The sequence below is a fragment of the Rahnella victoriana genome (assembly GCF_004330295.1).
GTDB lineage: Bacteria > Pseudomonadota > Gammaproteobacteria > Enterobacterales > Enterobacteriaceae > Rahnella > Rahnella victoriana.
In genome coordinates, this window is sequence record NZ_SJOJ01000028.1 from 1 (window position 1) to 57,671 (window position 57,671).

General features: G+C 53.9%; 56 protein-coding genes and 1 pseudogene (1 of these 57 running past the window's edge). 32 read left to right on the forward strand and 25 right to left on the reverse strand.

Annotation, left to right across the window (positions count from 1 at the left end; genetic code table 11):
- From EYY67_RS24535 to tssJ, 7 genes are all read left to right on the forward strand, one after another.
- Nucleotides 1-545, forward strand: a 545-nt coding sequence (locus EYY67_RS24535) for a putative type VI secretion system effector (protein ID WP_278248215.1), incomplete at its 5' end; no start/stop codon positions are given.
- Between the two features lie 410 nt (nt 546-955).
- Nucleotides 956-1,225 (forward strand): PAAR domain-containing protein, encoded by a 270-nt coding sequence (locus EYY67_RS19900; RefSeq protein ID WP_131694233.1) that lies wholly within the window; start codon nt 956-958, stop codon nt 1,223-1,225.
- Between the two features lie 5 nt (nt 1,226-1,230).
- Nucleotides 1,231-2,376, forward strand: a complete 1,146-nt coding sequence (locus EYY67_RS19905; RefSeq protein WP_131694234.1) for a hypothetical protein — start codon at nt 1,231-1,233, stop codon at nt 2,374-2,376.
- Nucleotides 2,373-5,735, forward strand: a complete 3,363-nt coding sequence (locus EYY67_RS19910) for an ImcF-related family protein (RefSeq protein ID WP_131694235.1) — start codon at nt 2,373-2,375, stop codon at nt 5,733-5,735. The genes EYY67_RS19905 and EYY67_RS19910 overlap by 4 nt, the downstream gene beginning before the upstream one ends.
- Before the next feature lie 8 nt (nt 5,736-5,743).
- A complete protein-coding gene (tssF, locus tag EYY67_RS19915) occupies nt 5,744-7,507 on the forward strand; it encodes a type VI secretion system baseplate subunit TssF (RefSeq protein ID WP_131694236.1) in 1,764 nt (587 codons plus the stop codon).
- Nucleotides 7,471-8,553, forward strand: a complete 1,083-nt coding sequence (tssG, locus tag EYY67_RS19920; RefSeq protein WP_131694237.1) for a type VI secretion system baseplate subunit TssG — start codon at nt 7,471-7,473, stop codon at nt 8,551-8,553. The genes tssF and tssG overlap by 37 nt, the downstream gene beginning before the upstream one ends.
- Nucleotides 8,540-9,076: a type VI secretion system lipoprotein TssJ gene (gene tssJ, locus EYY67_RS19925; protein ID WP_207391107.1), complete on the forward strand. Its 537-nt coding sequence runs from the start codon at nt 8,540-8,542 to the stop codon at nt 9,074-9,076. The genes tssG and tssJ overlap by 14 nt, the downstream gene beginning before the upstream one ends.
- A gap of 82 nt (nt 9,077-9,158) precedes the next feature.
- Here the strand turns inward: tssJ and rlmG are convergent, their stop codons facing one another.
- A complete protein-coding gene (rlmG, locus tag EYY67_RS19930) occupies nt 9,159-10,310 on the reverse strand; it encodes a 23S rRNA (guanine(1835)-N(2))-methyltransferase RlmG (RefSeq protein WP_131694239.1) in 1,152 nt (383 codons plus the stop codon).
- Nucleotides 10,311-10,480: 170 nt separating this feature from the next.
- Between rlmG and EYY67_RS19935 the strand changes: the two genes are divergently transcribed.
- The 5 genes from EYY67_RS19935 to sstT all read left to right on the forward strand — a co-directional run bounded on the left by EYY67_RS19935 (nt 10,481) and on the right by sstT (nt 15,386).
- Nucleotides 10,481-10,987, forward strand: coding sequence for a M48 metallopeptidase family protein (locus EYY67_RS19935; protein ID WP_013573860.1), 507 nt, complete (start codon nt 10,481-10,483; stop codon nt 10,985-10,987).
- 22 nt (nt 10,988-11,009) lie between these two features.
- Nucleotides 11,010-11,999 (forward strand): Gfo/Idh/MocA family protein, encoded by a 990-nt coding sequence (locus EYY67_RS19940; protein ID WP_119823354.1) that lies wholly within the window; start codon nt 11,010-11,012, stop codon nt 11,997-11,999.
- A gap of 23 nt (nt 12,000-12,022) precedes the next feature.
- Nucleotides 12,023-12,769 carry a glutamine amidotransferase gene (locus EYY67_RS19945; RefSeq protein WP_131694240.1) on the forward strand — a complete coding sequence of 249 codons (747 nt, stop codon included), beginning with the start codon at nt 12,023-12,025 and terminating at the stop codon, nt 12,767-12,769.
- Nucleotides 12,770-13,070: 301 nt separating this feature from the next.
- On the forward strand, nt 13,071-14,039 hold the full coding sequence (locus EYY67_RS19950) for a TerC family protein (protein WP_095925224.1): 969 nt from the start codon (nt 13,071-13,073) through the stop codon (nt 14,037-14,039).
- Between the two features lie 135 nt (nt 14,040-14,174).
- Entirely contained in the window at nt 14,175-15,386 is a 1,212-nt protein-coding gene (gene sstT / locus EYY67_RS19955) for a serine/threonine transporter SstT (protein WP_131694241.1), read from the forward strand.
- Between the two features lie 42 nt (nt 15,387-15,428).
- Here sstT and EYY67_RS24540 read toward each other — a convergent pair whose 3' ends face one another.
- The 4 genes and pseudogenes from EYY67_RS24540 to mgtA form a co-directional block, all read right to left on the reverse strand.
- Nucleotides 15,429-15,584, reverse strand: coding sequence for a hypothetical protein (locus tag EYY67_RS24540; protein WP_165497986.1), 156 nt, complete (start codon nt 15,582-15,584; stop codon nt 15,429-15,431).
- 269 nt (nt 15,585-15,853) lie between these two features.
- A pseudogene (locus tag EYY67_RS24770) lies at nt 15,854-15,931 on the reverse strand (type VI secretion system tube protein Hcp); the annotation flags it as partial.
- Nucleotides 15,932-16,282: 351 nt separating this feature from the next.
- Entirely contained in the window at nt 16,283-16,936 is a 654-nt protein-coding gene (locus EYY67_RS19970; RefSeq protein ID WP_131694244.1) for a hypothetical protein, read from the reverse strand.
- A 670-nt stretch (nt 16,937-17,606) separates the two neighbouring features.
- Nucleotides 17,607-20,309 (reverse strand): magnesium-translocating P-type ATPase, encoded by a 2,703-nt coding sequence (gene mgtA / locus EYY67_RS19975; protein WP_131694245.1) that lies wholly within the window; start codon nt 20,307-20,309, stop codon nt 17,607-17,609.
- Between the two features lie 343 nt (nt 20,310-20,652).
- On the opposite strand from mgtA, the gene treR reads away from it, so the two are divergent.
- The 5 genes from treR to nrdG all read left to right on the forward strand — a co-directional run bounded on the left by treR (nt 20,653) and on the right by nrdG (nt 27,795).
- Complete coding sequence (gene treR / locus EYY67_RS19980; RefSeq protein ID WP_131694246.1) at nt 20,653-21,609, forward strand: trehalose operon repressor TreR; 957 nt, start codon at nt 20,653-20,655, stop codon at nt 21,607-21,609.
- A 151-nt stretch (nt 21,610-21,760) separates the two neighbouring features.
- The gene (gene treB, locus EYY67_RS19985) at nt 21,761-23,179 is read left to right on the forward strand and encodes a PTS trehalose transporter subunit IIBC (RefSeq protein WP_119823366.1); all 1,419 of its coding nucleotides are present in this window, start codon (nt 21,761-21,763) and stop codon (nt 23,177-23,179) included.
- A 21-nt stretch (nt 23,180-23,200) separates the two neighbouring features.
- Complete coding sequence (gene treC, locus EYY67_RS19990) at nt 23,201-24,844, forward strand: alpha,alpha-phosphotrehalase (protein WP_131694247.1); 1,644 nt, start codon at nt 23,201-23,203, stop codon at nt 24,842-24,844.
- Between the two features lie 343 nt (nt 24,845-25,187).
- Complete coding sequence (gene nrdD, locus EYY67_RS19995) at nt 25,188-27,326, forward strand: anaerobic ribonucleoside-triphosphate reductase (RefSeq protein ID WP_131694265.1); 2,139 nt, start codon at nt 25,188-25,190, stop codon at nt 27,324-27,326.
- Between the two features lie 4 nt (nt 27,327-27,330).
- Nucleotides 27,331-27,795, forward strand: coding sequence for an anaerobic ribonucleoside-triphosphate reductase-activating protein (nrdG, locus tag EYY67_RS20000; protein WP_131694248.1), 465 nt, complete (start codon nt 27,331-27,333; stop codon nt 27,793-27,795).
- A gap of 46 nt (nt 27,796-27,841) precedes the next feature.
- On the opposite strand, the gene EYY67_RS20005 is transcribed toward nrdG, so the two are convergent.
- The 4 genes from EYY67_RS20005 to EYY67_RS20020 form a co-directional block, all read right to left on the reverse strand.
- Nucleotides 27,842-28,156 (reverse strand): CcdB family protein, encoded by a 315-nt coding sequence (locus tag EYY67_RS20005; RefSeq protein WP_131694249.1) that lies wholly within the window; start codon nt 28,154-28,156, stop codon nt 27,842-27,844.
- Nucleotides 28,157-28,318, reverse strand: coding sequence for a type II toxin-antitoxin system CcdA family antitoxin (locus EYY67_RS20010; RefSeq protein WP_131694250.1), 162 nt, complete (start codon nt 28,316-28,318; stop codon nt 28,157-28,159).
- Between the two features lie 119 nt (nt 28,319-28,437).
- On the reverse strand, nt 28,438-28,725 hold the full coding sequence (locus EYY67_RS20015) for a helix-turn-helix domain-containing protein (RefSeq protein WP_131694251.1): 288 nt from the start codon (nt 28,723-28,725) through the stop codon (nt 28,438-28,440).
- Nucleotides 28,709-29,053: a type II toxin-antitoxin system RelE/ParE family toxin gene (locus EYY67_RS20020; RefSeq protein ID WP_242675617.1), complete on the reverse strand. Its 345-nt coding sequence runs from the start codon at nt 29,051-29,053 to the stop codon at nt 28,709-28,711. The genes EYY67_RS20015 and EYY67_RS20020 overlap by 17 nt, the downstream gene beginning before the upstream one ends.
- 304 nt (nt 29,054-29,357) lie before the next feature.
- Here EYY67_RS20020 and phnF point away from each other — a divergent pair, with 304 nt between their 5' ends.
- Genes phnF through EYY67_RS20070 form a run of 10 tightly spaced genes read left to right on the forward strand, consistent with a single transcriptional unit; the run spans nt 29,358 to nt 36,982 of the window.
- A complete protein-coding gene (gene phnF, locus EYY67_RS20025; protein WP_131694253.1) occupies nt 29,358-30,083 on the forward strand; it encodes a phosphonate metabolism transcriptional regulator PhnF in 726 nt (241 codons plus the stop codon).
- Nucleotides 30,084-30,527 (forward strand): phosphonate C-P lyase system protein PhnG, encoded by a 444-nt coding sequence (phnG, locus tag EYY67_RS20030; protein WP_095923632.1) that lies wholly within the window; start codon nt 30,084-30,086, stop codon nt 30,525-30,527. It begins immediately after the preceding gene.
- A gap of 3 nt (nt 30,528-30,530) precedes the next feature.
- Nucleotides 30,531-31,112 (forward strand): phosphonate C-P lyase system protein PhnH, encoded by a 582-nt coding sequence (phnH, locus tag EYY67_RS20035; protein ID WP_095923633.1) that lies wholly within the window; start codon nt 30,531-30,533, stop codon nt 31,110-31,112.
- Nucleotides 31,112-32,194 (forward strand): carbon-phosphorus lyase complex subunit, encoded by a 1,083-nt coding sequence (locus EYY67_RS20040; RefSeq protein ID WP_131694254.1) that lies wholly within the window; start codon nt 31,112-31,114, stop codon nt 32,192-32,194. The genes phnH and EYY67_RS20040 overlap by 1 nt, the downstream gene beginning before the upstream one ends.
- The gene (locus tag EYY67_RS20045; RefSeq protein WP_095923635.1) at nt 32,184-33,059 is read left to right on the forward strand and encodes an alpha-D-ribose 1-methylphosphonate 5-phosphate C-P-lyase PhnJ; all 876 of its coding nucleotides are present in this window, start codon (nt 32,184-32,186) and stop codon (nt 33,057-33,059) included. The genes EYY67_RS20040 and EYY67_RS20045 overlap by 11 nt, the downstream gene beginning before the upstream one ends.
- Nucleotides 33,059-33,850, forward strand: a complete 792-nt coding sequence (phnK, locus tag EYY67_RS20050) for a phosphonate C-P lyase system protein PhnK (protein WP_131694255.1) — start codon at nt 33,059-33,061, stop codon at nt 33,848-33,850. Before EYY67_RS20045 ends, phnK begins: the two co-directional genes overlap by 1 nt.
- A 25-nt stretch (nt 33,851-33,875) precedes the next feature.
- Nucleotides 33,876-34,583, forward strand: a complete 708-nt coding sequence (phnL, locus tag EYY67_RS20055; RefSeq protein WP_131694256.1) for a phosphonate C-P lyase system protein PhnL — start codon at nt 33,876-33,878, stop codon at nt 34,581-34,583.
- On the forward strand, nt 34,580-35,716 hold the full coding sequence (gene phnM, locus EYY67_RS20060; RefSeq protein ID WP_131694257.1) for an alpha-D-ribose 1-methylphosphonate 5-triphosphate diphosphatase: 1,137 nt from the start codon (nt 34,580-34,582) through the stop codon (nt 35,714-35,716). The genes phnL and phnM overlap by 4 nt, the downstream gene beginning before the upstream one ends.
- Before the next feature lie 43 nt (nt 35,717-35,759).
- Entirely contained in the window at nt 35,760-36,335 is a 576-nt protein-coding gene (gene phnN / locus EYY67_RS20065; RefSeq protein WP_131694258.1) for a ribose 1,5-bisphosphokinase, read from the forward strand.
- Nucleotides 36,336-36,343: 8 nt separating this feature from the next.
- Nucleotides 36,344-36,982, forward strand: coding sequence for a DapH/DapD/GlmU-related protein (locus EYY67_RS20070; RefSeq protein ID WP_131694259.1), 639 nt, complete (start codon nt 36,344-36,346; stop codon nt 36,980-36,982).
- Nucleotides 36,983-37,057: 75 nt separating this feature from the next.
- Here EYY67_RS20070 and EYY67_RS20075 read toward each other — a convergent pair whose 3' ends face one another.
- Nucleotides 37,058-37,699, reverse strand: coding sequence for a Rossmann-fold NAD(P)-binding domain-containing protein (locus EYY67_RS20075; protein WP_095923641.1), 642 nt, complete (start codon nt 37,697-37,699; stop codon nt 37,058-37,060).
- Nucleotides 37,700-37,885: 186 nt separating this feature from the next.
- Here EYY67_RS20075 and EYY67_RS20080 point away from each other — a divergent pair, with 186 nt between their 5' ends.
- Nucleotides 37,886-38,404, forward strand: coding sequence for a type 1 glutamine amidotransferase domain-containing protein (locus EYY67_RS20080; protein ID WP_095923642.1), 519 nt, complete (start codon nt 37,886-37,888; stop codon nt 38,402-38,404).
- A 28-nt stretch (nt 38,405-38,432) separates the two neighbouring features.
- On the opposite strand, the gene EYY67_RS20085 is transcribed toward EYY67_RS20080, so the two are convergent.
- On the reverse strand, nt 38,433-38,873 hold the full coding sequence (locus EYY67_RS20085) for a YhbP family protein (protein ID WP_131694260.1): 441 nt from the start codon (nt 38,871-38,873) through the stop codon (nt 38,433-38,435).
- 115 nt (nt 38,874-38,988) lie between these two features.
- On the opposite strand from EYY67_RS20085, the gene EYY67_RS20090 reads away from it, so the two are divergent.
- Nucleotides 38,989-39,291 carry a GIY-YIG nuclease family protein gene (locus tag EYY67_RS20090; protein ID WP_095923644.1) on the forward strand — a complete coding sequence of 101 codons (303 nt, stop codon included), beginning with the start codon at nt 38,989-38,991 and terminating at the stop codon, nt 39,289-39,291.
- Between the two features lie 40 nt (nt 39,292-39,331).
- Here the strand turns inward: EYY67_RS20090 and EYY67_RS20095 are convergent, their stop codons facing one another.
- Nucleotides 39,332-39,835, reverse strand: a complete 504-nt coding sequence (locus tag EYY67_RS20095; protein ID WP_119823390.1) for a GNAT family N-acetyltransferase — start codon at nt 39,833-39,835, stop codon at nt 39,332-39,334.
- On the reverse strand, nt 39,829-40,350 hold the full coding sequence (gene ubiT / locus EYY67_RS20100; protein ID WP_095923646.1) for a ubiquinone anaerobic biosynthesis accessory factor UbiT: 522 nt from the start codon (nt 40,348-40,350) through the stop codon (nt 39,829-39,831). Before ubiT ends, EYY67_RS20095 begins: the two co-directional genes overlap by 7 nt.
- A gap of 315 nt (nt 40,351-40,665) precedes the next feature.
- On the opposite strand from ubiT, the gene ubiU reads away from it, so the two are divergent.
- Both ubiU and EYY67_RS20110 read left to right on the forward strand, forming a co-directional pair.
- Nucleotides 40,666-41,661, forward strand: coding sequence for a ubiquinone anaerobic biosynthesis protein UbiU (gene ubiU / locus EYY67_RS20105; RefSeq protein ID WP_119823392.1), 996 nt, complete (start codon nt 40,666-40,668; stop codon nt 41,659-41,661).
- 13 nt (nt 41,662-41,674) lie between these two features.
- The gene (locus tag EYY67_RS20110; RefSeq protein WP_131694261.1) at nt 41,675-42,553 is read left to right on the forward strand and encodes a U32 family peptidase; all 879 of its coding nucleotides are present in this window, start codon (nt 41,675-41,677) and stop codon (nt 42,551-42,553) included.
- A gap of 54 nt (nt 42,554-42,607) precedes the next feature.
- Here EYY67_RS20110 and EYY67_RS20115 read toward each other — a convergent pair whose 3' ends face one another.
- The 3 genes from EYY67_RS20115 to EYY67_RS20125 are packed head-to-tail and all read right to left on the reverse strand — an operon-like array spanning nt 42,608 to nt 45,911.
- Nucleotides 42,608-43,771, reverse strand: coding sequence for an ABC transporter permease (locus tag EYY67_RS20115; protein ID WP_095923649.1), 1,164 nt, complete (start codon nt 43,769-43,771; stop codon nt 42,608-42,610).
- Entirely contained in the window at nt 43,768-44,952 is a 1,185-nt protein-coding gene (locus EYY67_RS20120) for an ABC transporter permease (RefSeq protein ID WP_195818098.1), read from the reverse strand. The genes EYY67_RS20115 and EYY67_RS20120 overlap by 4 nt, the downstream gene beginning before the upstream one ends.
- Nucleotides 44,937-45,911 (reverse strand): HlyD family secretion protein, encoded by a 975-nt coding sequence (locus tag EYY67_RS20125; protein WP_095925225.1) that lies wholly within the window; start codon nt 45,909-45,911, stop codon nt 44,937-44,939. Before EYY67_RS20125 ends, EYY67_RS20120 begins: the two co-directional genes overlap by 16 nt.
- A 244-nt stretch (nt 45,912-46,155) precedes the next feature.
- On the opposite strand from EYY67_RS20125, the gene EYY67_RS20130 reads away from it, so the two are divergent.
- Nucleotides 46,156-47,181 (forward strand): luciferase-like monooxygenase, encoded by a 1,026-nt coding sequence (locus tag EYY67_RS20130; RefSeq protein WP_095923650.1) that lies wholly within the window; start codon nt 46,156-46,158, stop codon nt 47,179-47,181.
- Between the two features lie 85 nt (nt 47,182-47,266).
- Here EYY67_RS20130 and EYY67_RS20135 read toward each other — a convergent pair whose 3' ends face one another.
- The 9 genes from EYY67_RS20135 to nusA form a co-directional block, all read right to left on the reverse strand.
- Nucleotides 47,267-49,189 carry a DEAD/DEAH family ATP-dependent RNA helicase gene (locus tag EYY67_RS20135; protein ID WP_095923651.1) on the reverse strand — a complete coding sequence of 641 codons (1,923 nt, stop codon included), beginning with the start codon at nt 49,187-49,189 and terminating at the stop codon, nt 47,267-47,269.
- Nucleotides 49,179-49,259, reverse strand: coding sequence for a protein YrbN (gene yrbN, locus EYY67_RS24950; protein WP_096335046.1), 81 nt, complete (start codon nt 49,257-49,259; stop codon nt 49,179-49,181). Before yrbN ends, EYY67_RS20135 begins: the two co-directional genes overlap by 11 nt.
- A 115-nt stretch (nt 49,260-49,374) precedes the next feature.
- The gene (gene nlpI / locus EYY67_RS20145; RefSeq protein ID WP_014333708.1) at nt 49,375-50,259 is read right to left on the reverse strand and encodes a lipoprotein NlpI; all 885 of its coding nucleotides are present in this window, start codon (nt 50,257-50,259) and stop codon (nt 49,375-49,377) included.
- Nucleotides 50,260-50,388: 129 nt separating this feature from the next.
- On the reverse strand, nt 50,389-52,512 hold the full coding sequence (gene pnp / locus EYY67_RS20150; protein ID WP_095923652.1) for a polyribonucleotide nucleotidyltransferase: 2,124 nt from the start codon (nt 52,510-52,512) through the stop codon (nt 50,389-50,391).
- 273 nt (nt 52,513-52,785) lie between these two features.
- Nucleotides 52,786-53,055, reverse strand: a complete 270-nt coding sequence (gene rpsO / locus EYY67_RS20155; protein WP_014333706.1) for a 30S ribosomal protein S15 — start codon at nt 53,053-53,055, stop codon at nt 52,786-52,788.
- A 122-nt stretch (nt 53,056-53,177) separates the two neighbouring features.
- Nucleotides 53,178-54,122 (reverse strand): tRNA pseudouridine(55) synthase TruB, encoded by a 945-nt coding sequence (gene truB, locus EYY67_RS20160; protein WP_119823397.1) that lies wholly within the window; start codon nt 54,120-54,122, stop codon nt 53,178-53,180.
- Nucleotides 54,122-54,535, reverse strand: a complete 414-nt coding sequence (gene rbfA, locus EYY67_RS20165; RefSeq protein WP_095923654.1) for a 30S ribosome-binding factor RbfA — start codon at nt 54,533-54,535, stop codon at nt 54,122-54,124. Before rbfA ends, truB begins: the two co-directional genes overlap by 1 nt.
- A 79-nt stretch (nt 54,536-54,614) precedes the next feature.
- A complete protein-coding gene (infB, locus tag EYY67_RS20170; protein ID WP_095923655.1) occupies nt 54,615-57,308 on the reverse strand; it encodes a translation initiation factor IF-2 in 2,694 nt (897 codons plus the stop codon).
- A gap of 24 nt (nt 57,309-57,332) precedes the next feature.
- A protein-coding gene (gene nusA, locus EYY67_RS20175) for a transcription termination factor NusA (protein ID WP_119823399.1) crosses the window boundary here: on the reverse strand, nt 57,333-57,671 show its end. 1,170 nt of this gene lie beyond the right edge of the window; the window shows 339 of its 1,509 coding nt (coding positions 1,171-1,509); its start codon lies beyond the right edge, outside the window — the gene reads right to left on this strand; it ends in the stop codon at nt 57,333-57,335.

Genomic DNA, 57,671 nt, shown 5'->3' on the forward strand with positions numbered 1-57,671 from the left:
ATACCAGTTGCCTGAGAAGCGAATTTAAAGATCCAGACAGATTAGAAGGATGTTTCGCCAGTTTAAACATTTATATTGCCAGTCGAACTGAATCGATAAATGAATATGACGAGACATATCATTCATCAAATGCTACAGAATCCAGCGAAGAGAGGCAAAACAGGGAGTATATCGATACACTGCGTGAACGTGTTATCAGGGCAAAAGAATACCTCAGACAAGTCGAAGCGGAGACAATCAAACGGGATAACGAGGGTGCCTCACTTTTATTACTCTTACAGTTTTTTGCCGGGGATGCGCCTCACGCTCGGTTTAATGACGGGAAAAGAAAAGTGTCAAAATGCTCTTATATTAAAGGAAAAGTCAATGGGAAGATTTTTTCAGGCTGGGTACGTCAAACCAATGTCCAGGTCAGGGATTATGTAGAGATGGCAGCAATGTCTGAGGAGAATAATTATTATATATACGCTTTAGCCACACCCAACAAGGGAATTATTTCGACAATTCCAAACTGTTATGCAGGCCGCATGCTATCCAAACATTAAGCAATTAGCAACGATGTATGGCAAGTTTTACACAATAGTTTTTCTTATCATGTGCCTTTTTGAAACACCCACTATTGAGCAACTTCTCTATGCTATTTTGGTCGTTTCTTCTTTTACTGCGGCAACGACTTACTTCGTTTACAGAGGCATGATTAATGACAATCGTGCTCTAGGGGAGTTATTTGAGTAAATTTGTGATGTGTTGAATATCCCAAATGAAAAAAAGTTAAACCTGAGTGAATATACTGATATGAAAAATAAATGTGAAATATAGAACCTGGAGTCGGTGAAATTTCTGGACCGCAAAAAGCCAAACAAAGTGATTTTAATATTAATTACTACCCTACAAAAAATTAATTAACAAAACGTTACCCTTTCTGACTCCCAACATTTAAACAGAGAAAAATATCATGCCAAAAGGAATTATACGGCTGGGCGATAAACTGACCAGCGGTGGCGTAGTGATGTCTGCTTCATCCACCATGATCATTGAAGGCATTGTTGCCGCGTTAATTGGCGATGTCGTCATTTGTCCCATTTTAGGTCATGGGGTCAATCGTATTGTGAGTACCACACCCACATGGCTCTCAGACGGCAAACAAGTGGCTTTCGATCAGGCCATCTGTGCCTGTGGTTGCAAAGTACTGAGCAGCCTGCCCACCACTCATATTGAAGGATAAGGATAATGTCCTGGGATATTCCCCTGCCGTATGTCGTCAGTCATCCGGCCCCCCTTCAGTGGAACGGATGGTGGCGTGGCCTTTCACTTCTGGTGATGCTTTGCGTTGCTGGCGGATGCAGCCTGTGGTTCTGGCTTAAAGATCCGCTGATTTTACTGCTGACCTTTGGCGCGGTGATTACCATCACCATGCTGTTTCTGGGTATTGCCGGCTGGCGGTTGTTCAGTTACGGCGTCAATGCAGAACACGCTGAAAGTATGGAGCAGCAAAATGAATGGCATCAGGAAAAATGGCAGGAATGGGCACAATCGGGTCTTAATATCGTGGATTTCAGCTACATATTCCCTTCCGAAGTCCCGCACCCTTTTGAACACCGGACATTAGTTAACAATGAGGTGGGATTTTCACTTCCATCACGCCCTCCCCTTCTGTATCTGTTCGAAGAATTACTGGCTCCTTTAGCCGCTTCCCTCAGGATGCTTCAGAACCCGCTTGACGTTTATCTACCCTGCAATGATGACGATGCCGCCCGGCAGGCTTTTGCCCTGACATGGGAAAAACTGGGTTTATCACTTTCAGCAGTCTCCGATTTCTTCAGTGGTGCCGTGACAAAACCCTGGGCTGACCAGACGACACAGTGGCTAAATGACGGCAATAAAAACGCTAAATTATTGATATTTTTCCAGTGGCCAGAAAATGATGAACCCCGGATCCATACCGACGGTGCTATCGCATGGTTAATTGCTGCGAATGAGTCAGGTACGGTCAGGTCACGTTGTCGTCTGCTACGTCCTGTGACAGGCACAAACGATGCAGCGGCAGATAACGCCAGCGTGTTCCTGAAATATCAGACATCGGCGATAAGCGTTTCAGATCAGTGGTATAACCAAAATGCCATTGCTGCACAGAATGACCTGACTCTCGAACGCTGCAGGAAACTGCGTGTGCAAAATCCGGCATCCAATCCTCCTGTGCCGGAACAACAGTTCATCCCGTACTGGCTGGGAAAACCCGGCCGCGCCACTGACTATTTTACAATAACCCTCATGATGCTGATGGCCGAATACCGTCACGCACCGCAATCATTGGTTCTGTCGCAGGATGACGCTTTGGTATTTGCGACTGTCTCTCCCGGAGAAGACATTTCATGATTAATCCCTTTGCATCCCGCCCTTCCGGAGCCAGTTTGCTGGCGATGGTATTTGGTGCGATTCTCGCTGCGGTTTTGTATTTCTTTAGCGAACGCTGGGGGCTCAACCCGTTGTTGCGCAGTCTGATCTGGGCGTTGGGCATGGCACTGTTATTCGGGGCGATGGCTATTTATCGCAACTCACGACGGAACCCTCCCGCTAAGAACCCCGTATCGAAAAAAGAAACGCACTCTGCCGGTGACGTCGAAACACAATTATCTTTCGCACAAGAGATTAGCGTCTATCTGCGCCACCGATATGGACGTTTCTGGCGGTCAAAAGTCCGGTTAGTTGTCCTGGTCGGTCAATCCAGGCTGGTGGGGATGATTGCGCCGGAACTGATCTCACAGCAGTGGGTTGAGGCCGATGGCACCGTACTGTTATGGGGCGGTAACATCAACTCAGCATCAGACAGCAATCGTATTTCTGCGCTGCGCAAATTACGCCGCCGCCCGCCTCAGGCCATCGTCTGGGTATGTGATGCCCGTCATCAGCAGGTGTCGCTGACCGACACCGCCGCCCGTCAGTTATGTGAGCGCGCGAAATTACTCGGCTGGCAGGTCCCTCTTTATGTCTGGCAGATTGAAAATAGTGAATCTCCCCCGACGTCCCGTGAAACACAACCCATCGGATGCTTGTTACCCGCAAACAGTACGCCGCAAATGCTGGAAGAAGCGCTGCGGGAACTGACACCACAACTGACGGTGCAAGGTACTCAGCAGGTTCTTCAAAAGCCCGCCGACGATTTCATGTTACGTCTCTCACATCAGTTACTGAACGGGGGAATTGCACGCCTGCGCGAAACCCTTACGCCCTTATTATCAGGCCCCTATGCTGCCCCTTTACGCGGCATCATGTTTAGTCAGCCATTACGCACCGCCGGAGGCATTGATAAATTTCGCTGGTTGCCGGATGCCAGCTGGAAGGGGATCCTCAATGACTTGTCCTCCGTCCGGCCAAAACGTATAGGGCTCCCCTGGGCTAAAGGTCTGCGTTGTTCCCTTGCCGGATTATTAATTTTCTGGTGTTTCGCCGCCGTGTTGTCGTTTACCGCTAACCGCGCCTTACTCAGGGAAAGTGCCGACCTCACTGTCAGGGCATCTGCTCATAATATCCCGCTGGAAAAACGCCTGATTAACCTGCAGGAACTGCAACGAAAAATCAGCCAGTTACAGTACCGGGCCGTCTCCGGCGCACCCTGGTATTTACGCTTTGGTATGAACCAAAATGAAGCGCTCCTGACCGCACTCTGGCCTCGTTATGAGAAGATTCATTCCGCACTGATCCGCGACGCCTCCGTGGCCAGACTGACGCAACTGATGAACGTCTTACTCAGCCTGCCCCCTGATGATCCACAGCGTAACCCGATGGCCAGGCAAGCCTATGACCAGCTCAAGGCTTATCTCATGATGGCTCGACCGGATAAGATGGACGCGCAGTACTTCACCACGACAATGATGCAGCAGTGGCCCCGGCGCAACGGCGTGAGTGACGCGGTATGGCGTAATTACGCCCCTTCGCTGCTGAGCTTTTATGCCCAAAACTTATCTGGGCATCCTCAGTGGAAAATCATGCAAGATGAAACGCTGGTGGATCAGGTGCGCGCCTTACTGTTACGCCAGATTGGCATGCGAAATGCCGAAGCGTCGCTATATCAGAAGATGCTGCTACAGGTTGCCCGCAACTACGCCGACATGCATCTTGAAGATATGGTGGGTGAAACGCCTGTCCACCAGTTATTTAGCACCGATAATGTGGTTCCGGGGATGTTTACCCGCAAGGCCTGGGAAGAGGCGGTACAGCCCGCAATTGATAATGTGGTTAACACCCGCAGGGATGAAATTGACTGGGTGTTGAATGACAATAAGCATCCTGTCAGAGAAGATATCTCACCGCAGGCGCTGAAAGCACGGCTGACTGAGCGCTACTTTGCAGATTTCTCCGGCGCATGGCTCGGCTTTCTGAACAGCATTCACTGGCGGCGTGCAGACACGTTATCTGATGCTATTGATCAGCTGACGCTGATGGCTGACATCAGACAATCGCCGCTGGTCTCCCTGTTAAACACGCTGGATTATCAGGGGAAAACCGGCCAGCATAATGAGGCATTGACCGAATCACTGGTCAAATCGGCTCAGAACCTGATTCATTCCGATCAAAAACCCGCCATTGATCAGCGTGATAAAGGCGTTAAGGGGCCACTCGATGACACTTTCACACCCTTAATGACATTGATGAACGGCAATGCCGGCGGCGACGGGTATAACTCACTGAGTGTGCAAAGCTTCCTGACGCGGATCACACGCGTACGTCTCCGGTTACAACAAGTGACCAATACCGCTGATCCACAGGCCATGACCCAGGCACTGGCGCAAACTGTCTTTCAGGGAAAATCGGTGGATGTCACCGATACCCGTGATTACGGCAGTCTGGTAGCCGCCAGTCTTGGTCAGGAGTGGAGCGGATTTGGCCAGGCTATGTTTGTTCAACCGATGGAACAGGCCTGGCAACAGGTGCTCGCTCCCACCGCAGAGAGTATTAATACGCAGTGGCGAAACGCTATTGTTCAGGACTGGAGCGACGATTTTAATGGCCGCTACCCCTTTGCGCCCGTGCAAAGTGAAGCCTCTCTGGCCCTGATGTCACAGTATCTGCGTAACGACACCGGACGTATTACCCGCTTCATCACCACCAATCTCAATGGCGTGATTAAACGTCAGGGGCGTCACTGGGAACCGGATCTTATCAGCGCACAAGGGTTACGTTTTGATCCGGAATTCCTCCAGGCACTGAATCAGCTTTCCGAACTGGCAGATGTGGTGTTCACCCATGGTGATGCCAGCCTGCATTTTGAACTGATGGCGAAACCGGCCAAAGATGTTATGCAAACCGAGCTGACCCTCGATCAGCAAAACCTGAAATATTTTAATCAGATGGAAAGCTGGCAGCCCTTCAGCTGGCCAGACAGCCAATGGAAACCCCGGGTAACCTTAAGCTGGGTAAGTGTCAGGGCAGGCACCCGTCTGTACGCCGATTATCCAGGAAGCTGGGGATTTATCCGTCTGCTGGAAAAAGCAAAGGTGACGCAGATTGATTCCAGCACCTTCAGGCTCATGTGGAAAGCTCCTGATGGTTTACCTCTTAACTATCTGATGCGAACCGAGGCGGGAGAAGGTCCGCTGGCGCTACTGGCTCTTAAAGGATTCAAAATGCCGCAATCGATTTTCCTTTCTTCACCGGCCACTGCAAATGATGCCGGATTGCAAATGACAGGGTCTGCTACGGGTGACCGACAATTCACCTCCGACACCTCAGATTAAGGGTTTTCATGGAAGATTTAACTTCACGATATTTCGATGCTGAAATGCGCTATCTGCGGGAAGCCGCCAGAGAGTTTGCTGTTGCCCACCCTGAACGAGCAAATGAAATAGGACTGATGACGCCCGGGAGTGCTGATCCGTCCGTGGAACGCCTCTTTCAGGGCTTCTCTTTCTCTATGGGACGACTGCGGGAAAAGATTGACGATGACTTGCCGGAACTCACCGAAGGTCTCATTAGTATGCTCTGGCCACACTATCTGAGAACGATTCCCTCGCTCTCTCTGGTGGAACTGGCACCTGTCTGGCAAGAGATGAAAATTACGGAAACGCTTGCAGCGCATTTTGAAGTCATATCGCAGCCTGTTGACGCTGAGGGTACCCACTGCCGCTACCGCACAACACGTGATTTGCAGTTGCAGCCCCTGTCATTGTCACATGCCTCGCTGGCAATGGAGCCCGATGGACAGCACATTATCCGCCTGCGTTTTCGCTGCAGCCGGCTGGCGAACTGGCAATTGGTTGATCTCTCATGCCTGTCAGTCTATTTGAATGGCGATGCTCCGTTAGCCTCCGCGTTGCTGCTGGCGCTGACGCAACAGGTGAGAAAATGCTACCTGCGCATGCCCGGACAGGTCGACAGACACCCCGTCACCTTGAATTTTCAGGCACAAGGATTAGAAGAGCAGGCTGACCTCTGGGAACGTGGTGATACAACCTGTAGCGGATACCAACAGTTGCTGGAATATTTTACCTTCCGCGAAAAATTTATGTTCGTCGCCGTCAATGGATTTGAGCAGGTGGACTTCCCTGCCACACTGGAATGGTTTGAAGTAGACATCGTGCTCAACACACCGTTTCCCTCAGATTTTTCCTTCGATGCCAGCCATTTACGTCTGCACTGCGTGCCGGTGATCAATCTTTTCTCGCTTGACGCCAAACCGTTAAACATCAGTGTTCAGGAAACTGACTATCTCTTGCAACCACTGCGGCAACAGGCAGCCTATACCGAGATATATTCAGTCGATAGTGTCACTTCATCCCGCCGCACGCATGAGCAGGTTTACACTCCTTTTCGCACTTTCCGTCATCGTGGTGGTTCGCTGCGCCGAAGTTTACCCGCTCGCTACTACCACACCCGTGTCAAACCGGGAGTCACCGGGCTGCATGATACCTGGCTGATTTTGGGCGGTGATGGATTTGAGCGAGAACGCCTGCTCGCTGAAGAAGCGTTGACCTTAAGTCTGACCGGCACACATGGCCAACTTCCTCGTCTTGCGCTGCTCAGCACATTACTGAACACCACTACGCAGGCTATGCCGGTACCGCTTAGCATCCAGAATCTTTGCCCCCCAACCCTGCCAGCGTATCCGCCAAAACGTGATCAGTTTCACTGGCAGATTTTAAGTCATCTCGGCACTCATTTTTTATCCATGATGGATAACGCAGAAGTATTGCGTAATACGCTGGCTCTCTATGACTGGACAGAAAGTGAAGCTAACCGGCGCCGTCTGGATGCCATCGTAAAGACAGAACACTTCAGGCTGCAGCGCTTTGAAAAAGGGTTACTCCTGCGTGGCGTTGATATTGAAGTCACCGTGGAAGCGCAGGGTTTTTGCGGTGAGGGGGATATTTATCTTTTTGGCGAGATACTTAACCGCTTTCTGGCACTTTACGCCGATATTCATTTGTTTAACCGACTCACTCTTATCGTTCAACCCTCAGGAAAATGTCTGCAATGGAAAGAGAATCACAGCCAGTATATTCCCGGCTGATACGGGATATGGGCGACAAACTGCCTTACACCAACTTTTACCGATTTTGTCAGTTGATTGAACAATCCACCCCTCAACATCCGCTTCTTGGCAGTACCAGTTCCCCAAAAGATGATCTGATACGTTTTCGCCCCCATCCGGGCATGGGCTTTCCAGTCAGCGAGTTCAAGGCACTTCAGTACGACGCGCAACATCCTGAACGCCCCCCGACTGTCAGAACCACTTTTCTTGGTTTATATGGCGTAGATTCCCCCCTGCCCAGCAGCTATGTGGATGACATCGCTCAACAGCGAGAAGGACATGATGCCGTCGAGGAATTCCTGGATATTTTCAATCATCGCATCATGACCCAGTTCTATCGGATATGGCGGAAATACTCATATCCGGCCAGCTTCGAACAAGGTGGCACAGACGAAACATCAAAACGCCTTCTCGGACTCATTGGTCTGGGCATTCCGGGGACAGCGAAAAATATCGCCACGCCGGTGTCTCGCTTTCTGGCGTTACTTGGCAATATGCGAATGCCAACCCGAACTGCGGAAGGCACTATAGCTCTGGTTCATTTGTTGTCGTCGGAGACAAAAGCCACCGTTCGTCCTCACTACCCGCGCAGCATCGCCATTAAACCATTACGATTTGGCGATAAAACACCACTTGGGCTGTGGCCAGTGCTCGGTAATTCGGCCAAAGAGGTCAACAGCATGTTTGAACTGCAGCTCTTCACGGAAAATCCGGCAGTGGCGCAGGCGTGGCTGCCAGGAGGGCATTTATCAGAGGATTTGCAGATTTTGTTAAGGGTGTATCTCGGATGGCGGGTTGATACCCGCATTCTGCTGACACTGCCGCGTCGGATACTGCCCCCGGCCAGGCTGCAAACCACCGCAGATAGTGGTTTCAGGGGGCAGCTTGGTTACACCGCCGTCATGCGCGCCGTATCCGAATCATCGCAAGCCACGCTGACACCCACTATCACCATCCGGCTGTGTGACTATCAGGGGCTAAAGCCTAATCGTAAAATCCGGGAGGTAACAAATGTGTGCTTTTAATTCCCGGTGGCGATATCCGGCAGTAATGACCCTTGTGATCTTGTCCGGACTGACGAACGGATGCGGGTTGACCCAGTCTATTTCAGATGGCACGTCCGCAATGACCAAAGCCATTTTCTACAAGCAAATTAAAACACTGCAACTGGACTTTATCGCCCGGGCCTCGGTCAATCCCGATGAAGAAGGCGCTTCACTGGCGACGGAGGTCTGGGTATATCAGTTAAAAGATCGAAAGGTTTTTGATCAGACGGATTATCAGACCTTGCTTACACAGGCCAGTACCGTACTAAAAGAAGATATCTTGGCCGGGAAAGACGTTCGTGTACGTCCGGATGCCGGTGCCACGCTTAATATGCCCATGGAGAAAGAGGCATTGTATGTCGCGGTGGTTGCGCATTTCAGAACGCCGGACCTTCAGAAAGAGTCATGGCGTCTGATTGTGCCACGCGAAGAACTCATTCCCGATACACCGCTGAAAATAGTACTTGAAGGAAGTACGTTGCAGCTCAAAGCCGAAAAATAATCAAAGCCCCCATCAGATATCAGAAACTCCAGCCGAAAAAAAAGCCGCGATAAGCGGCTTTTTCATGTCAGCGATTCAGCGATCAGTGATGCGCAGCGGTTTTCACGGCACGCAGGATCACGAATTTCTGGTTGGTGGCGATGGTGGTGCAGTTGCCGAACAGGCGACGCAATTTCTGGTAGTAATCCAGATGGCGGTTGCCGACGATGCGCAGTTCGCCGCCGGTTTGCAGGCAACGTTTGGCGTCGCAGAACATGCGCCACGCGGTGTCATCGCTGATCACCGTGCCCTGATGGAACGGCGGGTTACACAGCACGGCGTGCAGCGTTTCGCGCTCAACACCGGCCAGCATATTGTTCACGTCAAAATGACAGCGGCTGAGATCCTGCGGCAAATTGTTTTCGACGTTTAGACGGCTCGACTCTACCGCCATATACGATTCATCGACGAACAGCATTTCCGCATCCGGGTTCAGCGCCAGCGCGGTCATGCCGATCACGCCGTTACCGCAGCCCAGATCCGCCATACGCCCTTCGATACCTTCCGGCAGATGCTGCATAAAGAAGCGAGCGCCGATGTCCAGACCGCCGCGTGAGAACACGTTGGCGTGGTTGGAGATACGGAATTCACTGTCATCCAGCGCCCATTCTGCAATCACCGGTTCGGCGGTTTGCGCAGGCAAAGTGGCTTCACAATGGATCAGACGGGCTTTTTTCCACGCCAGACTGGTTTTGGTCGGCCCGAGGATTTTCTCGAACAATTGCAGCGTAGAGGTATGAATATCACGGGCTTTTGCGCCGGCGATAATCTGGGTGTCCGGCGTCACCACTTCACGCAGCGCCAGCAATTGTTGTTCCAGCAGCGCCAGCGTTTTTGGCACTTTGATGATCACCAGACCCGGATTGATTGGCAACGGCACCAGGCTGCTTTGCGCCGCCACGCTGTCTTCGTCAAACCCGTTAAGGCGCAGGTTATGGCGCATCGCCAGCTGACTCATAAAGGAGTCATTGATGCTGGTCGGATGGTGCGGCTGCAATGCGCAGGCCAGCGTGCCAAAGGCATCGTTGAAAATAAGCAGCGGACGGCCGTTGAGCGCCTCAGTGTTCAGGTTTTGCAGCAGATATTCATCGGCCGCTTCCCATGCCTGCAACTGTGTTGCCGCTTCTTCCAGCGGATAACGTTCCAGACGCAGTTGCAATAACTGACCACCGGTTTCGGTTTCAAATTGGCTCATTGGCCCTCCTCATATTCAATTTGCGCTGTTTATCCCTTAATTTGGTCTATCAGTAAAACGTTTTTTCAGTTAAAAAGGGGTTTATCTGCCGGATCCGCGCGATCGTGACAAAAATGGCGCTGACCGGTACAGCATCTTTTCCCCGGCAATAAGAGACAAAGCAAACAGTTATGCCTGAATTGACCTATCTGCAAGGCTATCCGGAGTCGCTTCAGGCTCAGGTGCGACAGTTAATCGACCAGGAACGTTTAGGTAAAGTCTTGCTGACGCGCTATCCCGAGCCGCACGAACTGACCACCGACAAGTCGCTCTATCAGTATACGCTCGACCTGAAAAACCAGTTTTTACGCAGTTCATCGCCGTTAAGCAAAGTGGCGTACGACAATAAAATCCACGTGATGAAACACGCGCTGGGGCTGCATACCGCGATATCCCGCATTCAGGGCGGCAAGCTGAAAGCCAAAGCGGAAATCCGCGTGGCGACGGTGTTTAAAAGCGCGCCGGAAGCGTTTCTGAAAATGATCGTGGTGCATGAACTCGCGCACCTGAAAGAAAAAGAACACAACAAAGCCTTCTACAGCCTGTGCTGTCATATGACGCCTGACTATCATCAGTTAGAATTCGACACGCGCATGTACCTGACGCATCTGGAAATATTCGGTAAGTTGTACCAATAATAATTCACTATAGGGATTTCACATGATTCGCTTCGCAGTCGTCGGCACTAACTGGATCACCCAGCGTTTTATTGATGCCGCACACGAGAGCGGTAAGATGAAGCTGACCGCGATTTATTCCCGCACGCTGGATGGCGCGAAAAAGCTCGGCGAGGATTATCCGGTTGAGCATTACTTTGATTCCCTCGAAGAGATGGCCGCCTCCGATCTGATTGATGCGGTGTATATTGCCAGCCCGAATTCCCTGCATTATCCGCAGTCGCTGTTGTTCCTCCGTCATAAAAAACATGTGATTTGCGAAAAGCCGCTGGTCTCCAACCTGCGTGAAGCCGAAAGCCTGATCGCCTGTGCGAAAGAGAACAACGTTGTGCTGTTCGAAGCCTTCAAAACCGCGTATCTGCCGAATTTCCTGCACATGAAAGGCGCGCTGAACCGCATCGGTAAATTGCGCAAAGCCATTCTGAATTACTGCCAGTATTCCTCACGTTATCCGCGCTATCTGGCCGGTGAAAACCCGAACACCTTTAATCCGGCGTTTTCCAACGGCTCAATCATGGATATCGGCTATTACTGTCTGGCCAGCGCCATTTCGCTGTTTGGCGAACCGGAGTCGGTCAAAGCCACCGCGACCTTGCTGGAAAGCGGCGTTGATGGTCAGGGGACGGTGATTTTGTCGTATGCCGGTGATTTCGAAGTGGTGATCAACCACTCCAAAATCAGCGACTCCCTGCTGCCCAGTGAAATTCAGGGCGAGGACGGCACCCTGCAGATGGAAAAACTGTCTGAATGCCAGACGCTCAGCCTGACGCCACGCGGCAGCCAGAAGCTGGATCTGACCCAGCCTCAGCACATCAACACCATGCTGTATGAAGCAGAAACTTTTGCGATTCTGGTCGACAGCCAGTTTGTCGCGCACCCGGGGCTGGAAGTCTCGCGCATCACCGCCAAAGTGCTGACGGAAATCCGCCGTCAGACCGGCGTGGTGTTCCCGGCAGACCAGCAGCCTTCATGATTCATTCCATTCGGGAGTAACAGATGAGTGCACCCAGCCAGAAACCGCTGTTGATTTTACAGACCGGCCACGCGCCGGAACCTATCCGTCGGGCGCACGATAACTTTCCGCAGATGTTTATCCGTCAGGGCGATATCGATGCGCAGCAGGTGGTGATTGTCGATTTACAGGCGGGTGAGCGCCCGTTGCCGCCGGAAAATTATTGCGGGGCGATCATTACCGGGTCGCGCAGCATGGTCACCGAGCATCTGGCGTGGAGCGAAGACGCGGCGGACTGGGTACGGCTGGGCATGTTGCAGGAATTGCCGATGTTCGGTGCCTGCTACGGTCATCAGCTGATGGCGTATGCGCTGGGCGGCGAAGTGGATTACCATCCGCAGGGCATTGAAGTGGGTACGCACGAGGTCACGCTGACGCCAGCCGGGCATCTGGATCCGCTGGTGTCACAGCTTCCGGCGCAGTTCGCGGCCAATCTGATCCACCTGCAAACCGTCATTACGCCGCCTGCGACCGCGACGGTGCTGGCGAAAACAGTGCACGATCCGCATCAGATCCTGCGCTACGGCCCGAATGCCATCAGCACGCAGTTCCATCCCGAATTCAGTCTGGCGGTGATGAAAACTTATCTCTCGTGGCTGGGATCCCTCGCCGAAGACGATACGGTGGATTTTGCACAACAGGCTCAGCAACTTAGCGAAACACCGCTCAGCCGCGGCCTGCTGCTGGCCTTTGTCGGCGCACTCGGCAAACGTCAGGCGCTGGCGGGTTAATGCGCTAAAATGTTTCTGAATGTTTGACACCAGACACATTTTGCATTAATTTGCGAACTGCAAAGGGGAGTAACTTCTTCGTCGGATAATCGTCATTACGGTGTCTGGACCCGCGCTCACGCAGCGCCGTCTCAGCCACCCGGTTACCGGGGCAAAGATAAGCATTCATAAGATGAATACTTATCTTTGTAAGTGAGACCTTGCCGGAAGGCGAGGTTTGCTCACAGCTCAAAAAATGAGCGGCTAACGTCTTCCGACGCTGGCCGTTTTTTTTTGATGTTTTTTCGAGGATATCGCAATGATGAACTCCGTAGGCAACCCGATGTTGTGGGGCTCCTTTGCCGTGGTAGTGATAATTATGCTCGCGTTCGACCTGCTGTTGCAGGGCCGCAAAGGCGCGCAAACCATGAGTATGAAAAGTGCCGCGATGTGGTCGCTGGTGTGGATAGGCCTGTCGTTGCTGTTCAACTTCGGCTTCTGGTGGTATCTCAACGGCGAGTTTGGCCGTGAAGTGGCCGATGCCAAGGCCACCATGTTCCTGACCGGCTATTTGCTGGAAAAAGCGCTGGCGGTGGATAACGTCTTCGTCTGGCTGATCCTGTTCAGTTACTTCTCCATTCCGGCCAACCTGCAACGCCGCGTACTGGTGTACGGCGTGCTCGGTGCCATCGTCTTGCGTACCGGTATGATTTTCGCCGGCAGCTGGCTGGTGGGGCAATTCAGCTGGATTTTGTATGTGTTCGGCGCGTTCCTGCTGTTCACCGGTATCAAGATGGCGCTGGCGAAAGAAGATGACGGCGAAGTGGGCGAAAAGCCGATGATCCGCTGGCTGCGCAGTAAAATGCGTATGACCGACGAATTGCAGGGCGAGAAATTCTTCGTGCGCCGTAACGGTATTCTGTTCGCCACACCGCTGCTGCTGGTGCTGATCATGGTCGAACTGAGTGACGTGATTTTCGCGGTCGACAGTATCCCGGCTATTTTCGCGGTGACCACCGACCCGTTCATCGTGCTGACGTCTAACCTGTTTGCGATCCTCGGCCTGCGTGCGATGTACTTCCTGCTGGCGGGCGTGGCAGAGCGTTTCTCGATGCTGAAATACGGTCTGGCGGTGATCCTGATTTTCATCGGTATCAAGATGCTGCTGCTCGATGTGTTCCACATTCCGGTGGGAATATCGCTGGGCGTGATCGCGTCGATACTGATCATCACCTTGCTGATTAACACCTGGGTGAACCGTCGGGCTGACCTCGCAAAATCCAAAAAATAAGCGGGCATCGATCGCAAAATACTGTCATCAGGCGGGCGCTAACAAGCGCCCGTTATTTTTTGAGCTAGATTCTGCTAGTCTCCTGCTTCGCCGTTCAGGACACGAACGGTGATAACGTATAAAAAAGGGAAAATCATGCAAACACCATCCTCTCCGTCATTTGTAAAACGCTTCACCGACAGCAGTCTGGTGATGCAAATTCTGGTCGGCTTAATCGCCGGTATCATCCTCGCGGCACTGGCGCCTGAAGTGGCACAAACAGCAGGTCTGCTCGGCAGCCTGTTTGTCGGCGCGCTGAAAGCCGTCGCGCCGTTGCTGGTGTTAGTGCTGGTGACCGCCTCCATTACCAATCATCCCAAAGGCAGGAAAACCGCGCTCGGCCCGATCCTGTTTCTGTATCTCTTCGGGACGTTTTCAGCGGCGCTGATTGCCGTCGTGGTCAGTTTTATGTTCCCCTCGACGCTGGATCTGAAAGTCGCGAACGTCGAAATCACGCCGCCGGGAGGCATTGCGGAGGTGCTGAAAGGGCTGATTATGAGCATTGTGTCTAACCCGTTCCGCGCCCTGATCGATGCGAATTATATCGGCATTCTGGCCTGGGCGATTGGCCTTGGGCTGGCGCTGCGTCAGGCTGCTGATACGACGAAAAATCTGGTCACGGATGTCTCGGTGGCCGTCACCAAAATTGTCCGTGTGGTGATCCGCTTTGCGCCACTGGGGATTTTCGGTCTGGTCGCCGAAACACTGGCCACCAGCGGATTTGGCGCACTCTACGATTACGCCCATCTGCTTGCCGTGCTGATCGGGTGTATGTTGCTGGTGGCGCTGGTATTTAACCCGCTGATCGTGCTGGTGAAAACCCGTCGCAATCCTTACCCACTGGTCTTTGCCTGCCTGCGTGAAAGTGGCGTCACCGCCTTCTTCACCCGCAGTTCTGCCGCCAATATTCCGGTCAACATGAACCTTTGCCGCAAACTGGGCCTGGATGAAGACACCTATTCCGTGTCGATCCCGCTGGGTGCCACCATCAATATGGCGGGCGCGGCGATCACCATTACGGTGCTGACGCTGGCGGCGGTCACGACGCTGGGTATTGAAGTGGATATTCTGACGGCGCTGTTGCTGAGCGTGATGGCGGCAGTATGCGCCTGTGGCGCGTCAGGGGTGGCGGGCGGTTCGCTGCTGCTGATCCCGATGGCATGCAGCCTGTTTGGCATTCCCAATGACATCGCCATGCAGGTTGTGGCTGTCGGCTTCATCATCGGTATTTTGCAGGATTCAGCGGAAACTGCGCTGAACTCTTCCACCGATGTGTTGTTTACCGCCGCAGCCTGTCAGAAACACTGATCCTTCCTGCACCGGGCAGCCCCTGCCGCCCGGTGCATTGCCTTACGGCTTCACGCCGTTCAGCAACACCTCCAGCGGGTACACCATCGCGATCACCAGTTCGTCATGGATCGCCGCCGCATCATCCAGCTGAGCCTGCGCCTGCTGGCGTTCCTGCTGTTCACCGGTATCAAGATGGCGCTGCTCGACGTGTTCCACATTCTTGTGGGAATATCGCTGGGCGTGATCGCGTCGATTCTGATCATCACCTTGCTGATTAACACCCGTGTGAACCGTCGTAACGATCTAAACAATACGCGAAAGTCATAGCATTAATCAGGAATAATGAATGGGCGGATATCACGCCCATTCATTATTTTACCTGTCTTATTTTCAATGAACTTTATCAAAGCTTATTTCCATCGGCATACCTCCATTCCGAGTACGAGCCCGGCCAACTGACCGAAGAGTAGCTTTGGCAGGCAATGCTACGCTGTGGCCCTCTCATTCCATTCATCCTTGTGTATGATATTACCGTCGCAGTGCTTCCAGGTAATCGCCTCATAAGCACCCACGCGGCCAGAAACTAACGAGCCGTCGATAATCGGAGAATTATTCTCATCTGTTAGAAATAAATAAGCTGGAATTGACATGTTATATCCTTATAAAGTTAATTATTACGTTTGTCTCTTCCTGTGATTTTATCAATCACTTTGTACAAGATGTATAGAAAAATTAACCAAGCTCCTATACCTACAAACTTCATCGGCCACGACTCGATGTACATAATGCAAAGTATTGTCCCAAATATAATCAATGGTGCAAATGCGAACTCAAATAAATAATAAATTATAAATGCGACTACTTTTTCGATTGCAGTAAGTACCATCTTGATGACTTTAAAAAACACCCCGTCTTTAGGCATTTATTTTCTTCCTCACCAACTCAATTATTTTTCTGAATGCAGGTTCGCCTTGCGTCATTCTGATATGCATCGCATCTACAAAAGGTTGAACGGTTGGCTCAAATAAGAAGTAAAGGAGATCATAGTCTTTCGCACTCAATAAATTATATATTTCTGGGTTCTCAGCCTCCAACCGTTCAGAGGTTCGTATTGAGCGCTCAGTCATACCACCAATTAACAACACTCCAGTTAATACAGCTATGGGTTTCGATTTAAATGTAGCTGAGATAAAAGAAACTCTTTCTAATACTGCAGCCGTTATCATAGCCATGATTGTATTAGTCCCCATCCTTCCCACAAATGATGTAATTACGCCTCTATATATATTGTCCTGCTCTGTTTCGGTAACGTAGATGTTAAACTTAGTAAAAATTATCTTAATCGCATCTATGATATGGTCATAATTCAAGATATCGTTTCTTATAGCGCCAGCCATTCTAATTCTAGCTGTTTCACGCCGGAACCGTGAGCCTGTATCAAACACACCATATGCCATATATCCTATATCAAGCGGCACGGTGAACGCACCGTTTATGAGGCCATTTACTGATTCGGGGGATAGAATAATCCCAGCAATACGCGTGGCTATATCATCAATGTCATCCATATTAGTCCCTTAGTTGTGATTCATTCCTATTCTAATGGTATTGCATTATACACGTACGCACTAGATTTTTTACTTACAATGTAGTTCAGAAAAAAAATCCCAGTTTAGTCGAACTCTAATTAATACTGGATCACTCGTTTTGATATATTAATTCATACGGCATATACATCTACCAACGTTTTACAAAAAAAACTTATGAGTGATGGCGTAGCCAAGGAACGGGAATTCATTACGCCGACGTTGGTCTGTACGCCCTACTATACCCTTTGCACCAACAAGCATTCAATCACATTACTCACTCGTTACTGGCTAACCTGACATTACTTGTTCTTGATTTTTTTATTTGAAAATTCACTTATTGTGTAAAATACACACTTATTAGAATTTCTTTAAACGAAACATATAAAATAAATCACTCGCATTAGAGTTTGATATCCGGCCACGGCATTAGCGGTAAATTCCCGGCTGGCGCGGCAAACGCGGAAAAGGTGAGAAACAGGGATGAAGCCAGAAGGGTACGACGGAAAGGCAATAACATCGGTGAAATTCCTCAGAGTAAAAAGCGCGCCATCTTAGCCCGCTGAATCTAAAGGAATAACTATAGTCGCTGGATAAAATAAAGGCGGTGACTGAGTTAACAATCACCGCCTTTATGATTAACGCGAAACCCTTATTGCCAGCCGTAACGGCGCACGAACCAGCCTTTCACGCACTGCGTCAGCACCATGTAACCGGCCAGGATCGCCACCAGCCACGGGAAGTAGCTCAGCGGCAGCGGCTGCAATTGCAGGAAACCGGCAACGGGTGAGTAAATCAGGGAGATGCCGGTCACCACCACCAGCAGCGTCATGATGCACAGCGGCCAGGAGGCGCGGCTCTGAATAAACGGCACTTTGCGGGTGCGGATCATGTGCACGATCAACGTCTGCGACAGCAATCCTTCAATGAACCAGCCGGACTGGAACAGCGTCTGCGCCTCCACCGTATTGGCCTGGAACACCCACCACATCAGGCCAAAGGTCATGATATCGAACACGGAACTGATCGGCCCGAAGAACACCATAAAGCGGCCAATGTCACCCGCGTTCCAGCGCTGCGGTTTTGCCAGTTGCTCTTCATCCACGTTATCAAACGGGATCGCCACCTGAGACACATCGTAAATCAGGTTCTGAATCAGCAGATGCAGCGGCAACATCGGCAGGAACGGCAGGAAGGCGCTGGCGACCAGCACGCTGAACACGTTACCGAAGTTAGAACTGGCGGTCATTTTGATGTATTTCAGCATGTTGGCGAAGGTTCTGCGCCCTTCTGTCACACCCTGCTCCAGCACCATCAGGCTTTTTTCCAGCAGAATGATATCCGCCGCTTCTTTGGCGATATCCACCGCCGAATCCACGGAAATACCAATGTCTGCCGCACGCAGCGCCGGGGCGTCGTTAATGCCGTCGCCCATAAACCCGACCACATGCCCTTCACCACGCAACACGCGCACAATGCGCTCTTTGTGCATCGGCGTGAGTTTGGCGAACACCGTGGTGTCGCGGGCGACCCGCAGCAACTGACTGTCATCCATGGCATCAATATCGCTGCCGATCAGCACGTTATCGGCCTGTAATCCCACATCTTTGCAGACTTTGCGCGCCACCAGCGGATTATCGCCGGTGAGGATTTTCACCGTCACACCCTTGCGTTGCAGCGCGTCCAGCGCCGGTGCAGTGCTCTCTTTTGGCGGATCGAGAAACGCGATATAACCGGCAAGGATCAGGCTGGATTCATCGGTCACGCCATAACCCTGCGTGCGCGATGGCATCACTTTATGCGCCACTGCCACCACGCGCAGCCCCTGCTGATTGAGATCGTCGGTAATGCGGCGGATACGCGCCAGCAACACATCGGTCAGCGGCACAATCTCACCGTTGAGCTGCACCAGCGTACAAATCGACAGCATTTCTTCCAGCGCGCCTTTGCAGATCAGACGATGGTTCTGATCATTTTCGGCCACCACCACAGACATACGGCGGCGGTCGAAATCGAACGGAATTTCATCGACTTTCAGCGAGTGATGCGCCTTGCTGGCATCACCGCATTCCAGCACCGCGACATCCAGCAGATTTTTCAGGCCGGTCTGATAATGGCTGTTCAGCCACGCCAGATGCAGCACGTCGTCGTTGGTTTCACCGAGCACGTCGGTGTGGCGCTCGAGCACGATTTTATCCTGCGTCAGCGTTCCGGTCTTATCGGTGCAGAGGATGTCCATCGCGCCGAAGTTCTGGATGGCGTCCAGACGTTTAACGATCACTTTCTGGCGGGACAGTTTGACCGCGCCTTTCGCCAGCGTCGAGGTGACAATCATCGGCAGCATTTCCGGTGTCAGCCCGACCGCCACGGAGAGCGCGAACAGCGCCGCTTCCCACCAGTCGCCTTTGGTGTAGCCGTTGATCACCAGCACGACCGGCGTCATCACCATCATAAAGCGGATCAGCAGCCAGCTGACTTTGCTGATCCCGGCCTGGAAGGCATTCGGCTGGGTATCTTCCTGAACCACACGTTCGGCGAGCTGGCCGAACCAGGTTTTGCCGCCGGTGGCAATCACCATGGCGATCGCCGTGCCGCTCACCACGTTGGTGCCCATAAAGCACAGCGTGTTCAGTTCAAGCGGGTCCGCCGCCACCGGTTTTTTCTCGCAGGCATGTTTTTCCACCGGCAGGGATTCACCGGTCAGCGCCGCCTGGCTGATGAACAGATCTTTGGCAGACAGAATGCGCAGATCCGCCGGGATCATATCGCCCGCCGACAGTTTGATCAGATCACCCGGCACCAGCTGGCTGATCGGGATTTCCACCGTTTCGCTGCGCCCGGTTTGAGCGTCACTGCGCAGCACCGTGGCGGTATTGCTGACCATGGCTTTCAGCGCATCCGCCGCTTTGTTGGAGCGCGCTTCCTGAATAAAATGCATAAACGTAGAGATCAGCACCATCGCGCCAATCACCAGCGCGGCGGTCAGATCGTCGGTAGCGTAGGACACCAGCCCGAGCACGGTCAGCAGCAGGTTGAACGGATTGCGGTAGCAGTGCCATAAATGCAGCCACCACGGTGCCGGTTGCTGGTCGCCGGTCTGATTGAGGCCGGACACCTCGCGGATCGCGTCGGCTTCGTGCGCCGTCAGCCCTTCAGGATGGCTGGCGAATTGCAGATACAGCTGGTCTTCCGTGGCACGGGCACAGGCCTGACAATGTGCCGACATCGCGGCAGGGATCGCCTGCGCAGCACGGGCCGGCACGTTTTCTAGCATCGGGTCACGACGGACTAAACGACGCGGTAAGTTACGGCTGAGCGCAGTGAGCAGCCGGGAAGTGAAATTTTTGAACATCATTCGCACCTTTGTTGCGCCCACGGCAAAGCCGCCGTGAGCATGGCAAAAGGGTTATAAAAACAGGGCGAACGAAAAAGACGATCGCCACTGCTTACCAGGTAACGTCACGGCAAGCAGCAGCAAAAATGCGGGTGCTTACCGGATCACAACGGACCTACTGAGTTGGGGTCGGGTTCCATGGGTTTTCACCTCCGGTAAGGAACGGTTGGGAAATTCATACGCATCGGGTATAAAAATCCGTTAGGGTAACGGCACGGATGACGCACACAGCATCTCCGGCGAGCGCACTATACGCCGGTTAACTACAACCAAATTTAAACCTGACCCTCTTTCACCTGAAAACATGACCCTACAAAATCGCCTGACCATTAATGATATTGCCCGCCTGAGCGGTGTCGGAAAATCCACGGTTTCCCGCGTTTTAAATAACGAAGGCAACGTCAGCCCGCAAACCCGCGAACGGGTGTTACAGGTGATTGAACAGCAACATTTCAGCCCGTCGAAATCCGCGCGGGCGATGCGTGGCTTCAGCGATAAAATTGTGGCGATCATTGTGTCGCGCCTGGATTCTCCGTCAGAAAATCAGGCGGTGCGCGCCATGCTGCCGCTGTTTTATCAGCAGGGTTACGACCCGATTGTGCTGGAAAGCCAGTTCAGCGCCGAACGCGTTAAAGAGCATTTACAGGTGCTGAAGCAGCGCAATATCGACGGCGTGGTGTTGTTTGGTTTTACCGGTTTATCGGCGCAAATGCTGACGCCGTGGCAGGACAAACTGGTGATGCTGGCGCGCGATATGCCGGGGTTGTCTTCGGTGTGTTATGACGATGCCGGTGCGGTACAACTGCTGATGAACAAGTTGCTGGCGCAGGATATCCGCCGCATCGGGTTTATCGGCGTTTCGCCACGGGACACCACCACCGGTCAGCGACGCAGTGAAGCTTATCAGGCGTTGTGTCAGGCGCAGGGGCTGACGCCGCACATGGCGCTTGGCGAACTGACCTATCAGAGCGGTTTTGACCTGATCCCGCGCTTACTGGAAAACGACATTCAGGCGGTGATTTGCGCCTCGGATACCATCGCTATCGGCGCACAGAAATACCTGCAACAGCAGCAAATCCGCGACATTCAGGTCTGCGGTATCGGCAATAACCCGCTGCTGCATTTCCTGTTCCCGGAATCGTACTCGGTGGAACTCGGTTATGGCGCAGGCGGCGAAGCGGCAGCCCGACAATTGCTGACGCAGCTCAGCGGTTCTGCGCCCGTGCAACAGCTGATTATCCCCGGAAAGCTGGCTTTCTGATCCCCTGCCTTTCTGCCCTGTACCTTTCTTAAAAGCAGAAACTTTGTGATCGTCCCGGCAAAACCGGGAACGTTCCCGGACAAGTTCCCGCCGCCTTCGCTATGCTTAAACCGTACCCTACACACTCACGCTACATCACAGGCCACTTCCCATGAGCAAAGTTAAGCAACAGGATGTTGATCAGCTGATCGCCCTTGTCGGCGGCAGCGACAATATCGCGATGGTGACTCACTGCATTACGCGTCTTCGTTTCGTCCTCAATGATCCGTCTAAAGCCGATCCGAAAGGTCTCGAAGCCCTGCCGATGGTCAAAGGCTGCTTCACCAATGCCGGGCAATTTCAGGTAGTGATCGGGCCGGAAGTGGACGATTACTATAAAGTTTTACTCGCCAGCACCGGTAAAAGTCAGGCGGGAAAAGAGCAGGCAAAAATCGCCGCCCGCCAGAATATGAGCTGGTTTGAACGCAGCATTTCGCACTTTGCGGAAATCTTCTTCCCGCTGCTCCCGGCGCTGATCAGCGGCGGTTTAATTCTCGGTTTCCGCAACGTCATCGGTGAAATCCCGATGAGCGACGGCCAGACGCTGGCGCAGATGCATCCGCTGTGGCAGTCGATTTACGACTTCCTGTGGCTGCTCGGCGAAGCGGTGTTTATGTTCCTGCCGGTGGCGGTCTGCTGGTCAACGGTCAGAAAAATGGGTGGCACCGAAATCCTCGGCATCGTGCTGGGTATCACGCTGGTGTCGCCACAGCTGATGAACTCCTACAACCTCGGTCAGCAAATTCCCGAAGTGTGGAATTTCGGCTGGTTCACCATCGAAAAAGTCGGTTATCAGGCGCAGGTCATTCCTTCCGTGCTTGCCGGGATGGCGCTGGCGATGATTGAAAATGGCCTCAAACGCATCGTGCCCAATTACCTGTATCTGGTGATTGTGCCGGTCAGCTCACTGCTGATTGCCGTCTTCCTGGCGCATACGCTGATCGGGCCGTTTGGTCGTATGGTCGGCGACGGTGTGGCCTTCGCCGTGAAATTCATCATGACCGGCAGCCTCGCGCCGGTCGGTGCGGCACTGTTTGGCTTCCTCTACGCGCCACTGGTGATTACCGGCGTGCATCAGACCACACTCGCCATCGATATGCAGATGGTGCAAAGCACCGGCGGCACCCCGGTCTGGCCGCTGATCGCCCTCTCCAACATTGCGCAGGCTTCCGCCGTGGTCGGGGTGATTATCGTCAGCCGTAAACACAACGAACGTGAGATTTCCGTCCCTGCCGCCATCTCCGCCTTCCTCGGCGTCACCGAACCGGCCATGTACGGGATCAACCTGAAATACCGCTTCCCGATGCTGTGCGCCATGATTGGCTCCGCCTGTGCCGGTCTGATTTGCGGCCTGTTCCACGTGACGGCCAACGGCATCGGCGTCGGCGGCTTGCCGGGCATTCTGTCCATCAAACCGCAGTTCTGGAGCATTTACGCACTGGCCATGCTGGTGGCGATTGTGGTGCCAGTGATCCTGACCGTCGTGGTGTATCAGCGTAAAGCGCGCCGTGGCGAGCTGGCCGTGGCGTAAGACATTCAAAAGGAAAATGGAATGAGCAGCGAATTGCCGTGGTGGAAAAACGGCGTGATTTACCAGATTTACCCAAAGAGTTTTCAGGACACCACCGGTAGCGGTACGGGGGATATCAACGGCATCACGCAGCGTCTGGATTACCTGAAAACGCTCGGCGTCGATGCCCTGTGGCTGACGCCGATGTACCTGTCGCCGCAGATTGATAATGGCTACGACGTGGCGGATTACTGCGAGATTGACCCGGCTTACGGCACGCTGGAAGATTTCGAACGGCTGACCGCAGAGGCGCATCAGCGCGGGATCCGCATCGTGATGGACATGGTGTTTAATCACTCTTCCACGCATCACGAATGGTTCCGCCAGTCGCAGGATCCGGGCAGTCCGTTCCGTCCGTTTTATATCTGGCGTGACGGCGCGGACGGAGGCGGGCCGCCGAATAACTGGCGTTCAAAATTCGGTGGCGGCGCCTGGCAGTGGCATGAAACCAGCGGTCAGTATTATCTGCATCTGTTCGCCACCGAGCAGGCCGATCTCAACTGGGAATACCCGCCGGTGCGCGAGGCGCTGAAAAAAGTCTGCCAGTTCTGGGCGGACAAAGGCGTCGACGGGCTGCGTCTGGACGTGATCAATCTGGTGTCCAAGCAGCAGGATTTCCCGTCTGACGACGCCGGGGATGGCCGCCGTTTTTACACCGACGGCCCGCGCATTCATGAGTTCCTGCAGGAATTCAGCCGCGACGTGTTCAAACCCCTCGGGCTGATGACCGTCGGCGAAATGTCTTCCACCCAACTGGAGCACTGCCGCCGTTACGCCGCCAACGACGGCAGCGAACTGTCGATGACCTTTAACTTTCATCACCTGAAAGTGGATTATCCGAACGGCGAAAAATGGACTGACGCGCCACCGGATTTTATCCAGCTTAAGCAGATTTTCCGCGACTGGCAGCAGGGCATGCACGGTCACGCCTGGAACGCGCTGTTCTGGTGTAATCACGATCAGCCGCGCATCGTGTCGCGTTTTGGTGATGAAGGCGCACTGCGCACCACGTCGGCTAAAATGCTGGCGATGGTGCTGCACGGTCTGCAGGGCACGCCGTACATTTATCAGGGCGAGGAAATCGGCATGACCAATCCGGGCTTCAGACATCTCGAGCAATACCGCGATGTGGAAAGCCTGAACATGTTTGCCGAACTGAAAACGGATGGCCGCGACACCGCAGAACTGCTGCGCATTCTGGCGAAGAAATCGCGGGACAACGCGCGTACGCCGATGCAATGGAACGCCGGAGATCAGGCCGGATTTACCACCGGCACACCGTGGATTTCCGTCAGCCACAATGCCAGAGACATCAATACCGAACAGGCGCTGGCCGATAAAGACTCGGTGTTTTATCTGTATCAGCAACTGATCCGCCTGCGCAAAACATTGCCGGTACTGACCGGTGGCGATTATCAGGATTTGCTGCCAGAGCATCCGCAACTCTGGTGCTATACCCGCACGGCAGACGGCAAAACCCTGCGGGTGATGGCAAACCTGAGCGCACAGGATCAGGCGTTCACCTTGCCGGAATTCAGCGGCAGCACGGTGCTGAGTAATTATGCGACACCGGCACTTTCCGGCACGCTGCGTCCGTACGAATGTCTGTGGCAACTCGCCGGATAATCTGAATTTTCCCTTCTGTCGGGTCGGTCACATCCGTGGCTGACCCGTTTGTTTTTTATGCATCCCCTTATAAAACAACAGGCAAAATTCAGGCCAGAATTTACATTTGGTCATCAATTCTTCCGCCAAAAAAATTCTTTGTTTCAGGTCAATAAAACGAGAATTATCACTCGCGTGAATGCTACATATAGTGTGTATAGTACACACCCAACCCAATATATAGCGGTTTACCGCGACAGCTACACAACCGGCCTGTAAGCCTTGTGCGGCGCGGGATCCGCCCAAAAGGAGTGTCATTGTGAAGGCAGACAGACTGGAAACCCTACCCGCAAAATCCACTACAATGCAGCCCATCGTGATTAAGCGGGATGGTTGTCAGGTCCCTTTCGATGAAGTTCTGATCAAACAAGCGGTGCAACGCGCTGCCGCTGCCGCAGGCATCGACAGCATTGGTTATTGCGAGCAGGTTGCCCGGATTGTCGCTGAAACGCTGCAAGATCAGGCGCGCGTCGATATCCATGAAATTCAGGATGCGGTTGAAAATCAGCTGATGGCTGGCCCATATAAAAAACTGGCTCGTGCCTATATTGAATACCGCCACGACCGCGATGTGAAACGCGAAATGCGCGGACGTCTGAATCAGGAAATTCGCGGTCTGGTCGAGCAAAGCAACATGGCGCTGCTCAACGAAAACGCCAACAAAGACAGCAAAGTCATTCCTACCCAGCGCGATTTGCTGGCCGGGATCGTGGCGAAGCATTACGCCAAACAGCATATTTTACCGCGTGAAGTGGTGCTGGCGCATGAGCGTGGCGAAATCCACTATCATGACCTCGATTACTCCCCGTTCTTCCCGATGTTTAACTGCATGCTGATCGACCTGAAAGGCATGCTCAACCACGGGTTTAAAATGGGTAACGCTGAAATTGACACCCCGAAGTCCATTTCCACCGCCACGGCCGTGACCGCGCAGATTATTGCGCAGGTCGCCAGCCACATTTATGGCGGCACCACCATTAACCGCATCGATGAAGTGCTGGCCCCCTTCGTCACCGCCAGTTTCAATAAACACCGCCAGACTGCCGAAGAGTGGCAGATTGCCGATGTTGAAGCGTTCGCTCATAACCGCACGGAGAAAGAGTGCTATGACGCCTTTCAGTCGCTGGAATATGAAGTCAATACGCTGCATACCGCCAACGGCCAGACGCCGTTCGTCACCTTTGGTTTCGGTCTGGGCACCTCATGGGAATCCCGTCTGATCCAGCAGTCAATCCTGCGTAACCGCATTGCCGGACTGGGCAAAAACCGCAAAACCGCGGTGTTCCCGAAACTGGTGTTCGCCATCCGCGACGGCCTGAATCATAAAGCCGGTGACGCCAATTACGACATCAAGCAACTGGCACTGGAATGCGCCAGCAAACGCATGTACCCGGACATTCTCAATTACGATCAGGTAGTGAAAGTCACCGGTTCCTTCAAAACGCCGATGGGCTGCCGCAGTTTCCTGGGCGTTTACGAAGAAAACGGCGAGATGATCCACGAAGGCCGCAACAATATCGGCGTGATCAGCCTGAACCTGCCGCGCATCGCGCTGGAAGCGAACCGCGACGAAGCGGCGTTCTGGGCACTGCTCGACGAACGTTTATTGCTGGCGAAGAAAGCCCTGATGACCCGCATTGCGCGCCTCGAAGGCATCAAGGCGCGCGTCGCACCGATCCTGTACATGGAAGGTGCCTGCGGCGTTCGTCTGAAAGCCGACGACGATATTTCCGGCATCTTCAAAAATGGCCGCGCCTCGATTTCACTGGGCTACATTGGCGTGCATGAAACCATTAACGCGCTGTTCGGCGACCATACCCACGTGTTCGACGCCAGCCAGTTGCGCGAAAAAGCCGAGGCGATTGTGGCTCGTCTGAAAGCCGCCACCGACAGCTGGAAAGACGAAACCGGCTACGGCTTCAGTCTGTACAGCACACCCAGCGAAAACCTGTGCGACCGTTTCTGCCGTCTGGACAAAGCCGAATTCGGCCTGGTGGCCGGTGTCACCGACAAAGGGTATTACACCAACAGCTTCCATCTGGACGTCGAGAAGAAGGTCAATCCGTATGAAAAACTCGATTTCGAAGCGCCATATCCGCCGCTGAGCAATGGCGGTTTCATCTGTTACGGCGAATACCCGAACCTGCAACACAACCTGAAAGCGCTGGAAGATGTGTGGGATTACAGCTACAGCCGTGTGCCTTATTACGGCACCAACACGCCGATCGATGAGTGCTACGACTGCGGTTATACCGGCGAATTCGAGTGTACCAGCAAAGGTTTCACCTGCCCGAAATGCGGCAATCACGAACCTTCCCGCGTGTCGGTCACCCGCCGCGTGTGTGGTTATCTTGGCAGCCCGGATGCCCGTCCGTTTAATGCCGGTAAGCAGGAAGAAGTGAAACGCCGGATTAAACATCTGGGTAACGGCCAGCTGGGTTAATGCTGTGAACTTCCATCAGTATTACCCGATTGATGTGGTGAACGGGCCGGGAACACGCTGCGTACTGTTCGTTTCCGGCTGCGTCCACGAATGCCGCGGGTGCTATAACAAAAGCACCTGGCGGCCGGATTCCGGCAAGCCATTTACGCAGGCAGACGAAGACCGCATCATCGCCGATCTGCAAAATCCAGTGATCCCGCGTCAGGGTCTGACGCTGTCCGGCGGCGACCCGCTGCATCCACAAAATCTGTCGGCGGTGCGCCAGCTGTTGTTACGTGTACAGGCGGAATGTCCGGGCAAAGATGTGTGGATGTGGACCGGTTATACACTCGGCGAACTGACAGTGGAACAGCAGGACGTGGTGGCGCTGATTAATGTGCTGGTCGATGGGAAATTCGTGCAGGAACTGAAAGACCCGTCGCTTATCTGGCGCGGCAGCGGCAATCAGGTGATTCATTATTTGCGGTAAGCACGTAACCGTAACGTTTCAGAGGGGAAATCATCCCCCTCACTTTTCAGATTCCATTCAGTAAAAAATCAAATGCGTTTTTCACTTCGTAGATTTCACCGTCGAGCTGCCTGACCTGATCACCGATTTCCCGAGGCGGGATCCCTCCGGGAATATGCGTCATCAGCACATAATGTTTGTGCTGAATTTTGAGTAACGGACACAGCTTTTTAGGGGGAGAAATCGCCATCCTTGCAAGGGGAACCAGTGGCACCATGACCGTATTACCGAAGCCACTGGCAGCAGGATGGAGAATATTAAGCAGGTACGGATAAGCGGCTTTGCGCTTACCCATATTTTTATAAATAGCAAAATGCTCCATTTATAATTTCCGTGGCGGATGGGTTAGCGTCCCATGTTTTTCCACATATTTCTTGATGGCCTCAAGCCCCGCTTTGTTTTCACGTCGCCATTGTTCAATGGCGGTTTCCTGAAGAGGTTGCTCCAAAGACGTTTTAAAATCCCTCTTATTTTCTAATGACATAACCGTTCCTTTTACGAGTTTTAGTATAAAAAACAATCAACTAAAACAAGTGTATTCCTTCACGCTCTTCCCGTAAGTCACCACTGTTAAATCCTGCGAGACGTCTTCCAACTCTTATTTCACACCATGACTTTTCCACCGATTTCAATGTGGGTGATGTGCAAATCCGCACTCGCCAGCATGTTGACCAGCATATCAATACTGAATACCGAGATTTTACCGCGTACCAGATCCGATATGCGTGGCTGAGTAACGCCAAAAAACGTCGCAGCCTGAGCCTGAGTCATTTTGTTCTTTTCGATATGGGCAGTGAGAACCATCATTAATCTGGAGCGTATTTTCATATTCTCAGCTTCCTGGGGCGTTTCTTCGATGGCATCCCAGACATTGTCAAAACTCTGAATCATGTTTCCTCCGGCTTACTTCTGATTTATAGCGTTTTTTAGCCAGCTCCAGATCATGGTGATTTGTGGCCTGGGATTTTTTCTGAAAGCAGTGCAGCACATAAATGGCTTCTTTAAATTTGGCGATATACAAAATCCGGTAGATACCTTCCGCATCTTTAATCCGTAATTCACGCACCCCCATCCCTACATCTGGCATGGGCTTCCAGTCAAAAGGAATTTCCCCATGTTGCACCCGATACAACTGGTGTCCTGCTTCCCGCCGGGCCTGCAAGGGAAAACGCTGTAAATCCGCCAAACTGCTGTCGACAAAGAAGATCCTTTTCATCATACCTCTGCGAATTGATTATACAAAATTTTATATAATCGCGTGAATAATAACCTTGAGGGTTTTTGCCATCGCCCGTGCCGCCGAAATGTAATTCTCTGCTGATCGCCGGTAAATCTTCCCTTTTCATTCCTGCGAGACGTCTTCCAACTCTTCATTTTCCTGCAACCAGACCTTCACCCAATTGTCACTTAGCACGGCCAAGATGATGCCAACGCCACACTGAGGTTTGCATCATGACCCTTTCAGAACGTTTTCAACTTTCCCCTGCCATTGCCCGTTTATCCCGTGCGAGGTATTCATTGTGATGAACTTATCTAGACATCCGACCAGTCATACAACGGTATATCAGCAAATCGCTGCTGAACTGGAACAGGAGCTGCGTAACGGTTACCGCTGCGGCGATTATCTGCCGCCGGAACAACAGCTTGCCGAACGTTTTCAGGTGAACCGCCATACGCTGCGCCGTGCAGTGGATGAACTGGTGGATCGCGGCTGGCTGCAACGCCGTCAGGGCATTGGCACGCTGGTGCTGATGCGGCCTTATGATTATCCGCTGCATTCGCAGGCACGTTTCAGCCAGAACCTGCTGGATCAGGGCAGTCACCCGACCAGCGAACGTCTGCTGGCGGTGTTGCGTCCGGCCACCGATCACGTTGCCGCGGCGCTGTCACGTCAGGAGGGCGATACGGTGATCCACCTGCGCACGCTGCGCCGCGTCAACGGCGTGCCGGTCTGCGTGATTGATCACTACCTGCCGGATCTCGACTGGTGGTCTGCGCTGCAAAATTTCCACAGCGGCTCCTTGCACGATTTTATCCGTGAGGAAATTAAGCAAAAGCTCAGCCGCCGTACCACCCGTATCAATGCCCGCCGCGCGCTGGCGAAAGAAAGCAAATTACTCGAAATCGTCCCGCAGGCACCGCTGCTGTGTGTCCGCACCCTGAACATCTGTGAAGGCAGCGATGCGGTGGCGGAATATTCCGTCAGCCTGACGCGCGCCGACATGATCGAACTGACCATGGAGCACTGAATGGATCACCTGCAAACCCGCCAGCGCTGGATGTCGGTGCTGGCTCACAGCCGCCCCGATGAACTGCTTGCGCACTGGCAGCCGCTGAATTTATCACCGCAATTCGAACGTATTCGTGCCCCTGAAACCGGACTGACTCAGCTTCAGGGCCGCATGGGGGCTACCGGCAAACGTTTTGTGATGGGCGATATGACCGTCACCCGCGCCGTCATTCAGTTAGACGGCGGCGTCTACGGCTACAGCTACGTCAGCGGGCGTCATAAACCGCACGCCGAACTGTGTGCAGTGATTGATGCGCTGCTGCAAATGCAGGGCATGGACGAATTGCTGCACAAACGCGTGATTGCCCCGCTGGCCGCGCTGCAACAGGAACGCCGCCAGCAACGCGCCCGTGAAGTGGCTTCCAGCCGCGTCGATTTCTTTACCCTGGTTCGCGGAGAATAACGCATGTCACTAGTTGCCAGTTTTCAACATCCGGTTGCCGATGCACAGTACAGTTTCCGTCGTATTCTCAAGGCGTTAAGTGAGCCGGGTGTCAGCGTGCCGTTGCCTGCCATGCCCGGTTTTGGTGCCTTAGGTTCCGCCAGCGCCTGCGTGCTGCTGACACTTATCGATCAGGACACGCCGCTGTGGCTGAGCGCATCGCTTAACGATGAAATTCTGCGTAAGAACCTGCGCTTTCATACCGGCGCGCTGCTCACCGATGATCCGTCCTCTGTCAGTTTTGCGCTGGCCGATCCGGCGCTCGACAGCGCCACCCTGCTGGCTTTCCCGTGCGGCGATGAGATGTCACCGGAACTGGCGACAAGCGTGATTGTTCAGCTGGAAAGCCTGACCGGCGGCACACCGCTGCGTCTGCGCGGGCCGGGCATTGAAAGCAGCCGCATGATTTCCCCGCAGTTGCCTGATTGTGTCCGCGATTATCTGCTCAACCGCCCTCACCGTTTCCCGCTGGGTCTGGACTTTATGTTCACCTGCGGCGAAGACCTGATTGCCGTGCCGCGCACCACGCGCGTGGAGGTGTGCTGATGTACGTCGCCGTGAAAGGAGGTGAGAAGGCGATTGCCGCCGCTCATCAGTTGCTGGCGCACGCGCGCCGTGGCGACACCGGGGTCAGTGAACTGGGCTGTGACCAGATCGAACAGCAACTGGGTCTGGCGGTAGATCGCGTCATGAGTGAAGGCGGAATTTACGACCGCGAACTGGCGGCGCTGGCGATTAAGCAATCCGGCGGTGATCTGGTGGAAGCCATTTTCCTGCTGCGCGCTTACCGCACCACCCTGCCGCGTCTGGCGACCAGCGAACCGCTGAACACCCGGTCGATGCGTCTGGAACGCCGTATTTCCGCCATTTATAAAGATTTACCCGGCGGTCAGGTACTCGGCCCGACCTACGATTACACCCACCGCCTGCTGGATTTTGCCCTGCTGGCGGAAGGCGAAGCGCCCTTCACACCGGTGGCCGATGAGCCACAGCCCGAAGAGTGCGGCCATGTGTTTGATTTGCTGACGCAACAACAACTGGCGGTGCAGGAGGAAGACGACGGCAGTGAGCCGGAAGATATCACCCGCACGCCCCCGGTGTATCCGGCGTCACGCGCGGCGCGTCTGCAACAACTGGTGCGCGGCGACGAAGGTTTTCTGCTGTCACTGAGTTATTCCACCCAGCGCGGATATGGCCGTACCCATCCGTTTGCCGGTGAAATCCGTACCGGCTGGCTGACCGTGGAAATCGTGCCGGAAGAACTGGGTTTTGCGATTGATATCGGCGAGATCCTGCTGACCGAATGCGAAATGGTGAACGGTTTTGTCGCGCCGGAAGACAAGCCACCGCATTTCACCCGGGGCTACGGGCTGGTGTTTGGCCGCTCCGAGCGCAAGGCGATGTCGATGTCACTGGTTGACCGCGCCCTGCAAACCCGCGAATACCACGAACAAATCAGCAGCCCGGCGCAGGACGAGGAATTCGTCTTGTCCCACGCCGATAACGTCGAAGCCGCCGGTTTTGTCTCGCACCTCAAGCTGCCGCATTACGTCGATTTTCAGGCCGAGCTGGAGTTGTTAAAACGCCTGCGCGCCGCGAAACAACAGGATCCCGCCCATGAACAATAATGCCGCCCACACGATCACCGGTTACAACCACGGTTATCTCGACGAGCAGACCAAACGCATGATCCGCCGCGCGATCCTCAAAGCGGTGGCGATCCCCGGTTATCAGGTGCCGTTCGCCGGTCGCGAGATGCCGATGCCTTACGGCTGGGGCACCGGCGGGATCCAGCTGACCGCCAGCGTGATTGGCGAAAACGACGTGCTGAAAGTGATTGATCAGGGTGCGGATGACACCACCAACGCCGTGTCGATCCGCAAATTCTTCCAGAGCGTCGCCGGCGTGAAAACCACCGGCAAAACCGTGGAAGCCAGCCTGATCCAGACCCGCCACCGCATTCCGGAAACGCCGTTGCAGGAAGATCAGATCCTGATTTTTCAGGTGCCGATCCCTGAGCCGCTGCGCTTTATTGAACCGCGTGAAACGGAAACCCGCAAAATGCACGCGCTGGAAGAGTACGGCGTGATGCAGGTGAAACTGTATGAAGACATCGCGCGCTTCGGGCATATCGCCACCACTTACGCCTATCCGGTGAAAGTGAATGACCGCTACGTGATGGATCCGTCGCCGATCCCGAAATTTGATAACCCGAAAATGAACATGATGCCCGCGTTACAGCTGTTCGGTGCCGGACGTGAAAAACGTATTTACGCCCTGCCGCCGTTCACCAAAGTCGAAAGTCTGGATTTCGACGATCATCCTTTCACCGTCCAGCAATGGGATGAACCCTGCGCGCTCTGCGGTTCACACCACAGCTATCTCGATGAAGTGGTACTCGACGATCAGGGCAACCGCATGTTCGTGTGCTCCGACACCGATTTTTGCGCTCAGCAGCTTGAGCAACAGGCTTCCAACGAGGGTAACCGCTGATGAACACTCCGTTAAATCTGGCCGCTGAACCCCTGCTGTCGGTGAATAACCTGACCCATCTTTATGCGCCGGGCAAAGGCTTCAGCGATGTGTCGTTCAGTCTGTATCCCGGCGAAGTGCTGGGCATTGTCGGCGAATCCGGCTCGGGCAAAACCACGCTGTTGCAGTCGATTTCCGCCCGTCTCGCGCCACAGCTTGGCAATGTGATTTACAACAACGGTCAGACACCCGCGCAGTCGTTGTATGACATGGCCGAAAGTGACCGCCGCCGTTTGCTGCGCACCGACTGGGGCGTGGTGCATCAGCATCCGATGGACGGTTTACGCCGCCAGGTTTCGGCCGGGGGCAATATCGGTGAGCGTCTGATGGCGGTCGGTGAACGTCATTACGGCAATATCCGCAAAAAAGCCGGTCAGTGGCTGGAAGATGTCGAAATTCCGGTTTCCCGCATTGATGACCTGCCGACTACGTTTTCCGGCGGGATGCAGCAACGTCTGCAAATCGCCCGCAATCTGGTGACGCATCCGCGGCTGGTGTTTATGGATGAACCGACCGGCGGGCTGGACGTGTCCGTGCAGGCGCGTCTGCTGGATTTACTGCGCACGCTGGTGGTGGAAATGCAGCTGGCGGTGGTGATTGTCACCCATGATCTGGGCGTCGCCCGTCTGCTGGCGCACCGTTTGCTGGTGATGAAACAAGGTCAGGTGGTGGAAAGTGGATTAACCGACCGCGTGCTCGACGATCCCCATCATCCGTATACGCAGCTTTTAGTCTCCTCTGTCCTTTCCTAACCCTTTTACACAATGAGTGACCAAAATGACGACGAAGCTCAGGGTCGAAAATCTCAGTAAAACCTTTGTCCTGCATAATCAGAACAGCGCCAGATTGCCGGTGTTCAGCAACGCCAGTCTGACGGTCAGTGCCGGGGAATGCGTGGTGTTGCACGGCCATTCCGGCAGCGGGAAATCCACGTTATTGCGCTCTCTGTACGGCAATTATCTGCCGGACAGCGGCAAGATCTGGGTGGAACATCAGGGACAGCAGATCGATATGGTCAGCGCCGAAGCGCGTGAGATTCTGGCGGTGCGCCGACATACGGTCGGCTGGGTCAGCCAGTTTCTGCGGGTGATCCCGCGTATCAGCGCCCTGAATCTGGTGATGCAGCCGCTGCTGGAACTGGGCGTGGATAAAGCGCAGAGCGAAGCCCGCGCCAGCGCCCTGCTGCGCCATCTGAACGTGCCGGAACGTCTGTGGCATCTTGCCCCGTCGACGTTCTCCGGCGGCGAACAGCAGCGCGTGAATATCGCACGAGGCTTTGTGGTGGATTACCCGGTGCTGTTGCTCGATGAGCCGACCGCCTCGCTGGATGCCACCAATCGCGCGGCGGTGGTGACGCTGATTGAACAGGCCAAGGCGCGCGGGGCGGCGGTGGTCGGGATTTTTCATGATGAAGATGTCCGCGAACGCGTTGCCGATCGTTTGTATGAAATGAGCCCTGAAACCGCGCCGGAGATGTCCGCATGATCATTAATAACGTAAAACTGGTGCTCGACGATCAGGTGGTTGAAGGGTCGCTGGAGATGAAAAACGGCGTGATCAGCGCCTTCGCCGACAGCCGCAGTCAGTTGCCACAGGCGCTGGATGCGCAGGGCGGCTGGTTACTGCCGGGTTTAATCGAGCTGCACACCGACAATCTGGATAAATTTTTCACTCCCCGCCCGAAAGTGGACTGGCCTGCACATTCCGCCATGAGCAGCCACGATGCGCTGATGGTCGCCAGCGGCATCACCACGGTGCTGGACGCCGTGGCGGTCGGAGATGTGCGCGACGGCGGCCATCGTCTGGAAAATCTGCAAAAGATGATCGACGCGATTGTGAACAGCCAGAACGCCGGGCTGAACCGCGCCGAGCACCGACTGCATCTGCGTTGCGAGCTGCCGCATGAGACCACGTTGCCGCTGTTTGAGAAGCTGATGGATACGCCGGTTTTATCCCTGGTGTCGCTGATGGATCACTCGCCGGGTCAGCGCCAGTTCGCCACGCCGCAGAAGTATCGCGAATATTATCAGGGTAAGTACAACCTCAACGACGAACAGATGGACGACTATCAGGAAGAGCAGATCGCCCTCTCCCGGCGCTGGGCGCAGCCAAACCGTGAAGCGATTGCCGCACACTGCCGCGAGCGCACTATTTCGCTGGCCAGCCACGACGATGCCACCGCCGCGCACGTCGAAGAATCCCTGGCGCTCGGCAGCGTGATCGCCGAATTCCCGACAACGGAAGAAGCCGCGCGCGCCTCTCACGCCAACGGTTTGCAGGTGCTGATGGGCGCACCCAATATCGTGCGCGGCGGCTCGCATTCCGGCAACGTCGCGGCGCACCATCTGGCGTCTCTGGGGCTGTTGGATATTCTCTCTTCCGATTATTACCCCGCCAGCCTGCTCGACGCGGTGTTCCGCATTGCCACCGATGACAACAACGCATTCAGCCTGCCGCAGGCGGTGAAGCTGGTGACGCGCAATCCGGCTAACGCGCTCGGGTTGCAGGATCGCGGAGAAATTGCCGAAGGCAAACGCGCGGATCTGGTGCTGGCGCGGGCGCATGGCGAACATCACTACGTGCAAAACGTCTGGCGTCAGGGCATTCAGGTGTTCTGAAGGGAAGAGAGCTGGCCGGATTCTTACTCAGTAAGGAGATAAAATGAGTCGTTTACTTTATCTGATGGGCGCTTCGGGATCGGGAAAGGACAGTCTGCTCGACGCCCTGCGCCAGCATTTACCGGCCAATGTCGCGGTGGCGCATCGTTATATCACCCGCCCTGCCGATGCCGGTTCTGAAAATCATATTGCCCTGAGCGAAGCCGAATTTATTCAGCGTCACCGGCAGGGATTGTTCGCGCTGGACTGGCATGCGCACCAGTGCCGGTACGGCGTCGGCATTGAAATCGACCACTGGATGCAACTGGGCTGTCACGTGGTGATCAACGGCTCGCGGGCGCATCTGGAAAAAGCCCGTCAGCGTTATGGTCAGCGGCTCGTGCCGGTGTGTCTGCAGGTGTCTGAAATCGTGCTGGCGGAACGTCTGACCCGGCGCGGACGCGAAGACGCGGCGCAGGTTGCCGGCCGTCTTCAGCGCGCCAGAGAATATGCCAGTGCGCTGCCTGCCGGCTGTCATCTGCTGAACAACGACGGCGCATTGCAGGAAACGTTACAGCATTTACTGGCGATCCTTTCGCTGCCGGTGAATGCCTTCCATTATCCCGTCACTTCATCATGAAGGATATTATGAGCGACATTATTTCTCCGTTTTCACCGGCAGATGATCAGGATTATGCACGGGCTAAAATCGGTCAGCAGGTGGAACTGAACCGCTCGCAACTCGGACAGTACGTGCATATTGCCGATAACGCGATCATCGAAGAAACGCAGATCGGCGATTACTCTTACACCGCCGGAAACAATCAGATCTTCTATGCCACGATCGGCAAATTTGTATCGATCGCCACGTATGTGCGGATCAATCCCGGCAATCATCCGACTTATCAGCGTGTGGCGCAGCACCATTTTACTTATCGCAGTTCAGCCTACGGACTGGGGGGGGACGATAAGGATTTCTTCGACTGGCGGCGTGAGCATCACGTCACGGTGGGAAATGATGTGTGGATTGGCCATAACGCGGTGCTGATGCCCGGCGTCAGCGTCGGCAATGGCGCAGTGATCGGCACCTCAGCGGTGGTGACCAAAGACGTCGAGCCGTATGCCATCGTCGCCGGTGTCGCCGCCAAAAAGATCGGCATGCGCTTTGACGACACGATGATCGCCCGGATCGAGAAAAGTCAGTGGTGGGACTGGGATCATGACACGCTGAAAGAAAGGATGCCGGACTTCAGGGATCTGGCCGTGTTTGCGGAAAAGTATTTGTGAGGACCGACAGGCAGAAAATTCGCGTTTTTTGCCTGATACCTTATCACACGGATCCGGCTGAGCGGATCCCGCGAATTAAAGATCTTCGATACTGGCCGCAATCTGATCGGATTCCAGCACGGTAATGCCGCCCAGACCGGCGTTAAATGCCTGCTCCTGCAAGGCTTTCGCCACAATGTCTGAATCGATGGCTTTCCATTTACCCGGCAGCATTTTAAATAACGGCGCGCTGAGTTGCTCGAGCAGGCGCGGCGGATGACGTTTGCCCACCAGCAATGAGGGACGGACCAGCGTCAGCAACGGCCATCCCTGCTGCATCAGCGCCAGTTCCATTTCGCCTTTGGTACGGTTATACAGAAAACGCGAGCGTGCATCCGCGCCGTGCGCACTGACCGCCAGACAATGGCGCGCACCCAGCTCCCGCGCGGCCTTGGCGCAGTCGACCACCAGATCGTAATCCACCGCCCGGAAGGCCTGCGCACTGCCCGCCTGTTTACGCGTGGTACCCAGACAGCAGAACAGCAAATCGACAGGTTCATCCAGCGCCACCACCAGCGACGTCAGATTATTGCCCAGCGGGTTGATTAATTTATTGCCCGGCGGCAGCGGATGGCGGCTCGGTGCCACAATGCGGCTGACCCGCGGATCAAGCTGTAACAGGCGTAAAAGCTCGCGCCCAATCAGACCACTTCCGCCCAGCAGAAGAACTTTTGCCATATCACTTCCTTTTAAATAACGGCACACAATCGCAGAGAATTGAAGTGTTACCCGAATGTGAATATCACGCTATAAGACAGTTCCTGTTACCTGGCCGAACTCGGACGAATCCAGTTTGATCTGACCACGGCGGAGTCCTAGGCTTAAGAGTGCATGATGAAAAACACATTCTCAGCAGGAGGAACCATGAGCAAGAAAATAGCGGTACTCATCACTGATGAATTTGAAGATGCAGAATTCACCTCGCCCGCCGAGGCTTACCGCAAGGCGGGGCATCAGATCGTCACTATCGAGAACAAAGCGGGTAACGTCGTCAAAGGGAAACAGGGCAAAGCGTCCGTCACCATTGATAAATCGATCGATGAAGTGAAAGTGTCAGACTTTGACGCCCTGTTGCTGCCGGGCGGACATTCGCCGGATACCCTGCGCGGCGACGACCGTTTTGTCGCGTTCACCCGGGCGTTCGCCGAAAGCGGCAAACCTATATTTGCCATCTGCCACGGCCCGCAGTTGCTGATCAACGCCGATGTCGTGCGCGGCCGTAAACTCACCACGGTGAAACCGGTGGTGGTGGATGTGAAAAATGCCGGTGCCGAGTTTTACGATAAAGAAGTGGTGGTCGATCAGGATACGCTGGTCACCAGCCGCACACCGGACGATCTGCCTGCGTTTAACCGCGAATCCCTGAGGATTCTGGCCGCGTAGTCCCGACGCCCCTCTCCGCGCAGAGGGGCTATTCCCCTTCCCGATCCCACAGCAGTTTCTTGCCAAATCCCAGCGCGTTATCGGTCATTTTGATGTGACGGAGTTTCAGCGCCCAGACCGGTGCTTTCATGGCGATGGCGACCGGAAAATGTTTGCAGTATAGATGGCGGGCATGACGTTCTTCTTCCCCCGCCAGCACGGTGGCTTCACCGCGGTACTGAATGCCTTTGATAAGCGCGATGGTTTTCGGGTGCGGCGCAATGGTGCCGACAATCTGTGGTGAGCGGGACATCAGCGTGCCGTGCAGGGTTTTCAGCTCGGTCATGAAATACAACATCATGCGGTCTGCGTCGGTGACGTAAAAACAATTGGCGCTCCACATCTCACCGTCAGCGGCGGCACACAGCGCCAGCACATGATTTTTTTTTAGAAACGTCAGGATATGTTTCAGGTCATCAGGGTTATTCATCGCCGGTCCTTATTGTCATTTCTGACAGTTTAACGCTGTATGCCAATGTTTTGCCTCACTCTGTTGTGCCTTTCGGGTAAACTTACATAACCTTTTCTTTCCGGTACCCGCGCTTATGTCCGCCACCGCTCACTGGTTTTTATATATGCTGAGAACCCCGACCGGTATGCTTTATACCGGCATCACCACCGACGTGACACGGCGTCTCGGCCAGCATCAGTGCGGAAAAGGCGCGAAGGCATTGCGCGGAAAAGGGGAATTGCAGCTGGCGTTCCATTGCCAGGCCGGTGACCGTTCGCTGGCGTCCAGACTGGAGCTGAAAGTTAAAAAGCTGAGTAAGGCGCAGAAAGAATTGCTGGTCCGCAACGCACCGGCATGTCTGGAAAACTATCTGGGATTGACGGAAGACGGAAAATGAAAAAGGCCGGGGATCCGGCCTTTGCTGTCTCTGAAAAGATTCAGAAACGATTGAACGCTGACGGAAAGACCACTTCACCGCTGGCGTCAGTCAGTGCATCGTCCGACAGGGTAAACAGCTGGAAAGCGGCTTCGGTGCCGATCCAGCGGCAGCGCAGGCCGTGAGCGGCAGCAGGTTTGAAACCGAAACGGTTGTAATACGCAGGGTCGCCAAGCACCACGACAGCGGCGTAACCGAATTCATTCAGGGAATCTAACCCTTCATACACCAGTTTTTCGCCCAGCCCCTGACCGCGCAGGGATTGTTCCACCGCCAGCGGCGCCAGCGCCACCCAGTTGCGGTCTTCGCCCTGAATGTCCACCGGACAAAACGCCACATAACCGACCACGCCGCCTTCATCATCCGTGGCAACCACGCCCAGCGTCAGCAGGCCATCTTCGCGTAATTCCTGCACCAGATCGGCTTCTGCGCCGGTGGGGAATGAGGCACGCAACAGGCGGTCTATGCCCGCGGCATCGACCGGAATTTCAGTACGGATTAACATGGCTCAGCTACCGGAGCTTGCGGCTCGCGGTCCTCTTGCAGTCCCGCTTCGACGAAATCGGCCAGACGCAGCAGACCGTTTTTCAACAACAGCGGCATGGTATCGAGATCGATAGAATCCATCAGGTTTTTCACATACAGACCCAGCTCGGTGTCGCCTTCAATGTGCAGACGGCGCTGGAAGAACAGCGTATCCGGGTCTTCTTTACGGGCGGCGATCAGGATCAGATCATTCGCCGTGCCGCTGAAACTGACATCGGCGTCGCCCTGTTCGGCGATCACCAGCTTGCCTTCTTCCACTGACATCAGCCAGCTCAGATTCAGATCGCTGACTTCAATTTTTAACCAGCGGTCCTCGAGGAAATCCAGTTCGCCATCCGCCAGCGCCTGACGAAGCTGCCAGCTCAGCACCTGTTGCAAAACCTGTCGCTGCAACGCAAACGGCGTGAATTTCAAGGGCACACTCAACAGGGATGGCCCCTGACGGACCATACGTGCACGTAGTTTTTGCAACACTGGCACTACTCCTTTCGGTAACTTTTCGGCAAGTTTTAAGGCAGTTATACGGCCTATTTTGCCATAACGTCGGTATTGTTCAGCGGTCTACATCAATAAATACTGCAACAGAAAAACGCCACGTACAACCTCCCCGACAACGGTATGCCTTTCAACGCCGCAGAAACTGCCTCAAATCAAAATATTGCATCCATAGCTTCTCTAAAATAGTTCGCCAATCAAAGCCCTGACTGATGAATGAATGACGTCGGCAACTGGCTTTTCATCACCCCCAACCCTTCAGCTCTGGCTGGCCGGTTGCAGTAAGGAACGAGAATGGAGCTACTTTGCCCGGCAGGGAATTTACCTGCGCTGAAAGCGGCGATCGACAATGGCGCGGATGCGGTTTATATCGGTCTGAAAGATGACACCAACGCCCGCCATTTCGCCGGTCTGAATTTCACGGAGAAAAAGCTGCAGGAAGCCGCCAGTTACGTCCACCGTCACCGCCGCAAACTGCATATCGCCATTAATACGTTTGCGCATCCCGACGGTTATCAGCGCTGGGAACGCGCCATTGATATGGCCGCGCAGCTCGGCGCAGATGCACTGATTCTGGCGGATCTGGCGATGCTTGATTATGCCGCGAATAAATATCCCCACGTTGAGCGCCATGTGTCGGTACAGGCGTCTGCCACTAACGATGAGGCGATCCGTTTCTATAAACGTAACTTTGATGTCGCCCGCGTGGTGTTGCCGCGCGTGCTTTCCATGCATCAGGTGCGTCAGCTTTCCCGTACCACCGTGGTGCCGCTGGAAGTGTTCGCCTTCGGCAGCCTGTGCATTATGGCCGAAGGTCGCTGTTATCTGTCGTCCTATCTGACCGGCGAATCACCGAATACCGTCGGTGCCTGTTCACCGGCGCGGTTCGTGCGCTGGCAGCAAACCGCGCAGGGCATGGAATCACGTCTGAATGATGTGCTGATCGACCGTTATGACGAAGGCGAAAACGCCGGTTATCCGACGCTGTGTAAAGGCCGTTATCTGGTGGATGGCGCGAAATACCATGCGCTGGAAGAGCCGACCAGCCTGAATACGCTGGAATTATTACCGGAGTTGTTTGCCGCCAATATTGCCTCGGTGAAAATTGAAGGGCGTCAGCGCAGCCCGGCCTATGTCAGCCAGGTGGCGCGCGTCTGGCGTGCGGCGATTGACCGCTGTATGGCCGATCCGCAGCACTTCAAAACCGATGAAGCCTGGATGAAGACGCTGGGTGCCATGTCTGAGGGCACACAAACGACGCTCGGTGCTTATCACCGCAAGTGGCAGTAATAAAGAGACGATGATGAAATATTCTTTGGGTGCCATCCTGTATTACTGGCCGAAAGCGCAGGTTGAAGACTTTTATCAGGCCGCCGCCGCCAGCAGCGCGGATGTGATTTATCTCGGCGAAAATGTGTGCAGCAAACGCCGTGAGATGAAGGTGAATGACTGGCTGGAGATCGCCCGCCAGCTGGCCGCGACCGGCAAGCAGGTGGTCATTTCCACGCTGGCATTGTTGCAGGCACCGTCCGAACTTAACGAACTGAAACGTTATGTGGAAAACGGCGAGTTTTTGCTGGAAGCCAATGATTTCGGCGCGGTGAACATGGCGGCGGAACGTAACCTGCCGTTTGTCGTCGGCCATGCGCTGAACTGCTATAACGCGGTCACGCTGAAATTGCTGCATAAACAAGGCATGGTGCGCTGGTGTATGCCGGTCGAGCTTTCCCGCGACTGGCTGGTGAATCTGCTGAACCAGTGTCAGGATCTGGGCATCCGCGATAAGTTTGAAGTGGAAGTATTGTCATACGGCCATCTGCCGCTGGCCTATTCGGCGCGCTGTTTTACCGCACGTTCTGAAAACCGGGCGAAGGATGAATGCGAAACCTGCTGCATCCATTATCCGCAGGGCCGGAAAATGCTGTCACAGGAAAATCAGCAGGTGTTTGTGCTTAACGGCATTCAGACCCAGAGCGGTTATTGCTATAACCTCGGCAATGAACTGACGTCGATGCAGGGACTGGTGGATATCGTGCGTCTGTCGCCGGAAACCCCGGAAACGCTCGCCACACTGGAAGCCTTCCGCAACAACGAACGCGGTTTACAGCCTCTGACCCTCACCGATAAAGCCGACTGTAACGGCTACTGGCAGCGTGTGGCCGGGCTGGAATTACGTCAGTAAGCGCACGCAGACAACATGAAAAAGGGAGATGGCCTGGCGGTCATCTCCCTTTTTTTATGCGTGCGGAGGTTTCGGCCTGAACATCGCCCGCAACCGGACGCCATCGCGCAGCATGCCCACCGCAATGCCAATAAAGGTGTAAAAGCCACAAAGGATCAGCAGCATCAGAATGTCGCCGCCGACGTCTTTGAACGGCAATCCCATCTGATTCACGCCAGCAATCGCCTTGGTCGCCCACGTTGAAGGCAGCATCGAAGAGATCGCCCTGACCCACGCAGGCATCGCCTGTAACGGCCAGATGGTGCCGGAAATGTAGAACACCGGCGTGGTCAGAAACGCCAGCGTCAGGTAGATCAGCTCCACGCTGCGCAGACATTCTGTCACCAGCTTTCCAAGCCCCAGCACCGCCAGCAGGAACGGGAAGGTCAGCAGCAGGATCTCCGGAATACTGGCGGTCTGCCGGTAGCCCAGCACCCACGGCCACAGCACAAATAAGACGATCGACAGAAACAGCCAGACCGGGATCAGCGCCGAAATGCCGCCCAGAAACGCCGGGATCGCCGGTTTCCCCGAAGGGCCGCTGTTGAGCACAATGCTGACGCGTACGCTGGCGATCAGCAATGAGTGCTGCAATAACATCACCAGCAAACCGGGGAAAATAATCGCCGCAAAGCTGATGCCGGGGTTAAACACATCAAGAGACTGGCCGAGGATCGGTGAAAGCACCACGCTGGCCTGTCGCTCGCTGAAACCGTTGCTGAGCAGCAGATCGGTGTTGTACTGCGTGAGGATCGACTGATACGCCGACAGCACGTCCTGCTGGATCTGACCGTTCGCCAGCCGGTTGGTGGCATCGCCATACACCGGGATCACGATGTTTTGCCCGGCGAGGATCTTCTTCTCCAGATCGACCGGCATGATGATCACCGCGAACAGTTTCCGCAGCGCCAGATCGTGTTCCGCCTCAGCCAGATTGTCATAAGCCACCGTGGCGATTTTCGATCCCGCATCGAGCTGGCGCGCCAGCATACGGCTGGCCGTGCTGTGATCCTGGTCGATCACGGCCACCGGCAAATCCCACACCGTGCGGTTGGCATACACCAGACTCATCACGCACAGCGAAAGCAGCAGCATCATCCACATCGGCTTATCGAGCAATCCGGTCAGCACTTTGCTGAATGTTTTCCACCAGGTTTTACACCACTCGCGACCGGTCATTGGCCTGGCTCCTGTTGTTTCATCCGCATATACAGGCGCTTGCGCACCAGCAGGCTGGTCAGTAACGGATAGATCAGCAGTATGCAGCACACCATCAGTATGCCGCGCACCGAGACTTCGCGCAGGAAGACGTCAAACATGGCGGCCAGCGCGTAACTCAGCGGTTCGATACCGGAAATAATCCGCGCAGGCAGCGGCATCGACAAGACCGGGATCGCCATGCCGGAAAACGTCAGCGCGATACTGACGAAAATCCCCATCATGGTGTATGCCGTGATGGTGGTTTTGGTGAAAGTGAACAGCAGTAAACCGAGACTTTGCGCGGCGATGACATAGAAGAAACCAATCACCAGCATATACAACGGATTACCGCTGACTCGCGCATCGAAAAAGCCCACCAGCATGGCGATTTCTACCATCAGTAAGGTGGTGAAACACAAGGTGTAGGGGGCGAGTTTGCCGAGCAGCGCCAGGGTGAAAGACGGCGCACTGAGTAACGCCTGACTGCGCGCCATCACGTAAATCATGCAGGTCACGGTGAACAGTTGCAGCAGATGGATGGTCGCCGCAAATTGCTGATAATAAATGTAACTGCCGCTGGCATTGAACAGGCTGCCGTAAGAGACGTCGACGCTGGCCAGCGACGGCAGCGTTTTGCCAATTTTCGTCGCTATTATAGAACGGTAGCTGGTATTAAGTTCGGTGATCAGCCCGCTGAAATCCTGAGTGGAATACAGGCCGGCACCGTAAAATAAGGCGTTGTAATAGAGCACGGCGCTGGGTTGTTTTCCCGCCAGCACGTCCGCTTCAAAATCATCAGGAATATACAACAGGGCGTAATCCTGCGCGGTACGCAGACGGTATTCCGCCTCCGGTAATCCGCCCGCAAAGGCCTGCACATGCGCGTGTGATCCGGCATCCAGTTTGCGGGTCAGCGTTTTCGACAGCGAGCTGTGATCGTTATCCACCACCGAGACCGGCAAATCCAGCAAGGTGCCTTCAGAGAAGTTACTGCTGATCAGGCCGAACAACAGCAAAGGAAAAATCCAGCACAGCCAGTGGATCACCGGCTTGCGGAAAGCATGTCGGGTCTCGCGGGTAAAAGCACGACTGAAACAGCGCCATGCGGCTTTTATCCTTTCGCTGCGCGGCGCTTTAACCGGCTTCACTTCGCCTTCCATTGCCATAACGCGCTCATGCCCTGACGCAGGCCGGGCACAGGCTTCGCGGGATACAGACGCACTTCAAAGGTTTTCAAATCGAAGTCACCGGTCGCGCGCGTGGCACGTTTGGTGGCGTAATCACCAAGCGGCGCAATGTAGCGCACTTCAGCTTCAATCATCTGGTTATTCAGCGCGGGAACGCGCATCTGCACTTTGTCGCCCTTGCGCACGCCTGCCAGAATATCTTCACGCAGGTTAAACACGAAATAGGCATCCGGCAGACGGACTAAGGTCAGCAACGGGCTGGAAGCGCTTTGCAGCTCGCCCACTTCTACCGGGATCGGCCCGACCTCGCCATCAACCGGCGCTTTGACCTGTAAATCATCGGTTTGCGCTTTCACTTCCAGCAGATCTTCTTCCGCCTGCCGCAACTGCGCGGCATAGCTTTCGCGCTGTTCGACACGGTCGCCGTTCACGCCTTCGTCCAGATTGGCTTTGGCGACTAATACCTGCTGATAGGCACTGTCACGGGCACGGCGGGAATCTTCTAAATCAGAAGCCGAAATAAACCCTTTCGCGGCCACTTTGGCGTTACGGTTGTAGAGGTCACGGGCATTGATGTATTCCGCCTGAGACTGCGCCAGCGTCGCCTTCAGGTTACGGATACTTTCTTCGCGGGTGCCGTTAACGGAGAGATCAAGCTGAGCTTTTGCCTGATCGCGGGCAGCTTCGGCGGCGCGTAACTGCGCCATCAGCTCAGGGCTGTCGAGGGTGATCAACAGCTGTCCGGCTTTAACATCGTCGCCGCGCTCCACATGGCGTTCAATCACACGGCCTTTGGCTTTCGACGCCACAATCACTTCCGGCGCGTCAACTTCGCCCTGTAACAACAGATCCTGATTGTGCGCACGAAACAGCACCGCCAGAGAAACCGCGACTGCAACCAGCAGCAGGGTCAGTAAAATTCGTTTACTCATCGGTGCGACATCCTTTTTGTTCGCCAGATTCAATAATAACGGGGTGAACAGAGAGTTTTTAACACAAAACAACATATTGGCCGAAATGATAGTTTAAGTTATTTCAATCTGTTTTTAGGATGTTTAAACGGCATGTAAGGGCACAAATGCCGTATTCAATACGGCATTATTGGGTAATACTCGTTCTAATTATGAGCGGAGTGAATGCTTCTCCCCTCACCTCCATCAAGAGTGAGCCGCGATTATGTCTGATAAAAATACCGTTCCCCTTTCCGTGCTCGACCTGGCTCCCGTTCCGCAAGGTGCCGATCCTGCCCGCGCCTTCCAGTGTTCACTGGAACTGGCGCAGAACGCGGAAAAATGGGGCTATCAACGTTACTGGATGGCTGAGCATCACAACATGACCGGCATTGCCAGCGCGGCCACTTCCGTGCTGCTGGGCTATATTGCGGGCGGCACGAAAACCATCCGCGTCGGTTCCGGCGGCGTGATGCTGCCCAACCACTCACCGCTGGTGATTGCTGAACAGTTCGGCACGCTCGCCACGCTGTATCCGAACCGTGTGGATCTGGGGCTGGGCCGCGCGCCGGGCACCGATCAGCGTACGATGATTGCACTGCGCCGCCATCTTTCCGGTGAGGTCGATAATTTCCCGCAGGATGTACAGGAATTGCAGCTGTATTTCGGCGACGTTCAGCCGCAGCAGGCCGTTCAGGCGGTGCCGGGACAAGGTTTACATGTGCCAATATGGTTACTGGGTTCAAGCCTGTACAGCGCCCAGCTGGCGGCGGCGCTTGGGTTGCCGTTTGCCTTCGCCTCGCACTTCGCGCCGGACATGCTTTATCAGGCACTGGCGATTTATCGCAGCAAATTCCAGCCTTCAGCACAGCTTGAGAAACCGCATGCGATGGTCTGTATCAATGCTATCGCCGCGGATACAGATGAAGAAGCGCGCCGCATGTTTACCTCCAACCAGCAGCAGTTCATTAATCTGCGTCGCGGAATGCCGGGCAAACTGCCTGCACCGGTCGATAACATCGAAAGCTTGTGGTCAGCTCAGGAACGCTTTGGTGTGGATAATGCGTTGCGCATGTCGGTGGTCGGTAATCAGGAGACGGTGCGTCAGGGTCTGCAAAACATTCTGCGCGAAACCGAAGCCGATGAACTGATGATCAACGGCCAGATTTTTGATCATCAGGCACGTCTGCATTCCTTTGAAATCGTTTCGCAGTTGCAGGGTGAACTGGTCAAAGAACAGCGCATCAGCTAATCGCTTTCCTGAATTCAGGACGAAAAAAAACCAGCCTGTGAAGGCTGGTTTTTTATTATCTGACGTTCAGCGAACTGAATGCAGATTATGCGTCAGAAGTACGACGTGGTGCGCGGCTTGGCGGACGACGGTCGCCAGCAGCTGAAGAACCTTCACGACGATCACCGCTGAAAGAACGTGGAGCACCGTTACCACGGCCACCTTCACGACGTTCACCGTTGAATGGACGCGGAGCACCGTTACCACGACGCTCACCGCCAGCACCGGCCGGACGATCACGACGTGGAGCTTGTGGCACCGCATCACCGATCAGCTGCATGTTCATCGGTTTGTTCAGGATACGCGTACGGGTGAAGTGAGACAGGATCTCGCCCGGCATACCTTTCGGCAGTTCGATAGTAGAGTGCGTACCGAACAGCTTGATGTTACCGATGTAACGGCTGCTGATGTCGCCTTCGTTAGCGATAGCGCCAACGATGTGACGCACTTCAACACCATCATCACGACCCACTTCGATGCGATACAGTTCCATTTCGCCAGCGTCACGACGCTCACGACGTGGGCTGTCACCATCACGTGCAGGACGGTCATTGCTGCGAGCCGGACGGTCACGACGATCGCCACGATCACCGCGGTCGCCACGGTCTTCAAATTCACGACGTGGTGGACGGCTTTTGAAGACCGGATCCGCTGCAACGATCAGAGGACGTTCGCCCTGTGCCATTTTCAGCAGTGCCGCAGCCAGTGTTTCCACATCCAGCTCTTCTGCAGGTTGCAGTTTCGCCAGCAGCGCACGGTACTGATCCAGATCACTGCTTTCCAGTTGTTGCTGAACTTTCGCTGCAAACTTAGCCAGACGACGTTCGCCCAGAACTTCTGCAGTTGGGATTTCAACTTCCGGAATGGTCAGCTTCATGGTGCGTTCAATGTTACGCAGCAGACGACGTTCACGGTTCTCAACGAACAGTAATGCGCGACCTGCACGGCCAGCACGACCGGTACGACCGATACGGTGAACGTAAGATTCTGAGTCCATCGGAATGTCGTAGTTAACAACCAGGCTGATACGTTCTACGTCAAGACCACGTGCTGCCACGTCGGTTGCGATCAGAATGTCCAGACGGCCATCTTTCAGACGTTCCAGAGTCTGCTCACGCAGCGCCTGGTTCATGTCACCGTTCAGTGCAGCGCTGCTGTAGCCGCTACGTTCCAGGGCTTCAGCCACTTCCAGGGTCGCGTTTTTGGTACGAACGAAGATAATCGCCGCATCAAAATCTTCTGCTTCCAGGAAACGTACCAGCGCTTCGTTTTTACGCAGGCCGTACACAGACCAGTAGCTCTGGCTGATGTCAGGACGGGTTGTCACGCTTGACTGGATGCGCACTTCCTGAGGCTCTTTCATGAAGCGACGGGTAATGCGACGGATAGCTTCTGGCATGGTTGCAGAGAACAACGCGGTCTGATGTTCAGCCGGGATCTGCGCCATGATAGTTTCGACGTCTTCGATGAAGCCCATACGCAGCATTTCATCGGCTTCGTCCAGCACCAGACCGCTCAGATTAGAGAGGTTCAGGGTGCCGCGTTTCAGGTGGTCCAGCAGACGGCCCGGTGTACCCACAACAACTTGTGGTCCCTGACGCAGTGCGCGCAACTGGACGTCATAGCGCTGGCCGCCGTAAAGGGCAACCACATTCACGCCATGCATGTGTTTAGAGAAATCAGTCATTGCTTCAGCAACCTGAACCGCCAGTTCGCGGGTCGGTGCCAGAACAAGAATTTGTGGTGCTTTCAGTGAAGCATCAATGTTGTGCAGCAGCGGTAAGGAGAATGCAGCTGTTTTACCGGAACCAGTCTGAGCCATACCCAGAACGTCGCGGCCATTTAACAGGTGAGGAATACACTCAGCCTGGATTGGTGAAGGTTTTTCGTAGCCCAAATCAGTCAGGGCAGAAATGATCGGAGCAGACAGCCCCAGGTCAGCAAAAGAGGTTTCAAGCTCAGTAGTCATGTACACGTGCCTCATTAATAATGGCAGCCAGTCTACATAACTCGTCGAGAAAATTTTCAGTCATTTTCATTGAAAAGTGTGAACCGGCTCAAATTAGATTATAAAACGAACAAAGCAACCCTCGCCCGTTAAGGCGCTTAAAAATGGTAAAAACCATGATTAATCAGGCTGATTGGTGTCGTCAGCTATTGCTGGTCCGATTCTGATAGGTCGTCTTGCTCATGGCCCAAAAGCGCCAATTCCAACAATGCATAGCGGTGCTCAACAAAGTTATGAACGTTGTTAGCTACCGTCAGTTTGAACAGTGCCGCAGCGCTGTTCTTGTCCCCCAGACTTAGGTAATGCTTACCTAAATAGAAGTCAGTTTCACTGAGATGCTCAGCGAGCGAAGTGTTATCCGTTGCTTCTGCCTTGAGGCGTTCCATCAGCGTAGATTCGCTGATTTTGCCCAGGTAGAATTCGACGATATTCCATCCCCATTGCCCTCTGTCCGCTTTGTCATAACGCTGTTGCAGCGCTACGTCGGCATTCTTCGGATTGATTTCTCGCTCCGCAAGATAAAGCCATAACGAACGGAAGGGATCATTTGGATCGTCTCGATAAAACGCCTGCAGATCATCCTGCGCTAACGAGAATCGGCCACCGTAATACAGGGCGATACCTCGGTTCAAACGCGCGTAGTTGTAAGTTGGATCAAGCTCTAGTACAGAATCAAACGCTTCATAGGCAGCATCGAAATTGCCTGCCTGCGTTAGGTAAATCCCCAGGTAGTTAAAAACTTCTGGCATATCAGGACGAATAGACAGCGCTTGTGAAAAATCATTTCGCGCCAGTGCTCTTAGCCCGAGACTATCATACAGCACACCGCGCTCATATAATAGCTGTGCTCTCTCATCATCGGTTAATGACCGACTGGCAAGTATTTGTTCCATGCGTGCCAGGATGACTTCCTGCTGCAACGTCGGCTGCAACGGAATCGCCAGAACTTCATTTTTACGCCAATCATGGTTGCTGCATCCTGCCAACATAAGTGCTGTCGCAACATAACACCAGCGCAAGAAAGGCTTCATTTCTACTCCCGGAGACAAACATTGGATGAACATCCTGTCATCCGCTTGCTTAACACAAACGCGTCCTGCGTCCGTGAGACGAACAGCTCCCTTCCAGATGGAAAGGAGCTGTAAAACTTCTGTTACGGATTATTCTGCTGCAGGTTGCTCAGTTGTTTCGTCCTGAGAAGGTGCGGTAGCTTCTTTGATGCTCAGACGCACACGACCCTGACGGTCAACTTCGAGAACTTTAACCGGCACTTCCTGACCCATCTGCAGGTAATCAGTCACTTTCTCAACACGCTTGTCAGCGATCTGAGAGATGTGAACCAGACCTTCTTTACCGCCGCCGATGGCAACAAATGCGCCAAAGTCTACGATACGGGTCACTTTACCCTGATAGATACGGCCAACTTCGATTTCAGCAGTGATCTCTTCGATACGACGGATAGCGTATTTTGCTTTCTCGCCGTCGGTTGCTGCGATTTTCACAGTACCGTCATCTTCGATTTCGATCGTGGTGCCTGTTTCTTCAGTCAGCGCACGGATCACAGAACCACCTTTACCGATCACGTCCTTGATTTTGTCCGGGCTGATCTTGATGGTGTGGATGCGTGGAGCAAACTGAGAGATATCGCCACGTGGGGTGCTGATAGCCTGTTCCATCACGCCCAGAATGTGCAGACGCGCACCCTTAGCCTGATTCAGAGCCACCTGCATGATTTCGCGGGTGATACCTTCGATTTTAATGTCCATCTGCAGCGCGGTGATACCGTCGCGGCTACCGGCCACTTTAAAGTCCATGTCGCCCAGGTGATCTTCGTCACCCAGAATGTCGGACAGAACGATAAAGCTTTCGCCTTCTTTAACCAGACCCATTGCGATACCGGCAACAGCGGCTTTAATCGGCACGCCTGCATCCATCAGGGCCAGAGATGCGCCACAAACAGAAGCCATTGAAGATGAACCGTTAGATTCAGTGATTTCAGAAACCACACGTACGGTGTACGGGAAGTCTTCTGGTTTAGGCATCATCGCCAGCACGCCACGTTTAGCAAGACGGCCATGGCCAATCTCACGACGTTTTGGCGAACCCACCATCCCGGTTTCACCTACAGAGTATGGAGGGAAATTGTAGTGGAACAGGAAGCTGTCAGTTTTCTCGCCCATCAGCTCATCCAGGTTCTGTGCATCACGGGCAGTACCCAGTGTTGCAGTTACCAGCGCCTGAGTTTCACCACGGGTGAACAGAGCAGAACCATGGGTACGTGGCAGAACGCCAGTACGCACGTCCAGACCACGGATCATGTCTTTTTCACGGCCATCGATACGCGGCTCGCCACGCAGCACACGGCTACGCACGACGTTCTTCTCGATGCTGCCCAGAATGTCAGAGATTTCGCCAGCGTCCAGGGATTCGTCTTCAGCTTGCAGAGCCTGAACAACGTCAGCCTTGATCACGTTGATCTGGTTGTAACGCTCTTGTTTCTCGGTGATCAGGTACGCATCACCCAGACGGGATTCAGACAGTGCAGCAACGCGGGCATGCAGCTCAGCGTTAACCACTTCTGGCTGCCAGTCCCATTTTGGCTTACCGGCTTCAGCAACCAGTGAGTTGATGTTGTCGATAACGATTTGTTGTTGTTCGTGGCCGAATACAACCGCGCCCAGCATCTGATCTTCGCTCAGCACTTCAGCTTCAGATTCAACCATCAGAACCGCGCCCTGAGTACCGGCAACAACCAGGTCCAGACGGCTTGTTTTCAGCTCATCTGCGGTTGGGTTCAGAACATACTGGTCGTTGATGTAACCAACGCGTGCAGCACCGATTGGGCCGTTGAATGGAATACCAGACAGGCTCAGGGCAGCAGACGCACCGATCATCGCAACGATGTCAGGGTTAACTTGTGGGTTCAGGGAAACCACAGTCGCGATAACCTGAACTTCATTCAGGAAGGAGTCCGGGAACAGAGGACGAATCGGACGGTCAATCAGACGTGAAGTCAGGGTTTCGCCTTCGCTTGGACGGCCTTCGCGACGGAAGAAGCTACCCGGGATACGACCAGCAGCGTAAGTACGCTCCTGATAGTTAACCGTCAGCGGGAAGAAGCTCTGACCTGGTTTTGCTTTTTTCTGGCCAACAACGGTAACGAATACCGCGGTGTCGTCCATGCTAACCATAACAGCGGCAGTTGCCTGACGAGCCATCATGCCGGTTTCCAGCGTAACGGTGTGCTGGCCGTATTGGAATTTACGAATAGTCGGATTAAGCAATGTAATATCCTTTTGTATGGTGCGCAGCTGTTATGACAGCAGTTCACACCGATAAATATCCGAGCTTCTCACTACATTCTCGCGACTAATGACAATCCTTATTTACCTGACAAAGTGGCAATAAAGTCTCTCATTAGCCGCGCGAAAACATCTGTAACGGAAGTTCATGTTCTTAGAATAACAGTAGAAACAGCAGCCATACAGTACCCTGATTTGGCTTTGCTTCCTAGAATAAAGGGGCCTATTGGCCCCTTTACACTGAAACTCGCTTGATTAGCGACGCAGACCCAGACGTTCGATCAGGCTGGTGTAACGTGCTACATCTTTACGCTTCAGGTAGTCCAGCAGTTTACGACGCTGAGAAACCATACGCAGCAGACCACGACGGCTGTGGTGATCTTTTTTGTGCTCTGCAAAGTGGCCTTGCAGATGGTTAATTTGAGCAGTCAGCAGAGCAACCTGAACTTCGGTAGAACCACTGTCGTTAGTGCCGCGACCGAAGTCGGAAACGATCTGAGCCTTAGCTTCAACGCTTAGAGACATAATCTTACTCCAAAATATTATAGATAATTAAACGGGTGCCGATCTCTAATTCAGCAACCCAATGCATAAGCTGCGCTATTCTACCCTTTGCTATATATGATCGCAAGGTGAGCAGAAAGCGCTTAATCCGTGTATTCGACCACTAAACGACGCGGCGCAATGCGGCCATCATCATCGATTTCGCCTACACCAATAAACTTACGTTCTTCGCCTTCGGTGATGCGAACCATGCCGCTGACTGGCGCGCCCGATGCCTGCACAGGTTGACCCTGTTTGACATAGCCGGCGACCACAGGCAGCAGATTCACTTCCGGGAAGTCTTCACATGCGCTGTCCATCGGCAACAACAATGGATCCAGCAGTAAGCGCGGTTCAATACCCTGCTCTTCTGCCTGAGCGATCAGTTCATGGAGTTTTTCCATGGTGACCATCCGCTCTGAAGGATACGTTGCCACCTGCAAACGACGCAGATAGGTGACGTGTGCGCCACAGCCCAGCTTCTCGCCCAGATCATCCACAATCGTGCGGATGTAAGTGCCTTTTGAGCAATGGATTTCCAGCTCAACTTCAAAGCCTTCCCAGCGTATGAATTTCAGTTCATACACGGTAATGCTGCGCGATTCACGCGGCACTTCGATACCCTGACGGGCATACTCATACAATTTCTTCCCTTCATATTTCAGTGCTGAATACATGGAAGGAATTTGCTGGGTTTCCCCACGGAAACTGTCGAGTGCGTCATCCAGTTGCTGCTGAGAGAAGGTCATTTCACGTTCGGAAATGATGGCACCTTCAGCATCTGACGTATCTGTGCGTTGTCCCATGCGGGCAATCACGCGATAGCGTTTGTCAGAATCGAGCAGGAACCGGGAAAACTTGGTCGCCTCGCCTAAGCACAGCGGCAACATGCCGGTCGCTAAAGGATCGAGCGCACCGGTATGTCCTGCGCGGTTAGCGTTATACAGGCGTTTAACCTTTTGCAGGGCATCGTTAGAAGACAAGCCTAAAGATTTGTCCAGTAGCAGAACGCCGTGTATATCACGGCCGCGGCGACGTGGGCGACTCATTATGCGTCCTCGTCATCGCCTGCAGCTGAACGGCGTTCAGCATCGTTTTTCACGACGTTGGTCACCAGATTGGACATACGCATACCTTCAACCAAAGAGTTGTCGTAAGCGAAAGTCAGTTCTGGCACGACACGTAAACGCATCGCTTTGCCGATCAACGTACGGATGAAACCTGACGCGTCCTGCAAGGCTTTGATGCCATTTTTAACACGATCAGGATCGTGGTTGTCAGTCGTCAGCACGTCCAGGAAGGTCACGAACACTTTGGCGTAAGCCAGATCACGTGAAACTTCAACGCCTGACACTGTCGCCATGCCTACGCGCGGGTCTTTGACTTCGCGCTGTAAGATGATGGCGATTTCTTTTTGCATCTCCTGAGAGACACGCTGAGTACGGCTAAATTCTTTTGCCATGATGCTTTTCTCCTCACTTGCTCCAGACAAATAAGGGGGCGCAAGGCCCCCCATCTGGATATCAGCTACTTCGCAAACGTTAAGCGATAGTACGTTTGATCTCGATGATTTCGAAGACTTCGATCACATCACCAGTACGCACATCGTTGTAGTTCTTAACGCCGATACCACATTCCATGCCGTTACGAACTTCAGCAACGTCATCTTTGAAGCGACGCAGGGATTCCAGTTCGCCTTCGTAGATCACCACGTTTTCACGCAGTACACGGATTGGGTTGTTACGCTTGATCATACCCTCAGTCACCATACAACCTGCAATAGCGCCGAATTTCGGTGACTTGAACACGTCACGAACTTCAGCCAGGCCGATGATTTGCTGTTTGTATTCTGGCGCCAACATACCGCTCATCGCCTGTTTGACTTCGTCAATCAGGTTATAGATAACGGAGTAGTAACGCAGATCCAGGCTTTCGCTTTCTACAACACGGCGGGCAGACGCATCTGCACGGACGTTGAAGCCCAGAATGATCGCGTTGGAAGCCGCAGCCAGTGTCGCATCAGTTTCGGTGATACCACCGACACCCATACCGACGATCTTAACTTTAACTTCGTCAGTAGACAGGCTTTGCAATGCATCGGAAATCGCTTCACAAGAACCCTGAACGTCTGACTTCAGAACGATGTTCAGTTCAGAAACTTCACCTTCGGTCATGTTCGCGAACATGTTTTCCAGTTTAGATTTCTGCTGGCGAGCCAGTTTAACTTCACGGAATTTACCCTGACGATACAGAGCCACTTCACGTGCTTTTTTCTCATCACGTACAACGGTAACTTCATCACCCGCAGCCGGTACACTGGACAGACCCAGTACTTCGACAGGGATAGAAGGACCCGCAGACGTAATATCACGACCCATTTCGTCACGCATCGCACGGACACGGCCGTATTCGAAGCCGCACAGAATGATGTCGCCTTTGTTCAGCGTACCTTCCTGAACCAGTACGGTAGCAACCGGGCCACGACCTTTATCCAGGAAGGATTCGATCACAACACCGCTTGCCATGCCAGTGCGAACAGCTTTCAGTTCCAGAACTTCGGCCTGCAGCAAGATAGCCTGCAACAGATCGTCGATACCGGTACCGACTTTCGCAGAAACATGGATGAACTGAGATTCGCCGCCCCACTCTTCCGGCATAACGCCGTACTGAGACAGTTCGGTACGAACGCGGTCTGGATCAGCATCTGGTTTATCGATTTTGTTTACCGCAACAACGATTGGCACGCCAGCAGCTTTCGCATGCTGAACCGCTTCGATAGTTTGCGGCATCACGCCGTCATCGGCGGAAACCACCAGAACGACGATGTCCGTTGCCTGAGCACCACGAGCACGCATAGAGGTAAACGCGGCGTGTCCCGGTGTATCCAGGAAGGTGATCATGCCGTTTTCGGTTTCTACGTGGTAAGCACCGATGTGCTGAGTAATACCACCGGCCTCGCCTGCTGCCACTTTCGTTGAACGAATGTAGTCGAGCAATGAGGTTTTACCGTGGTCAACGTGGCCCATGATGGTCACAACCGGAGCACGAGGCTCAGCGGCTGCGGAAGCACCAGTGTCACGATCGCTCATCAGCGCTTCTTCCAGTTCGTTCTCACGACGCAGGATAACTTTGTGGCCCATTTCTTCTGCAACCAGCTGAGCAGTTTCCTGATCAATCACCTGGTTGATGGTTGCCATAGCGCCCAGTTTCATCATGGTTTTGATGACCTGAGAACCTTTCACTGCCATTTTATTGGCCAGCTCAGCAACAGTAATGGTTTCGCCCACGACAACATCGCGGTTTACGGCAACAACAGGCTTGTTAAAGCTCTGCTGCAGCGTACTTGGCTTGCGCTTGCCTTTGCCGTTACGGCCGACAGCACGGGCTTCTTCGCGATCCGCTTTAGATTCGGACAGCTTGTTGCCTTTTTTCTGTTTGGTTGCTTTACCACCGCGGGTACGGCTGCGACGTTCGCCTTCAACTTTGGCGTCATTTTCGTCTTCAGCGGCACGAGCATGGGTAGAAGTGGTGACATGATAGTCAGCAGATTCTGATTCGCTTGGTGCGGTAGCTTCAGTCCAGACACCCGAGTCAGCCATTTTACGGGCCTCTTCTGCGATGCGTTTAGCGTTTTCTTCGATCTTACGCTGGGCTTCTTCTTCCGTTTTGCGTTTAAGCTCTGCGGCTTCAGCTTCACGGCGTGCTTTCTCTGCCTGAGCTGGTTTAGTTACTTCATCGGTATTTTGGTTGGTCACTTTATCTTTTTCCGCTGCATCACGCTTAGCTTTATCAGCGGCCTCACGTTTAGCTTGCTCTTCGGCGGCGCGTTTGGCTTTTTCCTGAGCTTCGCGCTGGGCTTGCTCTGCTGCTGCACGCTGTGCCTGTTCTTCCGCGTCACGCTTCGCCTGCTCTTCCGCTTCGGCCTGGGCAACTTCTGCCTCGGTCATATCACGTTTAACATAAGTGCGTTTCTTGCGGACCTCGATTTGCACCGATTTACTCTTCCCGCCGGTGCTCGGAATATTCAGTGTACTACGCGTTTTGCGTTGTAACGTCAGTTTGTTTGTCGCACCGGCATTTCCGCCATTCAGGTGCGCCAATAAAGTTTCTTTTTCTTGCTGGGTCACAGAGTCAGCTTCGGACTTTGAGATCCCTGCATCAGCAAATTGCTGTACCAGGCGATCTACCGGAGTCTGAATCTCTGCCGCCAGCGATTTTACAGTTACATCTGTCATGCTGTTCCTTCCTGCTACAGTTTATTACGCGTTGTCGCCAAACCAGCAGATATTGCGCGCGGCCATGATAAGTTCACCAGCCTGCTCGTCAGTAAGACCTTCAATATCAGCCAGATCGTCGACACCCTGCTCGGCAAGATCTTCCAGCGTACAAACCCCTTGTGCAGCCAGTTTAAATGCCATGCTGCGTTCCAGACCCGCCAGGTTAAGCAGATCGTCAGCAGGCTTTTTGTCACCGAGACTTTCTTCCTGAGCTAAAGCCAGTGTGGTCAGCGCTTCTTTCGCACGTTCGCGCAGCGCATCCACGGTGTCTTCATCCAGGCCGTCGATTTCAAGCAGTTCGTTGACTGGCACGTAAGCCAG

Coding starts and splice junctions, on each gene's coding strand:
- EYY67_RS20115 (WP_095923649.1), bottom strand. CDS start 43,771: ATGACCGGTCGCGAGTGGTGTAAAACCTGGTGGAAAACATTCAGCAAA.
- EYY67_RS19935 (WP_013573860.1), top strand. CDS start 10,481: ATGCCTGAATTGACCTATCTGCAAGGCTATCCGGAGTCGCTTCAGGCT.
- phnF (WP_131694253.1), top strand. CDS start 29,358: ATGAACTTATCTAGACATCCGACCAGTCATACAACGGTATATCAGCAA.
- phnM (WP_131694257.1), top strand. CDS start 34,580: ATGATCATTAATAACGTAAAACTGGTGCTCGACGATCAGGTGGTTGAA.
- EYY67_RS20045 (WP_095923635.1), top strand. CDS start 32,184: ATGAACAATAATGCCGCCCACACGATCACCGGTTACAACCACGGTTAT.
- EYY67_RS20020 (WP_242675617.1), bottom strand. CDS start 29,053: ATGATGAAAAGGATCTTCTTTGTCGACAGCAGTTTGGCGGATTTACAG.
- EYY67_RS20005 (WP_131694249.1), bottom strand. CDS start 28,156: ATGGAGCATTTTGCTATTTATAAAAATATGGGTAAGCGCAAAGCCGCT.
- EYY67_RS20110 (WP_131694261.1), top strand. CDS start 41,675: ATGAAATATTCTTTGGGTGCCATCCTGTATTACTGGCCGAAAGCGCAG.
- EYY67_RS19940 (WP_119823354.1), top strand. CDS start 11,010: ATGATTCGCTTCGCAGTCGTCGGCACTAACTGGATCACCCAGCGTTTT.
- EYY67_RS20120 (WP_195818098.1), bottom strand. CDS start 44,952: ATGGAAGGCGAAGTGAAGCCGGTTAAAGCGCCGCGCAGCGAAAGGATA.
- rlmG (WP_131694239.1), bottom strand. CDS start 10,310: ATGAGCCAATTTGAAACCGAAACCGGTGGTCAGTTATTGCAACTGCGT.
- mgtA (WP_131694245.1), bottom strand. CDS start 20,309: ATGATGTTCAAAAATTTCACTTCCCGGCTGCTCACTGCGCTCAGCCGT.
- EYY67_RS19900 (WP_131694233.1), top strand. CDS start 956: ATGCCAAAAGGAATTATACGGCTGGGCGATAAACTGACCAGCGGTGGC.
- EYY67_RS20040 (WP_131694254.1), top strand. CDS start 31,112: ATGTACGTCGCCGTGAAAGGAGGTGAGAAGGCGATTGCCGCCGCTCAT.
- sstT (WP_131694241.1), top strand. CDS start 14,175: ATGCAAACACCATCCTCTCCGTCATTTGTAAAACGCTTCACCGACAGC.
- EYY67_RS20090 (WP_095923644.1), top strand. CDS start 38,989: ATGTCCGCCACCGCTCACTGGTTTTTATATATGCTGAGAACCCCGACC.
- infB (WP_095923655.1), bottom strand. CDS start 57,308: ATGACAGATGTAACTGTAAAATCGCTGGCGGCAGAGATTCAGACTCCG.
- EYY67_RS20085 (WP_131694260.1), bottom strand. CDS start 38,873: ATGAATAACCCTGATGACCTGAAACATATCCTGACGTTTCTAAAAAAA.
- EYY67_RS20070 (WP_131694259.1), top strand. CDS start 36,344: ATGAGCGACATTATTTCTCCGTTTTCACCGGCAGATGATCAGGATTAT.
- EYY67_RS20125 (WP_095925225.1), bottom strand. CDS start 45,911: ATGAGTAAACGAATTTTACTGACCCTGCTGCTGGTTGCAGTCGCGGTT.
- tssF (WP_131694236.1), top strand. CDS start 5,744: ATGGAAGATTTAACTTCACGATATTTCGATGCTGAAATGCGCTATCTG.
- truB (WP_119823397.1), bottom strand. CDS start 54,122: ATGAGTCGCCCACGTCGCCGCGGCCGTGATATACACGGCGTTCTGCTA.
- EYY67_RS20135 (WP_095923651.1), bottom strand. CDS start 49,189: ATGACTACTGAGCTTGAAACCTCTTTTGCTGACCTGGGGCTGTCTGCT.
- EYY67_RS20095 (WP_119823390.1), bottom strand. CDS start 39,835: ATGTTAATCCGTACTGAAATTCCGGTCGATGCCGCGGGCATAGACCGC.
- EYY67_RS20010 (WP_131694250.1), bottom strand. CDS start 28,318: ATGTCATTAGAAAATAAGAGGGATTTTAAAACGTCTTTGGAGCAACCT.
- EYY67_RS19945 (WP_131694240.1), top strand. CDS start 12,023: ATGAGTGCACCCAGCCAGAAACCGCTGTTGATTTTACAGACCGGCCAC.
- phnN (WP_131694258.1), top strand. CDS start 35,760: ATGAGTCGTTTACTTTATCTGATGGGCGCTTCGGGATCGGGAAAGGAC.
- EYY67_RS19905 (WP_131694234.1), top strand. CDS start 1,231: ATGTCCTGGGATATTCCCCTGCCGTATGTCGTCAGTCATCCGGCCCCC.
- EYY67_RS19950 (WP_095925224.1), top strand. CDS start 13,071: ATGAACTCCGTAGGCAACCCGATGTTGTGGGGCTCCTTTGCCGTGGTA.
- treB (WP_119823366.1), top strand. CDS start 21,761: ATGAGCAAAGTTAAGCAACAGGATGTTGATCAGCTGATCGCCCTTGTC.
- tssJ (WP_207391107.1), top strand. CDS start 8,540: ATGTGTGCTTTTAATTCCCGGTGGCGATATCCGGCAGTAATGACCCTT.
- nrdD (WP_131694265.1), top strand. CDS start 25,188: ATGCAGCCCATCGTGATTAAGCGGGATGGTTGTCAGGTCCCTTTCGAT.
- phnG (WP_095923632.1), top strand. CDS start 30,084: ATGGATCACCTGCAAACCCGCCAGCGCTGGATGTCGGTGCTGGCTCAC.
- EYY67_RS20075 (WP_095923641.1), bottom strand. CDS start 37,699: ATGGCAAAAGTTCTTCTGCTGGGCGGAAGTGGTCTGATTGGGCGCGAG.
- yrbN (WP_096335046.1), bottom strand. CDS start 49,259: ATGAAAATGACTGAAAATTTTCTCGACGAGTTATGTAGACTGGCTGCC.
- nlpI (WP_014333708.1), bottom strand. CDS start 50,259: ATGAAGCCTTTCTTGCGCTGGTGTTATGTTGCGACAGCACTTATGTTG.
- EYY67_RS20130 (WP_095923650.1), top strand. CDS start 46,156: ATGTCTGATAAAAATACCGTTCCCCTTTCCGTGCTCGACCTGGCTCCC.
- phnH (WP_095923633.1), top strand. CDS start 30,531: ATGTCACTAGTTGCCAGTTTTCAACATCCGGTTGCCGATGCACAGTAC.
- rbfA (WP_095923654.1), bottom strand. CDS start 54,535: ATGGCAAAAGAATTTAGCCGTACTCAGCGTGTCTCTCAGGAGATGCAA.
- ubiU (WP_119823392.1), top strand. CDS start 40,666: ATGGAGCTACTTTGCCCGGCAGGGAATTTACCTGCGCTGAAAGCGGCG.
- EYY67_RS20080 (WP_095923642.1), top strand. CDS start 37,886: ATGAGCAAGAAAATAGCGGTACTCATCACTGATGAATTTGAAGATGCA.
- phnK (WP_131694255.1), top strand. CDS start 33,059: ATGAACACTCCGTTAAATCTGGCCGCTGAACCCCTGCTGTCGGTGAAT.
- treC (WP_131694247.1), top strand. CDS start 23,201: ATGAGCAGCGAATTGCCGTGGTGGAAAAACGGCGTGATTTACCAGATT.
- treR (WP_131694246.1), top strand. CDS start 20,653: ATGACCCTACAAAATCGCCTGACCATTAATGATATTGCCCGCCTGAGC.
- EYY67_RS19970 (WP_131694244.1), bottom strand. CDS start 16,936: ATGGATGACATTGATGATATAGCCACGCGTATTGCTGGGATTATTCTA.
- EYY67_RS19910 (WP_131694235.1), top strand. CDS start 2,373: ATGATTAATCCCTTTGCATCCCGCCCTTCCGGAGCCAGTTTGCTGGCG.
- tssG (WP_131694237.1), top strand. CDS start 7,471: ATGGAAAGAGAATCACAGCCAGTATATTCCCGGCTGATACGGGATATG.
- EYY67_RS20015 (WP_131694251.1), bottom strand. CDS start 28,725: ATGATTCAGAGTTTTGACAATGTCTGGGATGCCATCGAAGAAACGCCC.
- rpsO (WP_014333706.1), bottom strand. CDS start 53,055: ATGTCTCTAAGCGTTGAAGCTAAGGCTCAGATCGTTTCCGACTTCGGT.
- phnL (WP_131694256.1), top strand. CDS start 33,876: ATGACGACGAAGCTCAGGGTCGAAAATCTCAGTAAAACCTTTGTCCTG.